This is a genomic window from Streptomyces sp. NPDC030222 (assembly GCF_055573115.1).
Map to the genome: position 1 here is coordinate 31,170 of NZ_JBVICA010000006.1, position 56,498 is coordinate 87,667.

Here is a 56,498-nt window from a genome sequence, read left to right on the forward strand (position 1 = left end):
ACAAAGTTGCGACAGTCCACACCCCACACACGCACCGGAGGAAGCTGTGGGGTTGGTTTTTTTTTTTTGTGATGTTGTGGTTTCTTTTCCTTTCCCCCCCCCCCCCCCCCCCCCCCCCCCCGGGGCTGTTCACATCCGGGGGAACGTCTGCTCTCAGTGCGCTCCGGCTCCGGTGAGGGACTTGACCTCGAGTTCGGCGAACTTGCCGCGGTCGGGTTCCTCCTTGGAGAAGAGGGAGCCGAGCCAGCCGAGCAGGAAGCCGAGCGGGATCGAGACCAGGCCGGGGTTCTCCAGCGGGAACCAATCGAAGTCGGCACTGGGGAACATCGACGTGGGCTTGCCGGACACGACGGGCGAGAAGAGGACGAGGACGACCGACGAGATCAGGCCTCCGTAGATGGACCACAGGGCTCCCTGGGTGGTGAACCGCTTCCAGAAGAGGCTGTAGAGGATGGTGGGGAGGTTCGCGGAGGCGGCGACCGCGAAGGCCAGGGCGACCAGGCCGGCCACGTTGAGGTCACGGGCGAAGGCGCCGAGGACGATGGCGACGGCCCCGATGAAGACGGTCGCCCAGCGGGCGGCCCGGACCTCTTCCTGTTCGGTGGCCTGCCCCCTGCGGATCACGTTGACGTACAGGTCGTGCGCGAAGGAGGAGGACGAGGCGAGGGTGAGGCCGGCGACCACGGCCAGGATGGTCGCGAAGGCGACGGCCGAGATCACCGCGAGCAGGACCGCGCCGCCCGGTGAGTCGGGGCCTCCGCCGACCGCCTGGGCGAGCAGGGGTGCCGCGGTGTTGCCGGCCTTGTTGGAGGCGATGATGTCGTCTCGGTCCAGCAGGGCGGCGGCGCCGAAGCCGAGGGCGATGGTCATCAGGTAGAAGGCGCCGATGATGCCGATGGCCCAGTTGACGGACTTCCGGGCGGCCTTGGCCGTCGGCACGGTGTAGAAGCGGATGAGGATGTGCGGCAGCCCGGCCGTGCCGAGGACCAGGGCGATGCCGAGGGAGACGAAGTCCAGCTTGGACGTGCCGGTGGCGCCGTACTTGAGTCCCGGTTCCAGGAAGGCCGCGCCCTTGCCGCTGTTCTCGGCGGCCTTGCCGAGCAGCTCGGAGACGTTGAAGCCGAATTCGAGCAGCACCAGGAAGGTGATGAGGAGGGTGCCGGCGATGAGCAGCACCGCCTTCACCATCTGGACCCAGGTGGTGCCCTTCATACCGCCGATGGAGACGTAGACGATCATCAGGACGCCGACGAGGGCCACGATGCCGATCTTGCCCGCGTCACTGGTGATGCCCAGGAGCAGCGAGACGAGGACGCCGGCACCGGCCATCTGGGCGAGCAGGTAGAAGATCGACACGACGATGGTGGAGGTGCCGGCGGCCGTACGGACGGGACGCTGCCGCATGCGGTAGGCGAGGACGTCGCCCATGGTGTACCGGCCGGAGTTGCGCAGCGGTTCCGCCACCAGCAGGAGGGCGACCAGCCAGGCGACGAGGAAGCCGATGGAGTAGAGGAAGCCGTCGTAGCCGAAGAGGGCGATGGCACCGGCGATGCCGAGGAAGGACGCCGCGGACATGTAGTCGCCGGAGATGGCGAGACCGTTCTGGAAGCCGGTGAACTGGCGGCCTCCCGCGTAGAAGTCGGCGGCGCTGCGGGTCTGACGGCCCGCCCAGACGGTGATGCCGAGGGTGGCGACGACGAACAGCGCGAAGAGCGTGATGATCAGCGGGCGGTGCCCGCCCGTGCCGGACGCGGCGAGCTGGACCGTGGTGTGGGCGTGCTGTGCGGTGGTCATGCGTCGCCCTCCATACGGGACTTGATGGCCTCGGCGCGCGGGTCGAGCTTCTCTGCGGCGTGGCGCGAGTAGAACCAGGCGATCAGGAACGTGGTGGCGAACTGGCCGACACCGAGGACCAGGGCCACGTTGATGTTGCCGAAGAGTTTGGTGCCCATGAAGCCGCCGGCATAGTTCGACAGCAGGACGTACAGCAGGTACCAGGCGATGAAGGCGACGGTCAGCGGGAACGCGAAGGACCGGTAGGCGCGGCGCAGTTCGCCGAACTCCGTGCTGTCCTGCATCTCGGTGAACGCCTCGGTGCTGGGCCGGGCGGGGCGCGTGCCCGTCCCGTCCGGGGGCGGCGGCGCTTCGGTGGCCACGGATTCTCCTTGCGTCGCGGAAGCGGTGGGAATGGACAGGAGGACCTCGCCGACCGGGACCGACGGACGTCGGGCCCCCCTGGGACAACGGCACGGACCGCGGCCGGAATCGGTTCACGGCAGGGTTTTCTCCGCGAGGTCATTGATCGCCGCGACCCCGGCCCGATAGCTTCACTGGTCATGTCCCCGTCCAGTCCGCGTTCCGCGGGCCGGGCGGTTTCTCACGGATGATGTGGAGAACCCATGGCTCATCTGGGATCCGCGCGGCGGCGCGCACTCGCGCTGCCCGCAGGTCTGGCCCTCACGGCTTCGCTCGCGTGTCTCCCGGCGGGAGCGGCCCAGGCCGCTCCGTCGGCGGACGCCTCCCCCGCCGCGACCGCGGCCGAGGGGCCGCAGCTGTCGTACGTGGTCAACACCAAGAGCACGTTCGGTTCCACGGCGGTGAAGCGGGTGATCGCGAAGGCCGGTGGCACGATCGTCACCTCGTACGACCGCATAGGCGTGATCGTGGTGCACTCCTCGAACCCGGACTTCGCCAAGACGGTGCGCACGTCGCCGTTCGTCGAGTCCGCCGGCGCCACCCGCACCGCTCCGCTGCCCGCACAGTCGGTCCTCGGCGCCTCGGGCACCAAGGAGGCCAAGGACATCGACAAGCCGGCCGCCGCCGACGCCGCGTCGCTGAAGGCGGCGCGGGTCACGGCCGCGGCCACCGGTCAGGACCCGCTGGAGCCGCTGCAGTGGGACCTGCCCGCCATCAAGGCGGACAAGGCCCACGAGCGGACCCTCGGCAGCCGGAACGTGACGGTCGCCGTCATCGACACCGGTGTCGACGACACACACCCCGACCTGGCGCCGAACTTCGACCGCGCTGCGTCGGTCAACTGTGTGAGCGGCAAGCCGGACACGACGGACGGCGCCTGGCGTCCCGGGCCGAACGAGTCCGACCACGGCACGCACGTGGCGGGCACGATCGCCGCCGCGAAGAACGGCGTCGGCATCACGGGCGTGGCACCGGGTGTGAAGGTCTCCGGTATCAAGGTGTCCACCGTGGACGGCTTCTTCTACACCGAGGCCGTGGTCTGCGGCTTCATGTGGGCGGCGGAGCACGGCGTCGACGTGACGAACAACAGCTATTACACCGACCCGTGGATGTTCAACTGCAAGAACGACCCCGACCAGGCCGCCCTGGTCGAGGCCGTCAGCCGGGCGTCCCGCTACGCGGAGCGCCGCGGCGCGGTCAACGTGGCCGCGGCCGGCAACTCCCGCCACGACCTGGCGGCGGACGAGATCGTGGACACCACCAGCCCGAACGACACCACGCCGGGCAGCCGCACGATCGACCCGAGCCAGTGCCTGGACATCCCGACGCAGATCCCGGGCGTCGTGACGGTCTCGGCAACGGGTGCGAAGGGCCTGAAGTCCTCGTACTCCAACTACGGTCAGGGCGTCATCGACGTCTCCGCCCCGGGCGGCGACCGCACCCAGTACCAGGCTCCGTCCGCGCCCGCCGTGGACGGCAGGATCTACTCGACCCTGCCAAGCGGCGGCTACGGCTACAAGGCCGGTACCTCCATGGCCTCCCCCCATGTGGCGGGCGTGGCCGCGCTGCTGAAGTCCACTCACCCGTACGCGCCGGCCTGGAGGATCAAGGCGCTGCTGGCGTCCCAGGCGGACGACACCGCGTGCACCGACCCGTACGACATCGACGCGGACGGCAAGGTCGACGCGGTCTGCGAGGGTGACGCGGACCGGAACGGCTTCTACGGCGAAGGTGTCGTCGACGCGCTGGACGCGGTGACGAAGAGGCACTGACGCCTGATGAGGGAGGGGCACGGGCGGACGGCCCGTGCCCCTTCCGTCCGCCCGCGTCCGCCCCGTGTCAGGGCTTGACGAGGACCTTCAGCGCGGTGCGCCCGTCCATCGCGCGATAGCCGTCCGGGACCCCTTCCAGGCCGACGGTGAGGTCGAAGACCGGTGAAGGGTCGATCGTGCCGTCGAGGATGTCGGGCAACAGCTCGGGGATGTACCCGCGGACGGGGGCGACACCGCCGCGCAGCGCGATGTTGCGGTTGAACATCTCGCCCAGGTCCAGGCCGCTGCCGCTGCCGTGCGGCACGCCCACGTAGCCGATGCCGCCGCCGTCGCGGGCGACGCCGACCGCGGTCCGCATCGACTGCTCGGTGCCCACCGCCTCGATGACGGCGTGCGCGCCTTGGCCGCCGGTGAGTTCACGGACGGCCGCGACAGCGTCCTCACCGCGTTCGACGACCACGTCGGTGGCGCCGAAGCTCCTGGCGATGTCGGTACGGGCCCGGTGCCGGCCCAGGGCGATGATGCGTTCGGCGCCCAGCCGCCGCGCGGCGAGGACACCGCACAGGCCGACGGCCCCGTCACCGACGACCGCGACGGTCGCGCCGGGGCGCACCCCCGCCCCGACTGCCGCGTGGTGCCCGGTCCCCATGACGTCGGAGAGGGTGAGCAGAGCGGTCAGCAGCCGGTCGTCGGAGACGGCCGCGGCGGGCAGCTTGACCAGGGTGCCGTCGGCGAACGGAACGCGGACCGCCTCGCCCTGGCCGCCGTCGGAGCCCACCTGGCCCCAGAATCCGCCGTTGGGGCAGGAGGTGTGGACGCCTTCGGCGCAGTACTCGCAGGTGCCGTCGGACCACACGAACGGGGCGACGACGAGGTCTCCCGGCTCGAAGCCGGTCACCTCGCTGCCGGCCTCCTCGATCACGCCCAGGAACTCGTGGCCGATGCGCTGCCCCGGCTCCCGCGCGGCCTGGCCGCGGTACGCCCACAGGTCGCTGCCGCAGATGCAGGCCCGCAGCACCCGCACCACTGCGTCGGTGGGCCGCTGGACGACGGGGTACGGCACCTCCTCGACCCGGATGTCCTGGGGGGCGCGGATGACGGCGGCGCGCATGGTGGGGTTCCTTGCTGATCGGTCGTTCAGTCGGGCGTACGTCTCACACGGTACGCCCGCGGTCCGGGGCGGTGCGCAGGGGGCGGCGAGTATCTGCCCGGATGTGCCACGTGCCACGAGTACGTGAGACGGCCCCCTAGACGCCCGCCGCCCCCAGCAGGGACCCCGCCCCGTACGTCACGGCCATCGCCAGCGCGCCCCCTGCCACGTTCCGCACGACGGCCGGAGCGGCCGGGGCCGCGCCCAGGCGCGCACTGGACCAGCCGGTGAGGGTGAGCGCGGCCAGGACGGACACCACGGTGACCGGCACGCGCAGCCCGATGGGCGGCAGGACGATCGCCAGCAGCGGAAGCAGCGCGCCCACGGTGAACGAGAGGAAGCTGGCCCAGGCAGCGTGCCAGGGGTTGGCGAGCTCGTCGGGGTTGATGCCGAGCTCGACCCGGGCGTGGGCGCGCAGCGCATCGCGTTCGGTGAGCTGTTCGGCAGCCTCCCGGGCGACGTCCGCGCTGAGTCCGCGTTCCTCCAGCAGCGTGGCCAGCTCGTCGAGTTCGGCCTCCGGCTGCTCACGCAGTTCGCGTTTCTCCTGCGCGATGGCCGCCCTCTCCGAGTCCCGCTGGGTGGAGACCGAGACGTACTCCCCCGCCGCCATCGACATCGATCCGGCCAGGAGTCCGGCGAGGCCCGCGGTGAGGAGCGCACCGCGCTCCGCGGTGGCACCCGCGACTCCCACGACCAGGCCCGCGGTGGACACGACTCCGTCGTTGGCGCCGAGGACTGCGGCCCGCAGCCAGTTCAGCCGCGTACCGAGGGATCCGCCGTGCTCCTCGTCGTGAGTGGCTTCGGTCACTCGCGCAGGGTCTCATCATCCCCGGCCGACGGGGCGCCAACCCCCGGAACCGGGCAAATCGTTCGCCCTGGTGCCGTCCGCCGACCGGGTATGTCGCCTGCGTCGTCGGCGTGTTGCCGTACCCCGATCGCGGACCGGGACATGACTGTCGGTCGCGGCCCGTATTCTCTGTGACCATGCTCGACGACCGCACGACCGCAGCACCATGGCCGGCCGCGTACCCACAGGGGTACGCGGTCGTCGACGTGGAGACCACCGGGCTGTCCAGGGACGACCGGATAGTGTCGGCTGCCGTCTACCGGCTCGACGCGCGCGGCGAGGTGGAGGACCACTGGTACACGCTCGTCAATCCCGAGCGCGACCCCGGGCCGGTGTGGATCCACGGGCTGACGAGCGATGCCCTCGAAGGCGCACCCCTGTTCGCCGACATCGCGTACGAGTTCTCGGAGCGGCTCGCCGACCGCGTGCTGGTCGCGCACAACGCCATCTTCGACTGGCAGATGATCGCCCGGGAGTACGCACGGGCGGAGCGCACCGCGCCGGTGCGTCAGCGGCTGTGCACCATCGCCCTCTCCAAGGAGCTGGCGCTGCCGCTCCCCAACCACAAGCTGTCGTCGCTCGCGGCGCACTTCGGTGTGGTACAGCAACGGGCGCACGACGCCCTCGACGACGCGCGCGTCCTGGCCGAGGCGTTCCGGCCGAGCCTGCACGCGGCGGCGGAGCGCGGGGTGCGGCTGCCCCTGCTGGAGTGCCGCCCGCTGACCGAGTGGGTCGACGGCAGCCGGTCGGCGGCGCCCCGGATCGGCCGTCAGTCCTCGTACGGGGCACGCGCCACCTGGCGGGCGTCCCGCAAGCTGCCGCCGTGCCCGTATCCCAACCCGGGACGGTACGAGCCGGGCGGGACGCTGATGCAGGGCATGCGGGTGGCGTTCTCCGGAGACACCTCCGTGGACCGGGAGCTGCTGGAGGACCGTGCCGTGGAGGCCGGTCTGCACGTGGCGACGAGCGTGTCCCGGCTGACGAGTCTGCTGGTCACCAACGACCCCGATGCGGCGACGTCCAAGACCGCCCGCGCCGCGTCGTTCGGGACTCCCGTCGTCGACGAGGCCGCGTTCACCCAGCTGCTGCGGGACGTGGCACCGTCCTCGGCAGACGGGTGATTGGCGCGCGACTCGCCCGCCGGCCGCTCGCCCGTCGCGGCCGGGCGCCGCACCCTGTGGCGCATGGCACGTTGTGAGGTCTGCGGAAACGACTACGGCATGTCCTTCGAGGTGCACGCGCAGGGCGCGGTGCACGTCTTCGACTGCTTCTCCTGCGCCATCCACCGCATGGCGCCCATCTGCGAGCACTGCCGGGTCCCGATCATCGGCCAGGGCGTCGAGGCCGAGGGGCACTGGTACTGCGGCGGCCACTGCGCCCGCGCCGAGGGGAAGGTGGGCATCGTCGACAAGGTGTGACCCCGGCCTCCCACCCCGCTCCCGACACCCCGCGACCCCGGAGGTACGGTCGTGGGGTGTACCGCTTCCTGTTGTCCCGCCAGTGGGTGATCGCCACCCTGGTGACCCTCGTGCTCATCCCCGTGATGGTCCAGCTGGGATTCTGGCAGCTGCACCGTCATCAGCACCGGGTGGCGCAGAACACCCTCATCTCGGACAACCTCGCGGCGAAGCCGGTCCCGGTGACCGAGCTGACCTCCCCCGGACACGTCGTCCCGCGCTCCGACTACTGGCGTCGGGTGACGGCGACGGGCACGTACGACACCGAGCACGAGGTCGTCGTCCGCCGCCGGACGAACGCCGACGAGAAGGTCGGCGTTCACGTCCTCACCCCGCTGGTCATGCGGGACGGGCGCGTCCTCCTGGTCAACCGCGGGTGGATCCCCTTCGGGGCGGACCAGCGTGCCCTCCCCGACATTCCGTCCGCACCCCGCGGCGAGGTGACCGTCACCGGCCGCCTCAAGGCCGACGAGACGACCGCGGCCAGCGGCATCAAGGACGTCAGTGATCTTCCGCCCCGACAGATCATGCTGATCGACAGCGCGCGGCAGGCGAAGGCCGTCGGCCGCGAGGTCCTCGGCGGCTACGTCGAGCTGATCGGCCCCGAATCCGGCCAGGACGTCCCCGAAACGGTCCCGGCCCCCGACGACAGCTCCATCGGGGCACACATGGCGTACGCCGTCCAGTGGTGGCTGTTCGCGGCCGGCGTGCCCGTCGGCTGGCTCATCCTGGTCCGCCGGGAGAAGCGCGACCGCGCCGCGGCCGCCGCGGCGACGGGCGCCGGGACCGAGGCGCCGGCGACCGCGGTCGCCTGACGGAAACGGTCGGGCCGCGAAACGGCCCGTCCGGCCGGCGGAACGGCCGCCGGCAACACACGCGCGACGCACGCCGGACGCCGCCCCCTCCTTCCGCCCGCGAGAGCGGGCGCCCTCGGCCGAGGAGGCGCTCCCGGCGATGAAGGCGGACCTGTCCAGGCGTCCCCCGGCCGCGGCGATTCCGCCGGTGGCCGGCCCTTGGCCGGAGCAGGCCGACGGGCCCCTCCGTCGGCCGTTCGGGCCCGGCCCTCTGCCACGAGCACCGGCCGGCTCGGCAGCTGTCGCGCCGCCGCCCGCGGACAGGCGCGACGGCCGCGGCAGCCCCTCGGCTGTCGGCCCTCGTCCCGTGCCTCGCCGCCGAGGCCGGGTACGCGGCAGGATAGGGGCCATGGATCTTGGACTGAAGGACCGTGTCTACATCGTCACGGGTGCCAGCCGGGGGCTCGGGTTCGCCTCCGCCCGCGAGCTGGCCGCGGACGGCGCGAAGGTCGTGATCAGCGGCCGAGACGAGAAGGGCGTCGCCGCGGCCGCCGAGGCACTCGGCCCGGACGCCGTCGGCGTCACCGCGGACAACGCGGCCCCGGACACCGCCGAACGCCTCGTCGCCACCGCACGGGAACGGTTCGGCCGCCTGGACGGTGTACTGATCAGCGTCGGCGGCCCCGCGCCCGGTTTCGTCGCGGACAACACCGACGCCCAGTGGCAGGACGCGTTCGCCTCGGTCTTCCTCGGCGCGGTACGGATGGCCCGCACCGCGGCCGCCACCCTCGACGAGGGCGGCGTCATCGGGTTCGTCCTCTCCAGTTCGGTCCATGAACCCGTCCCCGGGCTGACCATCTCCAACGGCCTGCGGCCGGGGCTGGCCGGATTCGCCAAGTCCCTCGCCGACGAAGTGGGTCCGCGCGGCATCCGCGTCGTCGGCCTGCTCCCCGCCCGCATCGACACGGACCGGGTCCGGGAACTGGACGCGCTGAGCGGCGACGCGGAGGCGGCACGGGCCGGCAACGAATCCCGCATCCCGCTGCGCCGCTACGGCGCGCCGGAGGAGTTCGGCCGCACGGCGGCGTTCCTGCTCTCCCCCGCCGCCTCGTACCTGACGGGCGTCATGCTGCCCGTCGACGGCGGCGCCCGGCACGGGTTCTAGGCATCGGCCGGGGTCCCCCGTACGGGACAGGACCCCGGATTCGGCCCCGACGCGGACCGGCCGCCTCGTGCCCCAGGCGGACCGGACACCTCGCACCCCGTCCCGGGGACGGTCCGCACATCCGGTCCGGCGCGTCAGTCGTCGAGGCCTGCCAGGTCGCGCAGCCGGCGCGCCTGGGCGGCGCGTTCCGTCGTGCGCTGCTCCTCGTACGTGCGGGCGGACGCACCGCGCAGCAGAGCCTTGGTCTCGATGACCGCGTCCCGCGGCGCCGCCAGCAGCGCGGCCGTCAGGTCGCGGACGGCGTCGTCGAGTTCGGCAGCGGGGACGGACAGGTTGGCGAGCCCGATGCGCTCGGCCTCGGCGGCCTGGACGAAGCGGCCCGTCGCGCAGATCTCCAGCGCACGGGCATAGCCCACCAGGGAGACCAGCGGGTGCGTGCCGGTGAGGTCGGGCACCAGTCCGAGGCTGGTCTCGCGCATGGCGAACTGCACGTCGTCGGCGACGACCCGCAGATCGCAGGCGAGGGCGAGCTGGAAGCCGGCGCCGATCGCATGGCCCTGAACCGCGGCGATCGTGATGACGTCGTTGCGGCGCCACCAGGTGAACGCCTCCTGGTACTCGGCGATGACCGCGTCGAGCTCCGCGTCGGAGCCCCGCGCCAGGTCGAGGAAGGACGGCTCGCCGTCGAAGCCCTCGGGGGTGAAGGCCTGACGGTCGAGCCCGGCGGAGAAGGACCTGCCCTCGCCGCGGAGCACGACGACACGGACGCTGCCGGGCAGCGCCCGCCCGGCCTCCGCCAGCGCACGCCACAGCGCGGGCGACTGGGCGTTGCGCTTGGCGGGATTGGTCAGGGTCACCGTGGCGACGGTGTCCTCGACGGTGAGCCGTACGCCGTCCTTGTCGAGCACTGTGTCGAGCGAAGTCATGGGGCGCCTCCGGTTCGGGTGCAGCAGCAGTCATCAATTAAGTGACTGCACAGTAACCACCCGGCCGACCACACGACCGACCGGGTGGCCACCGGCCACCGAAAAGAATCCGTCGGGCCCAGCAACCCCGCGGGAAACGCCGTGGTACGGACGTCAGGCCGTGGCGGCCTTTTTGCCTCGTGTCGCTCCGCCACGCCCCCGGAGTGTCACTCCGGACTCGCTGAGCATCCGGTGGACGAATCCGTAGGAGCGGCCGGTCTCCTCGGCCAACGCCCGGATGCTCGCACCGGAGTCGTACTTCTTCTTCAGGTCTGCCGCGAGCTTGTCGCGCGCGGCGCCGGTCACCCGGCTGCCCTTCTTCAGAGTCTCGGCCACCCGTGCCTCCTCATGGGAAGTGCGCTCTGGACTCTCATGATCACCCCTACCGAGCTTCCTGGCCACCCATTCGACAAGGTCGGTCGGACAACGTTTTGGCCAACGGAATGCCCGACACCGATCGGAACAAAGGATTCCGCAGGCCCGGGAAGGCGTCTGCAAGCCCGTCGCGAACGGAATCAGCAGGTCAGCGCGGTCGAGACGGTCCGGCACATGCCAAGGCCCGTCCACCGGAGGACGGGCCTTGCCGGGACGCTCAGCACACCGCGGTACGAGAAGGTCTCACTCAGATGAAGGATCACCGATGGGCCGAATGATCCATCAGGCGTGGATCAAGCCAGCGCGACAAGATCCGCGTAGTCGGCTCCCCACAGGTCCTCGACGCCGTCGGGCAGCAGGATGATGCGCTCGGGCTGCAGTGCGTCGACCGCGCCCTCGTCGTGGGTGACCAGCACGACCGCGCCCTGGTAGGTGCGCAGCGCCCCGAGGATCTCCTCACGGCTGGCCGGGTCGAGGTTGTTGGTGGGCTCGTCGAGGAGCAGCACGTTCGCCGAGGAGACGACCAGGGTGGCAAGTGCCAGCCGGGTCTTCTCACCGCCGGAGAGCACACCGGCCGGCTTGTCGACGTCGTCGCCGGAGAAGAGGAACGAGCCGAGCACCTTGCGGACCTCGACGAGGTCCATGTCGGGTGCGGCGGAGCGCATGTTCTCCAGGACCGTGCGGTCCGCGTCGAGGGTCTCGTGCTCCTGGGCGTAGTAGCCGAGCTTAAGGCCGTGGCCCGGCGAGACCTCGCCGGTGTCGGGCAGCTCCACCCCGGCGAGCAGCCGGAGCAGGGTGGTCTTGCCGGCGCCGTTGAGACCGAGGATGACGACCCGGGAGCCCTTGTCGATGGCCAGGTCGACGTCGGTGAAGATCTCCAGCGAGCCGTACGACTTGGACAGGCCGTCCGCGGTGAGCGGGGTCTTGCCGCACGGAGCCGGCTCAGGGAAGCGCAGCTTGGCGACCTTGTCCGACATCCGCACCTCGTCGAGGCCGGACAGCAGCCGCTCGGCACGGCGGGCCATGTTCTGCGCGGCGACCGTCTTGGTGGCCTTGGCGCGCATCTTGTCGGCCTGGGCGTTCAGCGCGGCGGCCTTCTTCTCGGCGTTGGCGCGCTCCCGCTTGCGGCGCTTCTCGTCGGCCTCGCGCTGCTGCTGGTAGAGCTTCCAGCCCATGTTGTAGACGTCGATGGTGGAGCGGTTGGCGTCCAGGTAGAAGACCTTGTTGACCACCGTCTCGACGAGGTCGACGTCGTGGGAGATGACGATGAAGCCGCCGCGGTACGTCTTGAGGTAGTCGCGCAGCCACACGATGGAGTCGGCGTCAAGGTGGTTGGTCGGCTCGTCGAGGAGCAGGGTGTCGGCGTCCGAGAAGAGGATGCGGGCCAGCTCGATCCGGCGGCGCTGACCGCCGGAGAGCGTGTGCAGGGGCTGGCCGAGCACCCGGTCGGGCAGGCCGAGCGCGGCCGCGATGGTGGAGGCCTCGGCCTCGGCGGCGTAACCGCCCTTGGTGAGGAACTCCGTCTCCTGCCGCTCGTACTGCCGGAGGGCCTTCTCACGGGTGGCGCCCTGGCCGCCTGCGATCCGCTCCTCGTTCTGGCGCATCTTGCGGATCAGGACGTCGAGGCCGCGGGCGGAGAGGATCCGGTCGCGGGCGAGGACGTCGAGGTCGCCGGTGCGCGGGTCCTGGGGCAGATAGCCAACCTCGCCGGAACGGGAGACGGTGCCCGCGGCCGGGATGCCCTCACCGGCGAGGCACTTGGTGAGGGTGGTCTTGCCTGCTCCGTTGCGGCCCACGAGGCCGATGCGGTCGCCCTTGGCCACACGGAAGGACGCGGATTCGATGAGGACGCGTGCGCCGGCGCGCAGCTCGATGCCGGAGGCGGTGATCACGGGGAAATACTCCAGAGCGGTATGGACGGCGGAAGGGACGGATGCGGCAGCTTCGACGCCGTCTAATGCGCAAGGAGATTAGCCATACGAAACAGTTTACCGGGCCCCCGCAACCCGTTTTCCCGGAGCGGTCCGCCGAGGGTCCGCCGCGCGGAGCAGGATGAACCGGCCGATACTCGGCGCAGGGCGGCGGCCGCCCGGCGACCGAACGGAGCAGGGCGGTCTGGTGGCGCACGCGGAGCTGACCTACGGCAACGGCATGATCATGCTGGGCAGCAGGAGCACCGGCGGCGGGTTCGACGAGCTGATGAAGGGCGCCGGGCCCACCGGGGTGTTCGTCCACGTCGACGATGTGGACGAACACCACCGGCGGGCCGTGGAGCACGGCGTGGAGATCCTGGTGCCACCGCGGGACCGGGACTACGGGGCGCGGGACTACATGGCCCGTGACCCCGAGGGCAACATCTGGAGCTTCGGGGCCTATTCGCCCGGTGCCCCCCGACCCTCCTCCGGTCTCACGACCCGCCCGTGTGCACCTGGAAGGCGGCCCTGCGGACCGCCTTCGCCAGAGCCGGGTCGGGATGGGCGGCGGCCAGGGCCACCAGCACCTGCACGGTGCGGGGGTGGCCGACGGCCCGGACCTCGTCGAGCAGCGCGGGGACCGTGCCCTGGACCGCCGAGTCGAGGTGCCTGACCAGCAGCTCGCTCTCCCCGTGGTCCGCGATCGCGGCCGCGGTGTCGACCCAGAGCCAGGTCGACTCCTCGCGGGTGAGGACGTCCGGGGCCTCCTCGGCGCCCGCCCCCTCGTACTCCGCCAGCCAGAGCAGGGCGTACGGGCGCAGCGACACCTCGCCGGCCGCTGCGCGCACCTCCGGCTCGGCGGGCGCGCCCACGACCCGCAGCGCCTCGAAGGCGAGCCCGCGGAGCAGGGCGTCCTGGCCGCGGGCCGCCTCCAGCAGCTCCATGACCGCGGTGCCCACCGGGCGGGCGGCCAGCCAGGCGCGGTACTCGGCGCGGGCCGGGCCCGGGGTGAGCCGGGCACAGCCGCGCAGCATGTCCTCGGCGGACTGCTCGATGTTGCCCGCCGGGCTCTGGGCGGCGACGCAGATCTGTTCGAGTTTGACCCATACGGCCCAGTTGCCGAGGGGGGACAGTGTCGCCCGACGGCCTGCCGGTCCGGTGCCCAGGGTCAGTGCCCCGACTGCGGCCAGACCGTCGAGTGCCCAGTCGAGCAGCAGCGCGAGCGGGGTGCCGGCCGCTTCCGGGCCGGCTGTCGCGGCCGGGGTGTCCTCCTCGGTCAGCGAGACCTTCCCGGGATGCCCGGCCCGCGGGACCTCCCGGGCCCGCGGAATCCCCCCGTTGTCCGGCATCTCCCCGGTCCCCTCCGCCGGAGCGGTCGTCACGGCCCGGGGGGCGGCAGGCGTCCCGTACGGGACCTCGCAGCGTTCCTCGCGCAGTTCGGCGACACGCTGCTCGAGCAGGTCGAGCAGAGCCGGTACGAGCACGGGCCCCGCCGACAGCTGGAGCAGGGAGAGCACCTGGGGGACGGCCTCGACGACCTCGGCGACGGCGGTGGGCGCGACGTCGTCCGGAGCATGGTGGAACAACGACCAGGCGTCGAAGAGCGCGACCCAGCAGCGCAGTACCGCGGCGTCGTCCCCGTCCCAGGCGCGCAGCCGCCAGCCGGTGCGGACGCAGTCGCCGTGGAGTTCGACGAGTCCGGCGAGGCGGGCGCGGTTCCAGGCGGAGGACACCTGTGCGCGGGTCAGGAGCAGTTCCGCGGCGGCGCGTTCGGTGGCGTCCTCGGGCAGGGCGCCCGCGGGGCCGGAACGGAGTGCCACGCCACGGCCGCTCTCGTCGTCCGCCCAGCGGGCGATCCGTACCGCGTCGACGAGCACGAGCCTGGCCTGGCGGGCCAGTTCTCTCGGCACCGGAGTGCCCTCGGGCGGGCGGGGAGCCGGCCTGGCGCGCCGGTCCGACACCGCCTTCCGGGCGGTGACGAGGGGTCGGGGGCGGACGAGTCTCAGCCTGGAGTCGCGCGGGGTACGGGACGTCACGGAGGCAGTCTTCCCGTAGACGCCCCGAAAGCCCAAACGGAGGGGGCTGTTCTCCAGAGCGCGGGGCACCCGCCGCGCGGGGGCGAGCGCCCTCCGCCAGGGGGTTGTCCCGGTGGATCAGGGGCGGGCGGCCCGGGTCTCCGGTGCCGTCGTCCGGTGCCCGGCGATTGCGAGGCGGAGGGCAAGGGTCCACCGCCGGAGGCCAGAAGTCCCGCCGGAGGCCAGGAGGCCAGGACTCCCGCCGGAGGCCAGGGAGAATCCGAGAGGGTCCATGCGGAGCGTCGGCGACCGGCGACAACGCCGTAAGCCGCCGTGTGCCGGGCGGGCCGGCCGCCGGGCCCGACCGCGATCCGCCGGAAACCCCCGCCTAAGGGGTGTCCGGCGAATCGGGGTCGGACAGCCCGGGTCGTCTGGTGCCGTGGATGGCAAGGCGGAGGAGGGGGGTCCCGCCGGAGGCAGGGGGAGAGAGGGAGGGTCCATGCGGAGCGTCGGCGACCGGCGAAAACTCCGGAAGCCGCGGTGCCAGGCGGCCGGGCCCGGCCGGGTCCGCCGGAAACCCCGTCTAGGCCAGTGGGACCAGGAAGCGGCGGAGGGCTTCCTCGTAGCGGGCGGGGTCGGCGTTCCACATGGCGGCGTGCGGGGCCTCGGTGAAGGTCTGGAGGGTCACCAGGTCGGGCCGCCGGGAGGCGAGTTCACGCGACCGCTCCCAGCGGGCCAGGACGTCGCCGGGGCCGTGGAAGAGGAGGGTGGGGACCCGCAGCGCTTCGGGGGCGGCCGCCGCGGCGAGCCGTTCACCGCGCATCCCGGTCCTGTCCTGCGCGGCCCGCACCGCGAGCGGCAGCAGGGCGGCGGGCGTGTGGTGGGCCGAGGCGAGCGCGCGCAGCGTCGCCTCCCAGTCCAGCACCGGCGAGTCGAGGACGAGACCGCCGATGCGGTCGCGGACGCCGGAGTCGGCGGCGGCGTGCAGGGCCATGGTGGCCCCCGTGGACCAGCCGTGCACCACGACCCGCTCGGCGCCGCGGCGTACGGCGTAGCGGACCGCCGCGTCGAGGTCGCGCCACTCGGAGCCGCCGAGGTGGCCGAGTCCGTCCGGGGAGTGCGGGGCGCCCGGGTCCCCCCGGTAGGCGAGCAGCAGCACCGGGAACCGTCTGCGGTGCAGGAACGGCAGGACGTTGAGGGCGTGCTCCCGGGTGGCGCCGAGGCCGTGGACGGCGACGACCCAGGTGGTGCGCGGCCCGTGGACGTACCAGGCGGGCAGGGCGCCCAGCTCCCCGGGGATCTCGACGTTCTCGTAGTCGATGCCCAGCGCGCTGCCGGGGGTCCCGTGGTGGACCTGCGGGGAGAGGCGCAGCCGGTCGCCGGAGCGGAGTGTGCCGCGGGTGACCCGGTCGAGTCGGCGGACGACCGTGTCGGCGGAGTGCTGCTCGTCCTCGATGACGTCGCCGACGACGGCGTGGGTATGCGGTCCGACCAGGCCGTAGGTGCCGGGGCGCAGCGAGGCGAGGCTGCGGGTGAGGATGATCCGGCCCGGGGCCGTGCCGTGCACGGTGAGCCGGGGCTCCCCGGGGAGTGCACGGCCGTCGGAGTGCTTCAGCGCGGCGTCGCTGGCGTACCGGCCGGCCACGATGACGGCCGCGCCGATGCCGAGCAGGGTGGTGACGGCCGCTGCCGTCGCTGTAGCCGGGCGCACCCCTTCAGTGTCGGTGCGCAGGGTGCCCCCTGCCAGTGGACGTCGCCCGGGCGGTGCCGGGATAGCGGGCGGGACGTCGTACCCGCGTCGGGCGTCGGCGGCGTGCGTCCGCTGCGGCGGGTTCCGGGGCACCGGAGACCTCCGATGCGGAACCGAGACCTCCGATGCGGCGTGACCTCCGTCACACCGTACCCCCGCCCGGGCCGCCCGACCGGAGCGCCGACCCCCGGTACGGGACCGCCTTCCGCCGCCGACGCGGCATGCCCGACCGCCCGGCCGCACCCCTCCGCCGGGGCGTCATTCGACGTCGTGGCAGCACAGAGCGGGTGGTAACCCTTCCGAGTGACAAAGGTCTCTTCGGGTGGGTCACTTGTTCGAGTGAAGACGTCGGGCAAAGCCGTGGAATCCGCTCCTCCGAGCCGATCCGGAGCGATACAGCCGCAATCCACCCCACGCACCGGCGACCTGCGACACCGCCGGGCCCGATCGCGTTCACCTTCCGTTCATCCAGGTTTCCTAGGTTCAACCAGCCACTGACACCAAACGATTGCCTGGGTAAATGGAACACATCACTTTGCTGCTCGCGATAGTGGTTGTGACAGCTCTAGTGTTCGATTTCACGAACGGTTTCCACGACACCGCCAACGCGATGGCGACCACCATCTCGACCGGTGCCCTCAAGCCCAAGACCGCGGTGGCCATGTCCGCCGTGCTCAACCTCATCGGCGCTTTCCTGTCCGTGGAGGTCGCCAAGACGATCTCCAGCGGACTGGTCAATGAGGAAGGCATACGCCCCGAGGTCATCTTCGCCGCCCTCGTCGGCGCGATCCTCTGGAACCTGCTGACCTGGCTGGTCGGACTGCCGTCCAGCTCCTCGCACGCCCTGATGGGCGGTCTGATCGGCGCAACCATCGCGTCCGTCGGCATCAGCGGTGTCAACGGCGGAGTCGTCGTGACCAAGGTGCTCATCCCGGCGATCGCCGCCCCCCTCGTCGCCGGCATCGGAGCGATGCTCGCGACCCGCATGACGTACATGATCGGCAAGAACGCCGACGAGAAGTCCACCGCGAAGGGCTACCGCACCGGCCAGATCGCCTCCGCCGGCCTGGTCTCGCTCGCCCACGGCACCAACGACGCCCAGAAGACGATGGGCATCATCACCCTCGCCCTGGTCACCGGCGGCGTCCTCGCCCCCGGCTCCAACCCCCCGATGTGGGTCATCGTCTCGGCCGGCACGGCCATCGCCCTCGGCACGTACCTCGGCGGCTGGCGCATCATCCGCACCATGGGCAAGGGCCTCACCGACCTCCAGCCGCAGCAGGGCTTCGCCGCCCAGAGCAGCGCCGCCAGCGTCATCCTGGCCTCCTCCAACCTCGGCTTCTCCCTGTCGACCACCCACTCGTGCTCCGGCGCGGTCATGGGTGCCGGCCTCGGCCGCAAGGGCGGTGTGGTCCGCTGGTCCACCGCGACCCGCATGTTCGTCGCCTGGGGTCTGACGCTCCCGGCCGCCGGACTGGTCGCCGCCGCGTCCGAGTTCGTGGCCCGGCAGGGCAGCTGGGGCGTCGGCACCGTCGTGGCCCTGCTCATCGGGTCCTGCGTGGCGATCTGGGTCGTTTCCCGCCGCCAGGTCGTCGACCACAGCAACGTCAACGAGGTCGACGAGACGGCCGAGCCCGCGGGCGTGGTGACCACCGCGATCGCGGCCGTCACCCCGCCTCCCGTCGGCGACCTCAAGGCCACCATCCCGGCCCCGGCCACGTCCGCCGCCCCCGAGCCCCCGCAGCCCGCAGCGGTGTAAGGAACGAGAAGCATGAAGATCGACTGGGCAGCTCTCGGCTCCGTCTTCGGAGTCAGCCTGATGGTCACCGTCGTCCTGGTGAGCCTGTTCACCCTGGGCATCGTCGGTATGTCGAAGCCCGCGGAGGGTTCCGGTTCCGGCTCCATGGCCCTGAAGCGGACCGGTGCGTACCTCTCGTTCGCGCTGTGCGCGGCGGCCGTGAGCTTCGGCATCTACCTGATCGTGTCGTAGGACACACAGGCTCTGTATCGCGCCCCGCGAGCGGCATTCCGCTCGTGGGGCGCTGCCGTGCCCGGCACTCCCCCGCAGGTCAAAGGGCAAGTTGACTGCTGTTCGCGGGGCGTGGTGGACTGCCCGGGCCATGTACGGCGGCAGAAGAGGAAGCCGGTGAGAATCCGGCGCGGTCCCGCCACTGTCACCGGGGAGCGCTCCCCCACACCGGACGTCACGGTTCGCGCACGCGGACTGGAAGGCCGGGGGAATCGCGGATCCGGGAGCCAGGAGACTCTCGCCGCCGGTCACGTCGATCCAGGGCGCGGACCCTGAGTGAGGACACACCGCCATGCGCGCCATGCCGCCGCCGAGCACCGCACCGCGACCGGGACCCCTCCGAGGTGTGTCGGCGGGCTGACCGAATGCATGCCGATCACCTCTTCGCATACGGCGCCGCCGCCGGAATGGCGGGAGACCTGCTGCTCGGTGACCCGCGCCGCGGACACCCCGTCGCCGGTTTCGGACGGGCCGCCGCGGCCGTCGAACGGGCCCTGTGGCGCGACCACCGCGGCTGGGGCGCCCTCCACGCCGTGGTGTGCGCCGGGGGCGCGGTGGGTGCCGCCGCACTGGCCGCACACGCCGTCCGCCGCCGTCCCCTCGCCCGCGTCGCGCTGACCGCGGCCGCCACCTGGTCCGTCGTCGGCGGCACCACGCTCGGCCGGGAGGCCCGCACGATCGCCGGAGCGCTCGCCGCCGGGGACACCGAGGCCGCCCGGGAACGCCTCCCCCATCTGTGCGGACGCGACCCGCACGCCCTCGACGCGCCGGGCATCGCCCGCGCGGTCGTCGAGTCCGTCGCCGAGAACACCTCGGACGCCGTGGTGGGCGCACTGGTCTGGGGCGCCCTCGGAGGGGTGCCGGGCCTCGTCGGATTCCGGGCCATCAACACCCTCGACGCCATGGTGGGCCACAAGTCGCCCCGCCACCGCAGGTTCGGGTGGGCCTCCGCCCGTCTCGACGACATGGCCGGATGGCCCGGCGCCCGGCTCACCGCGGCCCTCGCCACGGTCGCGGGGGGCAATCCGCGCGGAGCCCTGCGGGCATGGCGCGCGGACGCCGCACGGCACCCCAGCCCCAACGCCGGTCCAGTCGAGGCCGCCTTCGCCGGCGCCCTGGGCGTCCGCCTCGGCGGCACGCTCGCGTACGGCGGTCGCGTCGAGCACCGTCCGGTGCTCAACGCGACCGGCCGCCCGGTCGCACTCGCCGACATCGACCGCGCGGTCCGGCTCTCCCGCCGGGTGACGGCCCTCACCCTGGCCACCTGCGTCACCGCCCGGCTCGCAGCCGGTGCCCTGCGCACCCGCCGGGGGCGGCGATGACGGAGACACGGACGGCGGCGGACGGGCGACGGCCTGCGGCCCGAACGGCCACGAAGCCCCGGACGCCCACGAGGAAGCCCCGCACGGCCACGGAGAAACCCCGTACGCCTTCGGAGAAGCCCCGTACCACCACGGAAAGGGAAAGGGAGACCGCATGAGCGGCGGTGGAGGACTCCTGGTCGCCGGCACGACGTCGGACGCCGGGAAGAGCGTGGTGTCGGCCGGTATCTGCCGCTGGCTGGTCCGCCAGGGAGTGAACGTCGCTCCGTTCAAGGCGCAGAACATGTCGCTGAACTCCTTCGTCACACGGGAGGGCGCCGAGATCGGGCGGGCGCAGGCCATGCAGGCGCAGGCCGCCCGGGTCGAACCGAGCGCGCTGATGAACCCCGTGCTGCTCAAGCCCGGCGGCGACCGCAGCAGCCAGGTGGTGCTGATGGGCAAGCCGGTGGGCGAGATGAGCGCCCGTGGCTACCACGGGGGCCGTCAGCAGGCCCTCCTCGGCACGGTGCTGGACTGCCTGGCCGAGCTGCGGGGCACGTATGACGCCGTGATCTGCGAGGGCGCGGGCAGTCCCGCCGAGATCAATCTGCGGCGCACGGACATCGTCAACATGGGCATCGCACGGGCGGCACGGCTGCCCGTGATCGTGGTCGGCGACATCGACCGCGGCGGGGTCTTCGCCTCCTTCTTCGGCACGACCGCGCTGCTGAGCCCCGAGGACCAGGAACTGGTCGCCGGCTACCTCGTCAACAAGTTCCGCGGGGACGTGTCCCTGCTGGAGCCGGGCCTCGACATGCTCCACGGGCTGACCGGCCGACGCACCTACGGCGTGCTGCCGTACCGGCACGGGCTCGGCATCGACGAGGAGGACGGGCTGCGGGTCTCCCTGCGCGGCACGGTCCGCGAGTCGGCGGTCGCGCCCCCGCACGGCGAGGACGTCCTGCGGGTCGCCGTCTGTGCGGTCCCGCTGATGTCCAACTTCACGGACGTCGACGCGCTCGCCGCCGAACCGGGCGTCGTGGTGCGCTTCGTGGACCGCCCGGAGGAACTGGCCGATGCCGATCTGGCCGTCGTCCCCGGCACCCGCGGCACGGTCAAGGCGCTCGCCTGGCTGCGCGAGCGCGGCCTCGCGGACGCGCTGGCGAGGCGGGCCGCCGAGGGCCGCCCGGTGCTGGGCATCTGCGGCGGCTTCCAGTCGCTCGGCACGCACATCCACGACGACGTCGAGTCCCGGGCCGGCGAGGTCGAGGGGATCGGCCTGCTGCCCGTACGGGTCCGGTTCGCGGCGGAGAAGACGCTCGCCCGCCCGGCCGGCCGGGCGCTCGGCGAGTCCGTCGAGGGCTACGAGATCCACCACGGGGTCGCCGAGGTGCTGGGCGGCGAGCCGTTCCTGGACGGCTGCCGGGTCGGCTCGGTCTGGGGCACCCACTGGCACGGCTCGCTGGAGAGCGACGGCTTCCGGCGCGCGTTCCTGCGCGAGGTGGCGCGGGCGGCCGGCCGCCGCTTCGTGCCCGCACCGGACACGAGCTTCGGCGTACTCCGCGAGGAACAGCTCGACCGCCTAGGCGACCTGATCGAGGAACACGCGGACACGGACGGGCTGATGAAGCTCATCGAGTCGGGGCCGCCCTCGGGGCTGCCGTTCGTACCGCCGGGGGCGCCGTGAGCGGGGACCGGGCCGTCCCCGCACGGGCGGGGAGCAGAGCAGGAGCTCGATCGAATGCTCGTGAAGGAGCGAGCCGCCCCCGCCGGTGCGGGAAGCAGGACATCAGCACGCAGCACAGCCGACTCCACTCCTCCGAACCCGGATGGAAACCACTCGAAGGAGTGATCGCCGTATGAGCACCCGGTATCCCTTCTCCGCCGTCGTCGGCATGGACGACCTGCGGCTCGCCCTGCTCCTCAACGCCGTCAGTCCGGCGGTGGGAGGCGTCCTCGTCCGTGGTGAGAAAGGGACCGCGAAGAGCACGGCGGTCCGCGCGCTGGCCGACCTGCTGCCGGAGGTGGCGGTGATCGCGGACTGCCGGTTCAGCTGTGATCCTGCCGCGCCCGATCCGCAGTGTCCCGACGGGCCGCATCCGGACTCCGGCAGCGCCGAGCGCCCCGCACGCATGGTCGAACTGCCGGTGGGCGCCTCGGAGGACCGGCTCGTCGGCGCGCTGGACATCGAGCGGGCGCTCGCCGACGGCGTCAAGGCCTTCGAACCCGGGCTCCTGGCGGCCGCGCACCGGGGGATCCTCTACGTCGACGAGGTCAATCTCCTGAGCGACCACTTGGTGGACCATCTGCTCGACGCCGCGGCCATGGGCGCGAGTCACGTCGAGCGCGAAGGGGTCTCCGTGCGGCACGCAGCGCGGTTCCTGCTCGTCGGGACGATGAACCCCGAAGAGGGCGAGCTGCGGCCGCAGTTGCTGGACCGGTTCGGCCTCACGGTCGAGGTCGCGGCTTCGCGGGACCCGGAGCAGCGCGTGGAGGTCGTGCGGCGTCGGCTCGCGTTCGACGACGACCCGGCCGGGTTCGCGGCACGCTGGGCGGACGAGGAGACGGCGCTGCGCGACCGGATCGCCGCCGCGCGGGCGCTGCTGCCGTCCGTGGAGCTCGGCGACGACGCCCTGCGCCAGATCGCCGCGACCTGCGCCGCGTTCGAGGTCGACGGCATGCGCGCCGACATCGTGATGGCGCGCACGGCGACCGCCCTGGCCGCCTGGGCCGGGCGCACGGACGTGACCGTGGAGGACGTACGGCAGGCCGCGCTGCTGGCGCTGCCGCACCGGAGGCGGCGGTCGCCCTTCGACGCGCCGGGTCTCGACGAGGACAAGCTCGACGAGACGCTGGAGCAGTTCCGCGGCGACGGCCAGCCGGACACCGATCCGGACCCGGACGGTCCGGGCGGCGGGAACGATCCGGACGGGGACGGCCCGGACGGAGGCGGCCCGGACGACGGTGGTCCGGACGGCGGTCCGGGCGGGGGCATCCCGCCGCAGACACAGGCCCAGGACGGCCCGCCCGAGGCGGCTCCGGAGGCTCCCGGTGGGCGTCCCGAGGAGCAGCCCGCCGGGGCCGGGAGCGGTGCCCCCGCGGGCGACCAGGCAGCCGTCGGGGCCGCGGAACCGTTCCGTACGAAGGTGCTCAGCGTGCCGGGTCTCGGCGAGGGCGCGGCGGGACGCCGGTCCCGGGCCCGTACGGAGCACGGCAGGACGACCGGTGCGCGCCGCCCGCAGGGGGCGCTGACCAAGCTGCACCTGGCCGCTACCGTGCAGGCCGCGGCACCGCACCAGCGGGCGCGCGGCCGTTCCGGCCCGGGTCTGGTGGTGCGCCGCGACGATCTGCGGCAGGCGACCCGGGAGGGCCGCGAGGGCAATCTGGTGCTGTTCGTCGTCGACGCGTCCGGTTCGATGGCGGCCCGGAAGCGGATGGGCGCGGTCAAGGGCGCGGTGCTGTCGCTGCTGCTGGACGCGTACCAGCGGCGGGACAAGGTGGGCCTGGTCACCTTCCGCGGACGGGGCGCGGAGGTGGCCCTGCCGCCGACCTCGTCGGTCGACGCGGCGGCGGCCCGGCTGGAGTCGCTGCCGACCGGCGGCCGGACTCCGCTGGCGGCGGGACTGCTGAAGGCCCACGACGTGCTGCGGGTGGAGCGGATGCGTGACCCGTCCCGCCGCCCGCTGCTGGTCGTGGTCACCGACGGGCGGGCCACCGGCGGTCCCGACCCGCTGGCGCTGGCCGGGCGGGCCGCGGGCCTGCACGCCGCCGAGGGAACGGCGTCCGTGGTCGTGGACTGCGAGTCGGGCCCGGTCCGGCTGGGGCTCGCCGGGCGCCTGGCCGCCGGGCTGGGCGGCACGGCGGTGACGCTGGACGAGCTGCGCGCGGACAGCATCGCCGGGCTGGTGAAGGACGTTCAGGGAACCCGAACCCACAGGAGGGCCGCGTAATGCCGCAGGGACAGCCGACCGTCGTACCGGACGACGGACTCACCACTCGTCAGCGCCGCAACCGGCCGCTGGTGATGGTCCACACCGGGCCCGGCAAGGGGAAGTCGACGGCCGCGTTCGGGATGGCGCTGCGCGCCTGGAACCAGGGCTGGTCCGTCGGGGTGTTCCAGTTCGTCAAGTCGGCGAAGTGGAAGGTCGGCGAGGAGCGCGCGTTGACGGTCCTCGGCGGGAGCGGCGAGGGCGGCAGCGTCGTCTGGCACAAGATGGGCGAGGGCTGGTCGTGGATCCAGCGCGACGCCGAACTGAGCAACGAGGAGAAGGCGCGGGAGGGCTGGGAGCAGGTGAAGCGCGACCTGGCCGCCGAGACCCACCGGCTGTACGTGCTGGACGAGTTCGCGTACCCGCTGCACTGGGGCTGGATCGACACCGACGAGGTCGTCGAGGTGCTGCGGAACCGGCCGGGCAACCAGCACGTGGTGATCACGGGCCGCAACGCGCCGGAGAAGCTGGTGGACTTCGCCGATCTGGTCACCGAGATGACGAAGGTGAAGCACCCCATGGACACGGGCCAGAAGGGCCAGAAGGGCATCGAGTGGTAGCCCGGATCGTCGTCGCCGCCCCGTCGTCCGGCAGCGGCAAGACCACCGTCGCGACGGGCCTGATGGCGGCGTTCGCGGCGGCGGGCCTCGCCGTGTCGCCGCACAAGGTCGGTCCCGACTACATCGACCCGGGCTACCACGCGCTGGCGACCGGGCGTCCGGGCCGTAACCTCGACGCGTACATGTGCGGACCCGACCTGATCGCCCCGCTGTTCGCCCACGGGTCGCGCGGGTGCGATCTCGCGGTCGTCGAGGGCGTGATGGGCCTGTACGACGGTGCGGCGGGCCGGGGCGAGCTGGCGTCCACCGCGCAGGTGGCGAAACTGCTGCGGGCACCGGTGGTGCTGGTGGTGGACGGGTCGTCGCAGTCGCGTTCCGTCGCGGCACTGGTGCACGGCTTCGCGTCGTGGGACCCGGAGGTGCGGATCGGCGGGGTGATCCTGAACAAGGTCGCCTCGGACCGGCACGAGGAGCTGCTCCGGGACGCGCTCGCGGAGTCGGGCGTGCCCGTGCTGGGCGTGCTGCGCCGTGACGCGGTCGTCGGCACGCCGTCCCGGCACCTCGGTCTGGTGCCGGTCGCGGAACGGCACACGGAGGCGGTGGATTCCGTACGGGCGCTGGCCGAGCGGGTACGGGCGGGCTGCGACCTGGACGCGGTCCTGGCCCTGGCCCGCAGCGCGGCCCCGCTTCCCGGCGCGGCGTGGGACCCCGGCGTCGCCGTCCGCCCGGACGCGGACGGGCCCGCACTGCTCCGGAGTGCTTCCGGGGATTCCGGGGATGAGGCCGCCGCTCCCGCGTACGGAGGTCCGCGGCCGGTGGTCGCGGTGGCCGGCGGCGCCGCGTTCACCTTCTCGTACGCCGAGCACTCCGAACTGCTGCGCGCGGCCGGTGCGGACGTCGTGACGTTCGATCCGCTGCGGGACGAGAAGCTCCCGGACGGCACGGCCGGTCTGGTGATCGGGGGCGGGTTCCCCGAGGTGTACGGGCCGGAGCTGTCCGCGAACGAGTCCCTCCGCGGGGCCGTCGCGGCTCTCGCAGCCACGGGCGCGCCGATCGCCGCCGAGTGCGCGGGGCTGCTGTACCTCGCGCGTTCCCTGGACGGCAGGCCCATGTGCGGGGTGCTGGAGGCCGACGCGCGGATGTCCGAGCGGCTGACGCTCGGCTACCGGGAGGCGGTGGCGGTGTCGGACGGCGTGCTGGCCGCCGTCGGCACGCGGCTGCGCGGACACGAGTTCCACCGCACGGTGCTGGAGCCCGGGGCGGGCCCGGCGCCCGCGTGGGGCATGCACCAGCCCAAGCGCCGGGTCGAGGGTTTCGTCCAGCGCGGCGTCCACGCGAGCTATCTGCACACGCACTGGGCGTCGTCCCCGGGGATCGCGCGCCGGTTCGTCAAGCGCTGCGGACGATGAGGGGGCGTCCCGGACGGTGAGGAACCCACGGACGGCGACGGCGCGTTCAGTGCGCCAGGCCCACCACCAGCCACACGAAGCCCACACCCGCGACGGTCAGGAGCAGCGCCGACCGGGCGGGCCGCTCGTGGTGCGCCTCGGGCAGCACGTCCGCTGCCGCGAGGTGCAGCAGCACACCGCCGAAGAACCCGAGGTAGTAGCCGAGAAGTTCGCCCGGAATGGTGAACAGCACGGTGGACGCCGCGCCCACGACGGGGGCGACGGCGTCCGCGACGAGCATCACCACCGCCGTGCCGCGGGCGTTCCCGTACAGCCGCGTCAGGGTGTACGTGTTGAAGCCGTCCGCGAAGTCGTGGGCGACGACCGCGATCGCGACCGCGGTGCCCATTCCGGCGCCGACCTGGAACGCGGCCCCGATGGCGATGCCGTCCATCAGGCTGTGCCCGACCATTGCGGATGCCGCGACGAGCCCCACTCCGGGCGTACGGCGTGCCGGGGACAGCCGTCCGGCCAGGTGGGCCGCGAGGAACCCGCCCACGAAGAGCAGCAGGACGACGGGGACGCCCAGCAGGGTGGCGTGGGCCGCCTCCAGGGCCTCCGGCAGGATGTCGAACCCGACGACGCCGAGCATCAGCCCTCCCGCGAGGGCCAGGACGAGGTGGCGGTGGTGGGTGACGCGCTGCGCCGCCCAGCCGCCGGTCAGCGTCATCAGGAACGCGCCGAGCGCGACGAACACAGGCATGGGCCTTTGCTAGCACGCGGACGGGGGCGGGACGGACGGTGAACGGCCGGGTCGTGGTGGTCGGAGTGGGCGGCTGTCGCGGGGTGACCGCCGACGAGGTGCTGGGCCTGGTGGCGGAGTCGCTGCGGGCGGCAGGGCTGGCCCCGGAACACGTGACGGAACTGGCGACCGTGGATGTGAAGGCGGACGAACCGGGCATCGTCGCCGCGGCCGGGCGGCTCGGCGTGCCTCTGGTGGCCTACGATGCCGACCTGCTCGCCGCGGTCGTGGTGCCCACTCCTTCGGAGCGGGCCCGGTCGCTGGTCGGCACGCCCTCGGTCGCCGAGGCCGCCGCACTGGCCGAGGGCGGTGAACTTCTGGTACCCAAACGGAAGTCCGGCCCTCCCGGCCGGCCGGCCACGGTCACCTGTGCCGTGGCACGCCGCTAGGGGGTGTCCGGCGGATCAGGGCCGGACAAGCCGGGCCGTCCGGTGCCGTGGACGGGGCGCGCGTACGGGCCCGGTCCGCTGCGCGTCCCTCGTACCCCCCACCCGGTTCGGAAGGCAAGGTCAGCCATGCAGGCTCGGAGCGACAGCCATGACTTGCGTCATCACGGCGACGCGGAGGTCAGGGGCGCCGATGCGGCGCTGACCGACCTCGCGGTGAACGTCCGCGCGGACACGCCGCCCGCGTGGCTGCGGGAGCGGATCGCCGCGTCCCTGGGCGCGCTGGCCGCCTACCCGGACGGTGCCGCGGCACGCGCGGCCGTCGCGCGGCGGCACGGGCTCCCGGTGGAGCGGGTGCTGCTGACCGCGGGGGCGGCGGAGGCGTTCGTGCTGATCGCGCGCGGACTCCGGATGCGCCGGCCGGTGGTGGTGCATCCGCAGTTCACGGAACCGGAGGCCGCGCTGCGGGACGCCGGACACGAGGTGGGCCGGGTGCTGCTGCGCGAGGAGGACGGCTTCCGGCTGGACCCGGCGGCCGTGCCGGACGACGCCGACCTGGTCGTGGTCGGCAACCCCACCAACCCGACGTCCGTACTGCATCCTTCGGGCGTGCTGGAGAAGCTGGCCCGGCCCGGCCGGACGCTGGTGGTGGACGAGGCGTTCATGGACGCGGTGCCGGGCGAGTGCGAGGCCCTGGCGGGTCGCACGGACCTACCGGGTCTGGTGGTGCTGCGCAGCCTGACCAAGACCTGGGGGCTCGCCGGGCTGCGGATCGGCTATGTGCTGGCCGATCCGGGCACGATCGCCGCGCTGGAGCTGGCACAGCCGCTGTGGCCGGTGTCGACGCCCGCACTGGCCGCGGCGGAGGCGTGCATGTCCGGGGAGGCGCCGGCGGAGGCGGAGCGCGCGGCCCGGCAGATCGCCCGGGACCGGGAGCATCTGCTGGCGGGGCTGGCGGAGTTCGACGAGGTGCGGGCGGTGGCTGAGGCGCAGGGCCCGTTCGTGCTGGTGCGGACGGCCAGGGCCGCTGAGGTCCGGAAGCGGCTGCGGGCGCTGGGGTTCGCGGTGCGGCGGGGTGACACGTTCCCGGGGCTGGGTCCGCAGTGGCTGCGGATCGCCGTGCGGGACCGTGCGACGACGAATCGTTTCCTCCAGGCCCTGGACCAGGCGTTGTCCGCCGTCGGCGGCGAGTGACTCGTCCCCTCCTACGCGTCACCCGCCGCCTCCGGCGGTCCGGCGGCCGTCCCCGCCGGGGCCTCTGGCCGGCGCGGGGCCGCCGGGTTTCAGGAACGCGCGCGGCGTACGACGACGAGGGCGGTGGCGCCGCCCACGAGGAGGACGGCGGCGCCGCCCGCGAGGTAGGGGGTGGCGGAACCGCCGCCGGTCTCGGCGAGGTCGGCCTCCGTCGGTCCGGTGGCGGGGGCGGCCTTGACGGTGGTGGTGCCGGAGGCGGTCTTCGCCGGCGCGGGCGACGCGGACGGCACCGGCTGCCCGGCTGCGGGCTGCTCGGCCGCGGGCTGCTCGGTCCGGGCGGTGGGCGACTGGCAGGTGGCCTCGGCGAGGGTGATCGTGCCCTCGACCTCGGCGACGTTCAGCTTGAGGGGGTTGACGGACACCTTCAGGCGCAGCGCGGTGGCGGCGGCACTGCTGGTGGTGGTCTGCGTCGCGGACAGATCGAGGGTGACCTCGCCGACACCGGGGACCCGGACGTTCGTGGGACCGCCGCTCGACAGCGTGGTCTTCTTGCCGAGGACGGTGACCGCGCCCAGTACGTTGGCCTCGGCTCGCGGCGCCTCGCCCGCTTCGCAGACCGCCCGGGCGGTGACCTTCTCGGCCTCGATGAGGGAGAGCAGTGGCAGCCCGGGGACGTGGACCTTGGCGCGGACGAGGGTGACGCGACCCTCGGCGCGCCCCTCGGCGGCGGTGGCCGCCGCGGTGGCGACGTCCGCCTTCAGCACGCTCACCGGCTTTCCGCCCTCCGCCCCGTCGAGCGTGACCGTGAGGGCGGTCTTCTCCGCGCTCGCGGGAGCCTGTACCTCGTTGAGGGTGGCCGTGAGCGGCACATGGACGGTCTTGTCGAGCAGCGAGACGTCGATTCCGGTGCGCAGCACGGCCGCTCCCGCCTTGCCGTCGCCGGTGGTGGCGTGGGCAGGTGCGGCGGTGGCGAGCAGCGCCATGGGGCCGGCGGCGAGCACCGCGGCAGCCGCGACGGCGGCCGAACGGCGTGCGGGCATACGGAAGGTGTCGCTGTTCACGGTGGTGGACCCCCACGGAAGGTGCGAACCGCCGGCGAGTACGCGAGTGGCGGCTGAGACACCCGAATACTTACGCACCGAGAGTGAACGGTCAGCCACATGGCGTGCGTTCACCCCAAAGGGGGATTCCCGGGCCTGCATTCGAATATCCCGGTACGGGTGTTCCCGCGCGCGGCCCACGGTTCACCCTCACGGGGCGGGCCGGGGGCGGGCGCCGCGCGGACCGCCGTCGGGCGGGAACGGGCGCGAATTACGTCAACGAGTGGGGCGGCGTCGGCGTCACGGTTCGTCAACCGGGTGCGCGGGCGGCCGTACAGGCCCTTTCCCGGGCACGGTCACCGGCGGGCGCGGCCCGAAGAGCCGGTCCGGAGCCGAGCCGGAACCGAGCCGGAGCCGAGCCGGAGCCGACTCGACGGCGCGGACGGCCGCACCGGACTCCGCGCCGCAGCGGTGCGGCGGCCGGTCAGCGGGCCGGTTTTCCCGCACACCGGCTCCGGCCACCAACCGTCGGCCGGACACCGGGCGCGGGTCGGTCGCCGTGCTCCCGGGCGCGACCACGGCCGTCGCCGGGAGGCGGCCGAGCGACCACCGCCGGCCCGCGCGCAGGCCGGAGCGCACCCACCGGACGCGCCGACCCCGACCCCGGTCCCTCAGCCGTGCCGGCACTCCGCCAGTGCGGCCGCCATCGGGCCCGGCCCGGGACTGCCGGCCCAGGCCGACAGCACCGGACAGCAGCGCGACCGCCCCGGCCCGGCCGCCACGCGTCACCGCGAGCCGGACCATCCCGTCGGGCCGTGCCGGCACGGCCGGGGCCGGCACGGCCGGGGCCGGCACGGCCGGGGCCGGCACGGCCCTCAGCCGATCACCCGTCCGTTGAGGACGATGCGGCGCGGGGCCGCGAGGACGCGTACGTCGGCGCGCGGGTCGTCGTCGTAGACCACGAGGTCGGCCGGGGCGCCCTCCTCGAGTGCCGGGCGGCCGAGCCAGGCGCGGGCGGCCCAGGTCGTCGCGGAGAGCGCCTGGAGCGGCGGGATACCGGCGGTGACCAGTTCGGCGACCTCCGCGGCGACCAGGCCGTGGGCGAGGGAGCCGCCCGCGTCGGTGCCGACGAACACCGGGATGCCGGCGTCGTAGGCGGACCTCACCGTGTCGTAGCGGCGCTCGTGGAGCCGTCGCATGTGGGCCGACCAGATCGGGAACTTCGCCTCGCCGCCGTCCGCGAGCTGCGGGAACGTGGCGATGTTCACCAACGTCGGCACGATCGCGACGCCGCGCTCCGCGAACAGCGGGATCGTGTCGTCGGTGAGGCCGGTGGCGTGCTCGATGCAGTCGATGCCGGCCTCCACGAGATCCTGGAGGGACTCCTCGGCGAAGCAGTGCGCCGTGACCCGGGCACCGAGCCGGTGCGCCTCGGCGATGGCCGCCCCGACCTCGCCGCGCGGCCAGCAGGCGCCGAGGTCGCCGGTGTCCCGGTCGATCCAGTCGCCGACGAGCTTGACCCAGCCGTCGCCGCGCTTCGCCTCCTGGGCGACGTAGGCCACGAGGTCGCCCGGTTCGATCTCATGGGCGTAGTTGCGGATGTAGCGGCGGGTGCGGGCGATGTGCCGCCCCGCCCGGACGATCTTCGGGAGGTCGTCGCGGTCGTCGATCCAGCGGGTGTCGGACGGCGATCCGGCGTCCCGGATCAGCAGGGTGCCCGCCTCCCGGTCGGTGATCGCCTGTTTCTCCGCGGTCCCGGCGTCGACGGGGCCGTGCCGGTCGAGACCGACGTGACAGTGCGCGTCGACCAGTCCGGGCAGCGCCCAGCCGGTGACGGTGACCGCGTCGTCGGCGCCGGCGGGACGCTCGTAGGTGATCCGGCCGTCCACGGCCCACAGCTCGTCCCTGACCTCCTCGGGACCGACGAGCACCCGCCCCTTCACATGCAGCACCACGTGATCGCTCATGGGCAGCACTGTACGAGCCCTGCCGCCCGGTCCGGCAGGACGGGACCCGGACCGGACAGCGAGGGCCGCTCGGCAGGAGGCTGCACGGGACCCGGACCGACCGCAAGGACCGGACAGCAGGAGCCCGGACAGGACCCGGACCGGACCGCAAGGACCGGACAGCAGGAGCCCGGACGGGACCCGGACCGGACCGCAAGGGCGGGGCCGGACGTGGGCCGGGCCGGGCGAGCACGGGTGCTAACGGCGGACCATCCAGGTCTCGGAGGAGGTGAGACTCCGGGCGACGGCCGGGTCGCGGACGGCGCGGGTGCGGTCCGTGACGACGACGGTGAGCGAGTGGAGCCGGTTGTGCCGGGCGCCCAGGTGGAGGTCGGCGATGCGGACGGAGGTCCGGCCCGCGAGGGAGCGCAGGCGCTTGCCGTCGAGGTACCACTGGATGTCGAGTTGCGGAGCGCCGACGAGTCGGGGCACGGCGACCGTGGCGGCGTCCCACCTGCGCAGCACGCGGTCGGTGGGGGTGAGCGGGGTGGTGACGGACGCGTGCCGGTAGAAGCCCGCGATCATCGATTCGCGGCCGGGCAGGTTGAAGGGCTTGTCCAGGACCCGCATCAGCGAGGCGTCGGTGGGCCGGTTGAGTCCGGTGGCGAAGTAGCCGCCGCCCTCGTACGCGCCGACCGTGCCGCCGTCGGGCGAGGTCTCGCCGAGCCAGCGGTACCACTTGGCGCGCTGCTCGCGCAGGGCGTCGGTGCCGAGCGTGGAGACGTTGGAGTCCTCGGGTTCGGGACCCTCGTAGTGCTCGTAACCGGGGACTCCCGCGTAGAAGTACTCGTCGGCGAGCTTGCCGAGGGAGTGGCCGGTCTCGTGGATGGCGATCTGGCCGGACTTGGGGTGGCCCGAGGAGGCCGTGGAGATCCCTTCGTAGCCGAGCGTCTCGCTCGGGACGTTGTAGCCGGCGCCGCCGTACTTGGTGCTGTTCGCGAGGACGAGCACGAGGTCGGCCTCGGGCGCGAGCGCCACGTAGGAGTCGACCTCGTCCTCGTCCACGCAGAGCAGCCGCTCGATGTCCTCGCACCAGAAGTACGAGCCGAGCGCCGTGTCCTTGGCCGTGTCCCGGTCCGGATCGCCGGAGACCCCGGACTCGCGGGACACGGCGTCGACGGTCCAGACGTTGAAGAGGTTCCGGTAGGTGGTGTACGGCTCCACCGAGGTGATCTCGGCCCACTTCGCGCGGGCGTCGGCGTGGAACTTCTCCAGTTCCGCCGCGGTGTACCCGTCGCCCACCACGACGACGTCCAGACGGTCGGCCGAGGGCCCGTCGCCCGCAAGCCGGGCGACCGTGCCGTCGGCGGCCCGCTCGGCCGGGCTCGGCGGAGCCGTTATGCGGCCGGCCGGGCCGCCCGAGGAAGCCGGGACCCGGATGCGGCCCGACCCCGCCGGTGTGTGCCCGTGGCCGTCGGCGCCGGCGTGCTCCGGGCCGGGTATCTCGACCTCGACGCGCTCCGAGGACGCCCGCTGCGCCGGGGCGGGTTCGGCGGCGGCGGGCGGTCCGGCCGAGAGGGCGAGAACGGAGGCGATCACGGCGACGGCGGCCGCCGATCCGCGCAGGGAAGCGTGCAACGGGTCCTCCAGGAAAGGCGAGTTAAGCATCTGTATCAGCATGCTTAATCGAACACTTAACAACACGCTTAAACTAGAGGCCCGTTCGATGTCGCACAATGCCCGCGCGGCCACGCATCGGCGTCGCACTCCGCGAAGGAGGTCCGCACCATGGACGAACCATCCGTCATCGGACAACGCGTTCAACAGCTCCGCACCGCGAGGGGACTGACACAGCGTCGGCTCGCCGAGCCGTCCTACACCGCCGCCTATGTCTCCACCCTGGAGGCCGGCCGGGTCCGGCCCTCCGAGGCCGCCCTGCGATTCCTCGCCGAACGGCTCGGCACCACGTACGAGGAACTGGCCACCGGACGTCCCGCCCATCTCGCGACCTCGCTGCGCCTCGCGCTCACCGACGCCCGCCGGCTGCTCGCCACCGGCACCCCCGACGAGGCCGCCGCGAGCTACCGCGCCCTGCTCGACGAGGCCGGGCGGCTCGGGCTGGACGCCGAGCGGGCCGAGGCGCTGACCGGGCTCGGCGAATGCGCCCTGGAGAGCGGTGAACTCACCGAGGCCCGCGAGCACTTCGAGGCCGCCGAGCAGCTGCTCGGCGGCGAACCCCTGCCGCGACGGGTCCGCGCCCTGCGGGGCCGGGCCGTCTCCCACCTGCTCGCGGGCGAGCTGCGGTACGCCTGCTACCTCCTGGAGACGGCGCTCGACGAGCTGGCCGCGCGCGGACTGCACGACCCGGACGCCCTTGTCCTGCTCTACGCCGCGGTGATCGCGCCCTACATGGACATGGGCGCCCAGGCCCGCGCCGCGCACGCCGCCGAACTGGCCCTGGCACTGGCCCCGCAGGTCTCCGACCCGGCCCTGGTGGCGGGAATGCACCGGAGCGTCGCCAGGACCCTCCTCGCCGAGGGCCGGATCGCCGAGGCCGACGCCTCGCTCGCCAAGGCACAGGATCTGTACCAGCAGTTGCAGACCCGTACCGAGCTCGCCCACTGCCACTGGATGCGCGGCTATGTGCACGCCCAGGACGGCGACCTGGAGGCCGCCGAGCAGGAGCTGCGCACGGCGCGGAACATCCTCGCCGCGCGGCGGGCGACTCTCTACACGGCCCAGGTCGAGGTCGAGCTGGCCGATGTGCTGCGCCGCCGCGGACGCCCGGGCGAGGCCGCCGAACTGCTCTCCCGCCTCCTCGAACTCGGCGACGGGCGCGGGGCGGTGCACGCCGCCGGGGCGCACCGGCTGCTCGGCCTCATCGCCGAGGACGAGGGCGCAGACGAGCGCGCCGAGGAGCACTACGTGACCGCCCTCGCCCTGTTGGAGCCCAGCGGTGCCGCCGGCGACCTCGCGGACCTGTGCCGACAGCTCGGCGACCTGCTGCGCCGCACGGGCCGCATCGAGGCGGCGCTCGACGCGTACCGCACGGGCCTCGGCCACCGCGCGACCCCGGGCACGACCACGCTCGGCCCGGCGCCGACCGCGCCCCCGTTCCGGCGCCCGGCCTGACAGCGGCCGATCCGACAGTCAGGCCGGCCGACGGCGCCGGGAGCCAGCGACGCGGCGATCAGCGAGACCTGGGCGGCCACCGCGCTGCCGACCGCGACCCGTTCGACGGGTACGCCCGTCAGGCGGGCGTAGGCCGCACGTGCGGCGCTCACGGACTCCATGCTGCCCGCACCGGCCGGGCTGCCTGCGGCGTTCTCGTCGATCAGCGCCTTGATCGCCTCGCCCGCGCGCCGGGGCAAGATCAGGGACGGGCGGCATGCGGCGAGAATCGGACATTGCGCGGCGAGAACCAAGCGACGGGCGGTGAGAACCGAACCAAGCACGGCGAGAATCGAACGATGAGAATCGAACTCCGCCCGGTCCAGCCGTCCGACCTGCCCGTCTTCTTCTCCCTGATGCAGGACGCCGAATCGGCCCGGATGGCCGCGTTCACCCCCGAGGACCCCTCCGACCGGGCCCGGTTCGACGCCCACTGGGCGCGCATCCTCGCTTCCTCCGACGTCAACCGCACGGTGCTCCTGGACGGCTCGGTCGTCGGCCATGCCGCGGTGTACGGGCCGCCGGGCGAGCGGGAGGTCACCTATTGGATCGACCGGGCGTACTGGGGGCGCGGCGTGGCAACCGCCGCGCTGCGCGAACTGCTCGCCCTGGTGCCCGAACGTCCGCTGTACGCCGGGGCCGCGGCCGACAACACCGGGTCCCTGCGCGTGCTGGAGAAGTGCGGCTTCGTCGTGACCGGGCACGACCGTGGCTTCGCCCATGCGCGCGGGGAGAACATCGACGAGGTGGTCCTCGCCCTCCGCGGCTGAGGACAAGGGGGACGGGGTCCGGCGACGGCCTCGGCCGGGGGCCCGGACGGGCAGCTCCCCGGACCGGCCGCCGGGCCGTACACGGGTCCGGCGACAACGGCCGCCGCCGACAACGCCGTTGACGACACCCTTGACAGTCCGTCTCCGCCGTCCGGCGGAGACGGATCATCACCACGCACGACGTGGGCACCACCACCGGCCGGAATGCTGGTCGACATGACCCGGACATCCCTCGCCACCGTCGGCACGCCGACCGCCCGGCGCGCCGGCCGCCTGCCGGCCCTGCTGCGGCTCGTCACCGTCCTCTCCTGCGTCCCCTACCTCTCCCTCAAGTTCGCCTGGATCGCCGGGAGCCACCTCGGCATCCCCGAGGGCAGCGTGCTCCTGGAGGACCCGGGCACGATGATCGTCGCGAACGGACTCACCGTGCTCATGGACGGCGCGGTGGTCGTCCTGGCCCTGCTGCTCACTCAGGACTGGGGCCGGCGGGTGCCCGCCTGGCTGCTGGTCCTGCCGATGTGGGCCGCCACCGGCCTGCTCGTTCCGATCATGTTGGGCTTCCCCGCGCAGGTGCTGCTGCGCCTCGCAGGTGCACAGGTCGCCACCGCGAGCGGTCCGGGCCGCGAGCCGTTCCTGGAGGAGTGGGTGTTCTCCGTCGTCTACAGCGGCTTCATACTCCAGGGTCTGGCCCTCGGAACCCTCTTCGTGCTCTACGCGCGCGACCGCTGGGGTCACCTGTGGCGGGGAACCGCCGACGAGCTGCCCGACGAGCCGCCGGCGCCGGCCCTGCGTATCGCGGCGGTCGCCGTCGCGCTGCTCTCCCTGGTACCGGTGACGTTCCACCTGATCTGGGCGTCCGGTGGCGACGCGGGGCTCGCCGGGGCCCTGGCGGATGGGCGGACCGCCGACGCCCGGGTCCTCGACGGATTCCACGCCCTGTACGCGCTGTGCGCCGCGGCCGGCGTGCTGATGCTCGCCTTCCGCAGGGGCGCCGGCCGGCCGGTGCGGGTGCCGCTCGCGCTGGCGTGGGTGGGATCCGGCACCGTGGGCGCCTGGGGTGGCTGGATGATGCTGTCCTTCGTGCTGGAACCGGGCGATGCGCAGCAGGGCCCCACGGCGCTGATGGTGCTGGTCTACGCTGTCCGGATGATCATCGGCATGCTGGTCGTCGCCATGGGCGCCCGTTTCCTCGCCGAACGCGGCTCGGCGGCGCGGCACGCCCGGTGACCCTGCTGTTCGATGCCCGGGCGCGGCTGCGCTGGGTCCATCTGATCCTCGGCGGCGCCCTCCTGATGCCGTACTGGCTGGCCGGGTCCGTGATCGTCGTGATGTTCGCGGGCGCGGAAGCCGGCTGGCTGTTCGGTGCCTCGACGGCCATGCAGTTCGGGGCGTACGCGGTGGCCCTGCCGATCGCCGCCCTCACGGCGTCGGTCTTCCCGCTGACCCGCCCGATGTCGGTGGCCGCCGCCCGTGCCATGTGCGGGCTGCCGGCCACCGCGTTCGCCGACGGGCCCGCCCGGTCCCCTCAGGCGAGGGCGCGTACGGCCGGCTGGTTCACGCTGCACGTGGGACTCGGCGGGCTGGTCAGCGGGATGTCCCTGGCCGTGCCGCCGTTCGCGGTGGCACTGCTCGTCCTGCCGTTCTCGGCCGCGCTCCGCGACTCCTTCCTCGCCGAGTACTGGGCGATGGACGCACCATGGGCCCGGCTCGCCGCGGTGCCCGCGGGGCTGTTGATGCTGCTGGGGCTGGCGGGCTGCGCCGCGGCGGCCGGCCGGCTGCTCGCCCGGCTCGCGCCGGTGCTGCTCGGGCCGACGCCCGCGGACCGGCTGGCCGCCGTCGAACGGCGGGCCGCGGAGCTCGCGGTGCGGAACCGGCTGGCCCGTGAACTCCACGACTCGGTGGGACACGCCCTCAGCGCGGTCACGCTGCAGGCGGGTGCGGCCCGGCGCGTCCTGGACACCGACCCCGGCTTCGTACGCGAGGCGCTCGTCGCCATCGAGGAGACCACCCGCCGCACCGTCGGCGAACTGGACGCCGTCCTCGGCCTGTTGCGGCAGGGCGACGACGGGCACGAACCGACCGGCCCCACGCTCGACGCCCTGGACACCCTGCTGACCGCGGGCGGAGTGGAGGTCGGTCTGACCACGCGCGGAAGCCTCGCGGAGGTTCCGGAACCGCTGTCCCGCGAGGCGTACCGCATCGTCCAGGAAGGGCTCGGCAACGCCCTGCGGCACGGCGGTGGTGCCGCGCCCGTCACCCTGCGGATCACGGTCGGCAACGAGGAACTGGAGATCGTCATGGAGAATCCGCTGCCGGCCCGCCCGCCGGTGGTCCGGCCGGGAGGGCGCCGCGGGCTGCGCGGAATGGCCGAACGGGCCGAGCTGCTGGGCGGCACGGCCGTGGCCGGGGAGCACTCCGGGGTGTGGCGGCTGACCGCACGCCTGCCGCTGGGAGGGGCACGATGAGCGGGATCCGGGTCGTCCTCGCCGACGACGAGCGGATGGTCCGTACGGCGCTGCGGGTCATCCTGGACGCCGAGGACGACATGGAGGTCGTCGGCGAGGCCGCGACCGGCGCGGCGGCGGTGGCCGTGACCCGCGAACTGCGCCCCGACATCGTGCTGATGGACGTACGGATGCCGGAGATCGACGGGATCCGAGCCACCGAGCGCATCCTCGGCACCCCGCCCGAGGACGGCGCGGCCCTCCCGCGGATCGTCGTCGTGACCACATTCGAGAACGACGCGTACGTCTACGACGCGCTGCGCGCCGGCGCCTCCGGCTTCCTGCTGAAGCGGGCGGCCGCCGACGAACTGGTCCAGGCGGTGCGGCTGGTGGCGCGGTGCGACACGCTGCTCTTCCCCGCGGCGGTACGGGCCCTCGCCGGGGCCCATGCCCCGCGAAGGCCGGCTCCGCCGCCGTGGGCGGCCCGGCTGACCGACAGGGAGGCGGACGTCCTCCGCCTGATGGCGACCGGGCTCTCCAACGCGGAGATCGCCGGCCGCATGGGGGTCGGCCCCGCGACGGCGAAGACGCACGTGGCCGCGGTCCTCGCGAAGACCGGGACCCGGGACCGCACCCAGGCGGTGATCGCCGCGTACGAGTCGGGCTTCATCACCCCGCGCTGACCGTCACGGCGTCACGGCGTCACAGGCCGAGCAGCGCCCGCAGCTGCCCCTTCGCCGGAGCGCCTCCCGCACCGGGGGACGCCTCGGCCTCCTCCTGCGTGTGCACGAGCTCGGCGAGCGAGATCCTGACGTGGCAGAGATTGTGCCCCTCGGAGAGCTTGACCAGCCACCCGCCGTCCCCGACGCGGAAGACGCTGCGGCCCGGCGTCCTGCCCCGACGCCCCATGTCGTACGGGACGTACGTGCGCGCGATGTCCTCCGCGTCCGCGACCGCCTGCGCCCGGTCGCCGTCGACCGGGCGGGTCTCCACCGGCCACCACTGGTGGGTCGCACCGACCGTGCGGGGGCCGGTCCAGGTATGGAAGGTGTCGCTCACTTCGACGAGCACGTGCCATGCGGGGTCATTGATCACAAGGGGCCATCTTAGGACGTCGCATTCCGGCCCGGCAGGCCAACCCGAGAATCGGGTGGATAAGTGGATAACCGGACGGACCGGGAATCCCGGCCGCGGTCAGTCGATGCCGAGCAGTTCCCGGAGGGGCACGATGGCGAAGTAGACGGTGAAGAGGGCGGCCGCGCCCCACAGCAGCCAGTGCACGTCACGGGGGCGGCCGAGCACCGTCTTGATGACGACGTAGGCGATGAAGCCGGCGCCGATGCCGTTGGTGATCGAGTAGCTGAACGGCATCACGGCGATCGTGAGGAACGCCGGGATGGCGACGTCCCAGCGTTCCCAGTCGATGAACCGCACCTGGGCCATCAGCAGGAAGCCGACGGCGATCAGGGCGGGCGCGGCAGCCTGGGCGGGGACCACCGTGGCGATCGGGGCGAGGAACATGGCGGCGGCGAACAGCGCCCCGGTGACCAGGGACGCGAAGCCGGTGCGGGCGCCCTCTCCGACACCGGCCGCGGACTCGATGTACGAGGTGGCCGAGGAGGAGGACGCGGCCCCGCCCGCGACGGCGGCGGCACCGTCGATGAACAGGACCCGGCCCAGGTTCGGGACCCTGCCCTTCTCGTCCAGGAGTCCGGCTTCGTTGGAGACGCCGACGACGGTTCCCATGGTGTCGAAGAAGTCGCTGAGGAGCAGGGTGAAGACCAGCAGGACGAGGGTGATGGCCCCCACCTGCTCCCATGCGCCGAACAGGCTGAACTGGCCGACGAGCCCGAAGTCGGGTGCCGCGACCACCTGGCTGGGCACGGCCGGGATGGTCAGGCCCCACGCCGCCGGGGGGATGGTGGCCAGTTCGTTGACGACGATCGCGACGACGCTGGTGACGACGATCGAGATGAGGATGGCGCCCCGCGTCCTGCGCACCATCAGGGAGATCGTGAGCAGCACGCCGAAGCAGAACACCAGGACGGGCCAGCCGGACAGCTGACCGTTCGCGCCCAGCTGCACCGGCACGGTCCCCTGCTCCCCGGGGATGCGGGTGACGAACCCGGCGTCGATGAAGCCGATGAAGGCGATGAAAAGACCGATACCGACGCTGATGGCCTGTTTGAGGGCCTGCGGGATGGCGTGCATGACCGCCTCCCGCAGACCGGTGACGACGAGCAGGCAGATCACCAGGCCTTCGAGGACGACCACGCCCATCGCGTCGGGCCAGCTCATCAGAGGGGCGAGCTGGAAGGCGACCACGGCGTTCAGCCCCAGTCCGGCGGCGAGCGCGAGCGGGAGGTTGCCGCCGAGGCCCATGATCGCCGTCATCACGGCGGCCACCAGCGCGGTCGAGGTGACCAGCTCGGGTCCGGAGAGCTCGTCGCCGAACTTGTCCCGGGTGCTGCCCAGGATGATCGGGTTGAGCACCAGGATGTAGGCCATGGTGAAGAACGTGGCGAAGCCGCCCCGGACCTCCCTGGTGACGGTCGAGCCGCGTTCACTGATCCGGAAGTGGCGGTCGACGGCGTTGAGGTGCGCGGGCCGGTCGGTGACCTGCTCTGACCCTGGCATGTGTCTCCTCGGTGTACGGGGATCGTCTGGCGGGGCGTGCTGGATTGTTCCCCGCCCGGGGCCCGTTCGGGTTCCGACGCGTGGCAGCCGCGGCCGGTGTCCTCCGTGTGGCCATCCCCGTATGGCCGTCGTGCGGGCGGCTCGGCGTTCCCGGCGCGGGGACCGGTACCCGGCTGCCGCCGGGTGCGTCTCGGGCGGCTCAGCGCGCGGGCCGCCAGGAGGGCTCCCGGCCGCTGAGCCCGATCACCCGGTCCAGCAGGGGCGCGTCGGCGGGTACGGGCACGACCGGGCCGAACATGCCGGACCTGTCGGGGCTTTCGGCAAGGGGCTCCAGGAACGCGAGAACGGTCCGGAGGCTCGCGTCGTCCCCGTCGTACTCCTGACCGGTGGCGCGCGCAAGGTCCCAGCCGTGGACGACGAGTTCGTCGAGGGCGACCCGTCCGGCGATCTCACCCGGGAGGGGGACGCCCCCGGCCCGGGTCTGCCCTTCCCAGGCGTCCGGGTGGCTCCATGCCTCGGCCAGTTCCTCGAACAGCCGCGGGAGCCGGGTGCGCCAGTCGCCGGGCGGCTCCGGCAGTGCCCCGACGCCCGGCGGGGTGTCCGTGGTGGGCCCCAGGTCCTTCCGGGCCGCGTCCCGGAAGGCGAGGGCGAGTCCGGTGAAGTGCCCGAGCAGATGCCGCACGGCGTAGCCGGGGCAGGGAGTGGGACCGTCCAGTTGGCCGTCATCGATGTGCTCCAGCAGCCGGGTGACCCGGTGGGTGGCCGGCCGGAGGTCGATCGCGGTGGTCATGAGTGTCGTCCTCTCGTGTGTTCGGAGTGGTGGCGGGGCTCGTGTGTCGGGCTCGTGTCGGTCCTGCGTGTCGGGCTTCCCGTGTCGGGTTCTCGTGCCGGTTCGCGTGCCGGAGGCGCCGTCGCGGCGGCCCTCGAAGGGTGGACCCCCGCCGCACAGGGAACTCATCGGCGGCCACCGCCCTTCACCCGGTCGCTCCGTGCGTAAATTCCGTTGCCGTGCGGTACCGCCGACGACAGATTGGGAGTCATGCCGAGACCCTCAGGATTCACCTATGACCAGCGCCCGGACGGAACGGTCGTCATCACCCACGGCGGCCGCTCCGCCGGAACCCTCCGCGGCAGCCGGGCCGAGCGGTTCCTCGCGGAATGCGAGGCGGGTGACCCCCAGTTGGTGATGGCCCGCTGGACGGGGAACTACAAACGGGGCAACGAACGCACCGCCCGGAACCACCCGCGCAACGCCCCGGCCGCAGGTGGCAACGCCTCCGGCCGCAGGTAAGGGAACGGTAAAGCGGCCTCGCTCGTTACGAGGGGCATGACCGCTATGACCCCTGGCTCGAACATCCCGCTCCCCACCGCCCGTGTGGTGGTGGACGTCACCGCACCGGTGCGGCTCGACGTGTCGGGTCTGCTGCTCACCGCCGACGGCAAGGTGCGTTCCGACGACGATTTCATCTTCTACAACCAGCCCACCGGCCCGGGCGTCACCCACCGGTCCGGCGCGGGCGCCGCTCCCGACGCCATCGTGGTGGACACCACGGCCGTCCCGGCGGGCATCGAGAAGATTGTCGTCACCGCGAGCCCGGACGCGGCCGGCCAGACCTTCCAGGGCATCGAGCCGACCGCCACGGTCCGCGACGCCGACGGCGGCGCCGTGATCGCCACGTTCACCCCGCCGCAGCTCGGCGCCGAGACGGCACTCGTGGTCATGGAGGTCTACCTGCGCAACGGAGCCTGGAAGGTCAGGGCCGTCGGACAGGGCTATGCGAACGGCCTGGCGGGCATCGCCACCGACTTCGGCGTCACGGTCGACGAGCAGCCCGCCGCCGCACCGGCCCCGGCGGCCCCCGCCCCCGTGGACCCGCGGACCGCCGCCGCGCCACCTGCCCCCGCCGCGCCCCCGGCCGCCGCACCGGCCGGCGGCAAGATCAACCTCGACAAGGGCAGGGTCAGCCTCCAGAAGAACCAGACCGTCTCGCTGGTCAAGGGCGGCCGCCCGCTGCTGAGCCAGGTCAAGATGGGCCTGGGCTGGGAGCCCGCGTACCGCGGGAAGGACATCGACCTCGACGCCTCCGTCATCGCCTACGGTCCGCGGCGCAACCACCTCGACAGCTGCTACTTCGGCAAACTGTCCATCCTGGGCGGCGCCGTCAAGCACTCCGGCGACAACCTCACCGGCGAGGGCAGCGGGGACGACGAGGTCATCGTCGTCGACCTGGGCCGCCTCCCCGCCGAGGCGACCGGCCTCGTCTTCACGGTCAACTCCTTCTCCGGCCAGAAGTTCACCGAGGTGGCCAAGGCGTACTGCCGTCTGATCGACGCCACGAGCGGCGAGGAGCTCGTCCGCTTCGACCTGACGAGCGCCGAGCCGCAGACGGGCGTGATGATGGCCAAACTCATCCGCCAGTTCAGCGGCGAATGGGAGATGACGGCCATGGGCAGTTTCGTGAAGGCCCGCACGGTGCGCGGGATGGTGAAGCCGGCAGCCGAGGCTCTGTAGGAAATCGCAGGTCAGGGGGCCATCAGCGTCACGTGAGGCACCGCTTCCAACCGTCCGGGCGGCCTGGGGAGCCGCGCGGCGGGCGCGGTACCCGAAGGCTGGAGGGCCACTTCCGAATCTTGTTCGGTGGGCCGCCAAGTGCAAGGCTGTTCCCGTAGGAGTCCCTTTTCACGGCAGCTGGTGGTTCCAAGCAGCGGCTCAGCGGTGTGCGACGAGGCGTTGCAGGCTGTGGCCGGCCATAGATGCCGCGTTCCATATCGGCCTGGCGCACCGCCCCTCCGACGGACGTATGTCCGTGGGAAGGAGATTGCTGTGCGCAACAAACGACCACTGATATTGCTTGCTCCCGGCCTTGTCGCCTCCCTCGTGCTGTCGCCGGTCGTCACCACACAGGCCGCCGCCGCCCCTGCGCCCGCGCACGTCATGACGGCAGCCCCGAACGTCGACCCTGAGCCGAAGCCGGACGTCACCACCGTCCCCGAGTACAGTCAGGCCCGCACGAAGGGCTGGGTGCAGGGTGAAAAGGACGCCCGTGCCGACTTCAGCAAAAACGTGAAGCGGGCCATGCCGCCTGTGCCGAAGGGCTACAACCCCGCCGCGTATGGGCTGCGCGAGGGCTATCGCCAGGGATACATCGTCACCTATGCCCTCCTCGAACATGAGGAGATAAAGGAGCCCGTCGACATTCTGAAGAAGATCACCCCAGAGGTGTTCGGAGAAGACGACGATTCGGGCAGCAAGGTGGACAAGCCTGAGAACACTGGCACCAACAAGCAGGACCCGGGCACCACACAACACCAACCGGACACCGCCCCGAAGCAGGACCCGGGCACCACACAACACGACCCGGGGACCGCCCCGAAGCAGGACCCGGGCACCACTGACACCGCTCCGCAGGACGAGTCGGGCACCACCCAGCACGAGCCGCAGAACACCGACAACCAGCAGGATTCCGGCGGGAACTAGGGCCGCCATTCGGCGAGGCCCGGATGACAGTGACCGGCAGGGCGTCGAGATGCTCGTCGGTCAGCCGGCGCCGAGCCCCTCACGGATTCGCCGCGCGATAGTGGGCGTTTCGCGTACGGGGCATGGTCAAATCCGCCGCCGAGGCGCTGCAGGGCGCGTCCGCACCATGGCCGAAAGGGCGCGGACCCCGAGTTGACCAAGATCCACTGTGCAGGGTGGGATAGCGGGCATGACGTCACCGACCCTGTACCTGTTCAGCAGCGCCGCACCTCCCGTCTTCGACATCGCCCGAGTCGTCGAGGAGGCGCAGAGCGACGGCTGGGACGTCTGCCTGGGGCTGACCCCCACCGCTGCGCGCTGGCTGGAGGTGAGTCTGGACGGGCTGGCAGCACTCACCGGCCACCCGGTCAGGACCGCGTACCGGATGCCCGGCGAGCCGGACGTGTGGCCGGAGCCTACCGCGGTCCTCCTCGCGCCGGCCACGTTCCACAGCCTCAACGCCTGGGCGCTGGGGCTCACCGGATCGCTGGTGGTCGGCATAGCCGCGGAGGCCATGGGCAGCGGCGTCCCCACGATCACCGTTCCGTGCACCAATACCGCCCAGACCCGGCACCCGCAGTACGTCCAGTCCCTGACGACACTGCGGGGCGCGGGCGTCTCGGTCCTCGACGGCGACGGCCGGTTCCCCGTACCGCTGGGTGACCTCGGCCCCGAGCACTTCCCCTGGCGCCTCGCCCTGGACGGGGCACGCGCGGCGCTCCGTCCGTCCGTCTGACCTTCCGCCCGCGTAGGCTGCCGACAGGAAAATCGGCACAGAAGGAGCAGATCGTGTCATCTCGCCTCAACCCGTACATCAGCTTCCCCGGCACCGCGCAGCAGGCCATGGACTTCTACCAGAGCGTCTTCGGCGGCAATCTGACGCTGAACACCTACGGGGAGTCCGGGGGCGGCACCGGGCAGGACGACAAGATCATGCACAGCCTGCTGGAGACCGACCGCGGATTCACGCTGATGGGCGCCGACTCCCCGCCCGGGATGGAGCACCGGCCGGGGAACGACATCGCGGTGAGCCTGAGCGGCGACGATTCGGACGACCTGCGCGGCTACTGGGACAAGCTGTCCGACGGCGGCACCGTGACGGTTCCGCTGGAAAGGCAGATGTGGGGCGATGTGTTCGGCATGTGCACGGACAAGTTCGGCATCACGTGGATGGTCAACATCAGCGAACCGCAGGCCTGATCCGGCCAACGGCCCCGCCGGCTCCCGACGACCGCACGCGTACGTGCCGTGCGGCGGCCGCCGGAGATGCGAGGCGGCCGCCGCGGACACCGGTCTCAGTACCAGAGCTGGTTCTCGGTGTTGTTGAACTGCCACACCTGCGTGTAGCTCCCGTTCGCCGTCAGGTGGTTGTTCACGTCAAGGGCGCCGCCGTTGAACCGGTTCTGCCACTCGTAGACGGTCTTGTAGCCGCCTTCGATCCACTTGGTTCCGTGGGCGATCAGAATCCACTGCTGACTGGACCGGTAGACGTAGCCACTGCAGTTCCACTGGTGCACACGAACGCCGTTGCCGGTCCACGGCCCCTGGATGTCCATGCATTTCCCGGTGTAGAGGTTCCTGATCCGGTAGTAGGAGTAGGAACCGACCGAGCCTTCCTTGCTGAAACACCAGAGCTGCGGCGTCTCATTGCGGTTCTCCCAGATGACGACCCGTGCCCCGTCCGAGGTGCTCGGGCCCGCCACCTCCGCGACGGTCCTGACGCCCCTGGCCTTGGTCGCCTGGACCGCTCCCAGCCATTGCGGCCTTCCTCCCGCGTTCCAGGAGCTGCCGTACTTGTCGAGACAGCGATTGTCGGCGGCACTTGCCGAAGAAGCTGACACCAGAACCAAGGCGCTGCTGAGGGTCATCAGCGTCGCCATGCTCAGGAGCATGGACCCGATGCGTCTCAAGGCGTGTTCCATCGAACCTCCCTTTCCCGTGCACCGATCCGGAACCACTTCTCCATCCCCGCGGCCGGACTTTTTCAATCCATGCACGCGATCGTCCATCCACGGACTCGGGGAGGTCCGCGCAGGGGGCGTCGACGGGATCGATCGTGTCCGGAGGCGGAGTACGAGAAGGGGCGCCTCCGGGCAGCGGAAGGCCCCGCCCCCTGCATCACGGGGACGGGGCCGGGTCCGAGGAGCGCCAGCAGCTCGGATGGATGAGCTTCCACCGTAGCGGCGGGCACCGACATCGGACGGGGACTCCGGCCGAGAGGTGCCCGCTTCCGGTGGGACCGGGAAGACCCCTAGTCCTCCCAGGGCCAGCGGGCCGACCGGCCCGCCTCGAGCAGCGGGACGATACGGAACGCTGCGTCCGACAGGCCTCCGAAGGTGTGCCGGGCGGCCGTGCCGGAGGGGCCGTGGCCCGTGCGGTGGCCCGCGAGGTTGCAGGTGTAGACCGGGACGTCCGCCGGGACCAGCGAGGTGGGGTCGCCGAGGCGGTGGTACGCCGCCTGCTCGTCGGTGACGATCAGCACCCGGTCGTGCTTCCGGTAATGCCGGCGCACCGCCTCCGCGGTGTTCGTGCCGCCCAGGTTGTCGAAGCGGCCCAGCACCTTGAGGACGGACTCCCCCTTCCGGAACCGCACCTGGGCGCTGCTCGTACCGAACTCCACGAGGTCCGCGTCGGCCGCGCGCATCGCCACGGCCGTACCGAAGACCGCCGCTGCGTCCGCACGGGTGAGCTCGGAGCGGTCGGAGAGCCGCGAGTAGAACATGGAGCCCGAACGGTCGACGAGGACCAGCGTCCGGCCGGGCAGCTCCGGCACGTTCGCCAGCGAGTGGCCGAGCGCCTTCTCCAGCGGGTACGACCAGCGCAGCGACGGCGCGTGCTGGTACGCGGCGAGGTAGCGGAACGGGAACTGACGCGACCTCGCGACCGCGTCCGGGTCGGAGATCCGCGCCGCCACCAGCGCCGCGACCTCGTCCGAGACGCGCGCCTCGTCGAAGTTCCGCAGATTGCGCACCAGGGCCATCGGCCCCATCGACGGGATCACGGCCTCCCACGCGGCGGCGTCCATCGGCCCCTGGAGCCAGCCCGCGAGAGCCTCCCAGGTCATACCGGCCTCGCTCAGCCGCTCGGCGGCGTCCGGGGCGGTGACCACGGCCCGGCGCTCCGCCACCGGCACGGCCATCAGCGCCCGGTGGGCCGTCAGGGTGCGGTCCGAGACGGGCGGTTCCGCGGTGTCGGGGTTGTGCCGGCGGTCCAGGGCGTACCGGAACAGCTCGCCCTGCCAGGGCTTGGCCGGGTCGGGGGCGGCGTGCACCAGGTTGAGGACGTCGCCGAAGCGGTAGCCCTTGGACGCGGTGTCGTACTTGAGCAGGGACGCACCGGAGTAGAGGCGGCGCACCGCGTCCGCGATCCCGCGCTTCACGGGCTTGGGCACATTGCGGCCGTACGTCGCGGTCCAGTAGGCGAGCAGCTCGCCGGGCTCGTCGGGGCGGCGCAGCACGGAGGCGACGACCTGACGGTTCGAAGGGCCGTCCTCGGCTCCGGCCTCGAGACGTGCCTTCACGTACTCGGCGGCGCCGACGACCGACGCGGTCCGCATGTTTCCCTCGCCGCGCAGCCAGCCGAGCAGTCCCGCGGTCCACGCGGGATCCTCGACGGCGAGCCGGCGTACGAGTGCCGCATAGCGGTCGTCGCGCTGCTCACCGCTCTCGTAGAAGGTCTGCTGGGACACGAAGTTGGCGACCGCGAGCAGGAAGAGCTCGGAGCAGGCGTCCCTGAGGTGTCCACGGCCGCCGTTGTGGTTGACCGTGGTCCGCCCGGTCGTCGTCACGGGCGAGGTGACCTGTGCGCGCCTGGGCGCGCGGATGTTGAAACGTGCCATGGTGGTTCCCCCGTACTCACACGTACGGGAGGCACGGCAGAGCGGCGTGCCCGAGATCGGAAGTCGGCGACGGGCTACGAATACAGCTGCTCTACTCGCTGAGCTACGCCGGCCGTCGGCCGGCGGCGGGACTCGAACCCGCGACCCGCTGTCCGGAAGAAGTATCCGTCACCTGCGCACCGGGCACACCGGTGCCTGAGCCTCCCGAGATCAGGATGGTCACGGCGTGGGATTCGATGGAAACGAAGTAGCCGTGGCCGGCGCACCGGGAGGTGCATGAAGTTGTGGTGTCCAGAGATCGGGATCGGCGGAACCGACAAGGTGCTCTACCGACTGAGCTACACCGGCCCGAAGCCGGTGACGGGACTCGAACCCGCGGCCGCCCCATTATGAGTGGAAGTAGGTCCTGCCTGCGCACCTGGACGTGGACGACTCTAGGCGGTGGGCCGTCCTGCCCGCCAAGGAATTTTCAGCGGCAGGGCTGACGGCGCCAGGGGCCGGTGATCGCGACCATGATGCCGGGGGTCTGGATGCTGGCGAACAGGGTCCGTCCGTCGGCGGAGAACGTCACACCGGCGAACTCGCTGTACTCCGGCTCCTCCGCTGTGCCGATGTTCAGGTCGTTGCGCGCCACGGGGTAGGTGCGGCCGTCGTCCGTGGCACCGAACAGGTGCTGGATGCCCTCACCGTCCTCGGCGATGATCAGGCCGCCGTACGGGGACACGGTGATGTTGTCCGGGCCGTCGAGCGCACCGTCCTCGCCGGGCGCCGCGTTGACCCCCAGCAGCACCTTCAGCCTCAGGGTGCGGCGCTTGGGATCGTAGAACCAGACCTGGCCGTCGTGCGGCGTGCCCGGGCTCTCGGCGCGGGCGTAGGACGACACGATGTACGCGCCGCCGTCCGCCCACCACATGCCCTCCAGCTTGCGGGCCCGGGTGACCTCGCCGGGACCGAACTGCTTGCGCACGTCGACCGTCCGGGCGTCCCGGTCGGGCACGTCGACCCAGTCGACGCCGTAGACCGTGCCGATGGCCGTGGCGCGGGAGAGATCGTCGACGAACCGTCCGCTCCGGTCGTAGCAGCGGGGCGCCTGGAGGACACCGGCGTCGTCGGCGAGCCGGCGGAACTGGCCGCGGCCGTGCCGGAAGCCGTGCGGCGGGACCCAGCGGTAGAGGAGGCCGTTGGGGCCGGCGGCGTCCTCGGTCAGATAGGCGTGGCCGCGCCGGGGGTCGATGACCACGGCCTCGTGGTCGTAGCGGCCGAGGGCCTTGATGGGCTTCGGGTCGCGGTTGGCGCGGCGGTCGTAGGGGTCGACCTCGAAGACGTAGCCGTGGTCCTTGGTCATGTCCTTCTCGCCGGCCCGGTCGGAGTTCTCCTCGCAGGTGAGCCAGGTGCCCCAGGAGGTGCGTCCGCCGGCGCAGTTGGTGGAGGTGCCGGCGATGCCGACCCACTCGGCGACGCGCCCGTCGGGACGGACCTCCACGACGGTGCAGCCGCCGGCGGCGGCCGGGTCGTACACCAGGCCCTCGGTGAGCGGCACGGGGTACGTCCACTTGGAGCGCTTGCCCTTGAGCTCGTGGTTGTTCACCAGCAGGGTCCCGCCGCGCGGCCCTTCGAAGGCTGCGGTTCCGTCGTGGTTGGACGGGGTCCACTCGCCGGAGTCGAGCTTGGTGACCCCGCTGTGGGTGATGACGCGGTACGTGAATCCGGCCGGCAGGGCGAGCATGCCCTTCGGGTCGGGCAGCAGGGGGCCGTAGCCCGGCTCGGGCCGGTGCCGGCGCGCCCCGGCGTCCTCGTGCCCCGCCGGGTCCGCGGGGGCCTCCACGGCGAGCGCTCCGGGAGCGGTGGCCAGTGCGCCGACGGTGCCGGTGAGGGCGATCCCGGCGCCGGTGAGTGCGGATCGTGCGGCGAAGTCCCTGCGGCTGAGCGGCATCGGTCCTCCTGAGGGCCGTTGACATTGTCATGCGGTGCGGCGACACGCTCCCGCCCACGCATGAACGCGAGTTGAACGTGCGCGGACGAGGATCGGTCGTCCGTCACCATGCCCCGGGGAGGGGCCGGTGGACCACCACGCGTGCCGGACGGACGGGTCGGGACCAGCGTCCCAGCAGGGTGAGCGAACCCGACGAACCGCCACGCGTCGTCCGGGCAGGGCCGGCAGGCCGGAACCGCTCCTTCGCGGAAGGGTGCGGGGTGAGGCGTCCGCGAGCACGGCCGACGGCGACGGGCAGGGAGCAGCACCGGAGGAGCGGCGCGGTGCACGGAAGGGGCGGGAGCCTGCCCGGCGCCCCGACGGGCCTGGGCGGGTCGGCGTTCCACGGGTCGGCGCCCCGATCGGCGTTCCGCGGGCCGGCGCCCCGATCGGCGTTCCGCGGGCCGGCGCCCCGACGGCCCTGGTCGGGCCGCCGGAACGGACGCGGGGCCGCACGCGACTCGCGCGGGATCCTGTGCGTGGGCTCACGCGGGCTCGGCGCCGGGACGGGCCACGGACGCTGCGGCGCACGGGCTCGTGCGCAAGCTCCGGTCCGCGGGGCTTCACCCCCGCCCGCGGGACCTCGCCCGGTACGCCGCCCTGCGGGCCTGCTTCGCCGTGGCGCGGTCCGGGTGGAGCCGTCCGATCGCCTCCAGGACGTCCGCCGTGGCGGGGTGGTCGGTGCGCCACGCGGTGTCGAGGAATCCGCCGTGGCCGCCGACGAGGCCCTCCACCAGGTCCTGGAGGCCCGCCAGTTGTCCCTCGGGCACCGAGCCTGACCCCGATGCCGCCAGCTGTGCCGCGATGGTGTCCACGGCCAGCCAGTAGACCATCGCCTCCGGCGGTGGCGGGACGTCCGCGGCGCCGTGCTCGGCGAGCCACACACGGGCGAGTCCGCCCAGTTCGGAGTCGTCGAGGACCTCGCGGACCGCGGGTTCCGCCGCCGGGCCGGTGAGCGGGAGGACCTGCTGGCAGTGCAGCCGCCGCAGTGGTGCGGCGGGGTCGGCTCCCCGCGCCGCGTCGAGCAGTTCCCGCGCTGCGGCGAGGGGCTCGCGCCGGGCGACCCACTGCTCGGCCTCGGCCCGTCCCGCGCCCTCGGAGTACCGGGCGAGCCCGTCGAGGAAGGCTGCCGCGTCCTGCGTGGCGAGTCGGCCGACGACGGGCGCGTCGACGCCGTCCGCGAGCAGCCGGGAGCGCACGCCGTAGCGGCCGAGCGGGGTGAGCCGGACCATGCCGTACCGGGCCACGTCGTCCTCGTCCACGGGCGGCACGGCTTCGTCGGCCGTCTCGTCCTCCTCGGTCATCAGGGCTTCGTCGACCGGGCTGTACTCGACGAGACCGATGGCGTCCAGCAGCCGGAACTGGCGGTCGAGCCGCATCATCGCGTCCGAGACCTGTTCCAGGGCGTCGTCGGTGGGTTCGCCGGTCCCGGCGGGGACGATCACCGACGCGGCGAGTGCCGGGAGCGGCACCGGACCGGCACCGGTCCGGTTCTCGCCGGCCGTGAGCAGGTAGAGATTGCCGAGCACCCCGTCGAGGAACGCACTCTCCGCCTTGGGATCCCAGGTGAGCCGGCCGAGGTCGATCCGGCCGTCCTCCCCGACGAGGTCCGCGACGTCGTCGAACACCGGGGCGGTGGCGTCGGCGAGCACTGCCTCCAGGGCGTCCAGCCAGATCGCGAGGACGTCGCGCGGTGAACCCCCGGTGAGCAGCCGGAGATTATCACCGGCGCAGACGGTTCCATGACCGTGCCCCTCGCGTCCGGCTCCGTTCCCGCGCCCGGCCCGGAGTCCGGCCTCGTCCGCGACGACGGCACCGGCACCGGCACCGGCACCGGCACCGGGGCCGGGGCCGGGGCCGGGGCCGGGGCCGACGTCGACGAGCCCGGTGTCGACCGCGACCCGCCATGCCTCGCTCGCCAGGGCCGCGCCCTCCTCGTCGGACTCCAGACCCAACGCTTCCGCGGCTTCGGCCAGTTGGTCGTCGGCCAGCTCGCCGCCCACACCGGTGCGGGTGCCGGGACCGGCCCAGCGAGCGAGCCGTGCCGCCCGCGAGAGGAGCGGCGTGCCCAGTGCGTCCCGCGCGAGTTCGGCGTCGGAGTGCAGCCGCACCGGCGGCAGGCTGGGACGGTCTCCGGGCATCTGGCGGCTCTCCTCCGGGACGTGATGGGCGATGTAGCTCAGCGTAGACGCATTCGCCCGATGACGACCGGTTCATCTACCTGTCAGTAACCGTGCATCCTGCGGCCCTTGACAAGTCGCTCACGCGTGTCAGTAATTGACGCGCGGCGTGTCCGTCGTTGACGCGCGTAGAAATCTTTCACTCCGTCCCTCACTGACCAAGATCCGGAGTCTTCCTTCATGCCAGCCGTCTCTTCGTCCTCCCTGCCCAGACACTCCGCGGTCGCCGCGGTGGTGGCCACCGCACTGGCCGCCGGGCTGCTCGCCGGTGCGTCCACCGCGTCCGCCGCCGAGGTCCGGATCCACGACATCCAGGGCACCACCCGCACGTCCCCGCTGGCCGGGCAGGCGGTGACGGACGTGACCGGTATCGTCACGGGCGTCCGCACCTACGGCTCCAAGGGCTTCTGGATCCAGGCCGCCGACAGCGAGGCCGACGCCGACCCGGCCACCAGCGAGGGCCTGTTCGTCTTCACGAGCTCCGCACCGACCGTCGCCGTGGGCGACGCGGTCAAGGTCTCCGGCACCGTCACCGAGTACGTGCCCGGCGGCCTCAAATCCGGCAACCAGTCGATCACCCAGATAACCAAGCCCACGGTCACCGTGGTCTCCTCCGGCAACGCGCTGCCCACGCCGTTCACCCTCTCCGCGAGGACCGTCCCCTCCGCGTACGCCCCCGAGGGCGACCCCGCGGCCGGCGGTTCCGTCAACTCCCTGCCGCTGCAGCCCTCGCGGTACGCCCTGGACCGCTACGAGTCGCTGGAGGGCATGAACGTCCGTATCGGCAGCTCGCGCGTGGTCGGCGCCACCGACCCGTACCACGAGCTGTGGGTCACCGTGAAGCCGCGGGAGAACGCCAACCGCCGCGGCGGCACGGTCTACGGCTCGTACGAGGACCAGAACACCGGCCGTCTGCAGATCCAGCAGCTCGCCCCCATCGCCGAGAAGCCCTTCCCGAAGGCGAACGTGGGTGACGTGCTGTCCGGCACCACGGAAGGCCCGCTGGACTTCAACCAGTTCGGCGGCTACACCCTCACCGCCCGCACCCTCGGCACCGTGACCGACAACGGCCTGCAGCGGGAGGTCACCCGCAAGCAGCGCCGTGACGAGCTGGCGGTCGCCACGTACAACGTGGAGAACCTGGACCCGAGCGACCCGCAGTCCAAGTTCGACGCGCTGGCCGCTGCCGCGGTGAAGAACCTCTCCTCGCCGGACATCCTCGCCCTGGAGGAGATCCAGGACAACACGGGCGCGAAGAACGACGGTACGGTCGCCGCCGATGTGACGCTGAAGAAGTTCACGGACGCGATCGTCGCCGCCGGCGGCCCGGCCTACCAGTGGCGGTCCGTCGACCCGCAGAACAACAAGGACGGCGGCGAGCCCGGCGGCAACATCCGCCAGGTGTTCCTCTTCAACCCCGAGCGGGTCTCCTTCACGGACCGTTCCGCGGGTGACGCCACGGCCGCGACCGAGGTGACCAAGGGCGAGCGCGGCCAGGCCGCCCTCACCCACTCCCCCGGCCGGATCGACCCTGCGAACGCCGCCTGGGAGAACAGCCGCAAGCCGCTGGCCGGGGAGTTCACCTTCCGCGGCCGCACGGTCTTCGTGATCGCCAACCACTTCGGCTCGAAGGGCGGCGACGAGGGCCTCGCGTCCCACCACCAGCCGCCGGCCCGCCCGTCGGAGGCGAAGCGGCTCCAGCAGGCGCAGGCGGTCAACACCTTCGTCAAGGACATCCTCGCGGTGCAGCGCCGCGCCGACGTCGTCGTCCTGGGCGACATCAACGACTTCGAGTTCTCGGAGACCACGAAGGCGCTGACGGACGGTGGTGCGCTGCGCGCCGCGATCAAGTCGCTGCCTCGCAGCGAGCGTTACTCGTACGTCTACCAGGGCAACAGCCAGGTGCTGGACCAGATCCTGACCAGCCCGTCGATCTGCGACTTCAGCTACGACAGCGTCCACATCAACGCGGAGTTCGCGGAGCAGAACAGCGACCACGACCCGCAGGTGCTGCGCTTCCGTCCGTAGTCCCGTCGGCGCTCACGCCCCGGGGCGGCAAAGGGTGTTCGCCACCCTCCCCGCCCTGGGGCGTGCGTCATTTTTGTTGAGCAATGCTTACCCTTCCCCTCAAGAAGATCTAAGTAGACCTTCACGATCCTGTGTGCAGAGACTGGATCATGGAGACCACGAGCACACCCCGCCCCTTCGGCCGCGCGCTCTGCGCGATGATCACCCCGTTCGCCGCGGACGGTGAACTCGACCTGGACACCGCGCAGAAGCTGGCCGCACACCTGGTCGACGAGGGCGGCTGCGACGGTCTGGTGGTCAACGGCACCACGGGCGAGTCCCCGACCACGTCGGACGCCGAGAAGACCGCGCTGGTGCGGGCCGTGGTGGAGGCGGTCGGCGACCGGGCGGCCGTCGTCGCGGGCGTGGGCAGCGCGAGCACCCGGCACACCGTGGACCTGGCGCGCTCCGCGGAGTCGGCGGGCGCGGACGGACTCCTCGTGGTCACCCCGTACTACAGCCGCCCGCCGCAGGACGCCGTCGCGGCGCACTTCACGACTGTCGCGGACGGCGTGGGCGTGCCCCTGATGCTGTACGACATCCCCGGCCGCACCGGCACCCGCATCGAACCGGAGACCATGCTGCGGCTCGCGGGACACGAGCGGATCGTGGCGGTGAAGGACTGCTCGTACGACCTGCTGAACAGCACGAAGGGCATCGCGCGCACCGGTCTGGCGTACTACTCGGGCAGCGAGGAGCTGAACCTCCCGCTGTACGCGGTGGGCGGCGCGGGCTTCGTCAGCACGGTCGCGAACGTCGCCCCGCGGCAGATGCGGGCGGTGCTCGACGCCTACGACGCGGGCGACACCGCGGGCGCCGCGCTGCTGTGCCGGCGGGTGCTGCCGCTCGTCGAGCTGATGATGGCGTCGGGCCTGCCCGGCACGGTGACGGTCAAGGCCCTGCTCGGCGGCACGGTCCGGGAACCGCTGCAGCCCGCCGGCCGTGAGGTGGCCGACGGGCTGCGGGCGGAGTACGAACGGCTCGTAGGGGCTTAGCCCCTCGCGTCCGGTGTCCGGTCCGTCCGTGCGTCAGTTGTGGCTGTGCAGGATGTCGTTGAGGCCGCCCCACACCGCGTTGTTCGGGCGGGCCTCGACGGTGCCGGTCACCGAGTTGCGGCGGAAGAGGATGTTGGAGGCGCCGGACAGCTCACGGGCCTTCACGACCTGGCCGTCGGGCATGGTGATCCGGGTGCCGGCCGTGACGTACAGACCGGCCTCGACGACGCACTCGTCGCCGAGCGCGATGCCGACGCCCGCCTCGGCGCCGATCAGACAGCGCTCGCCGACGGTGATGATCTCCTTGCCGCCGCCGGAGAGGGTGCCCATGGTGGAGGCGCCGCCACCGATGTCGGACCCGTCGCCGATGACGACACCGGCGGAGATCCGGCCCTCGACCATGGAGGTGCCGAGGGTGCCGGCGTTGAAGTTGACGAAGCCCTCGTGCATGACCGTGGTGCCCTCTGCCAGGTGGGCGCCGAGCCGGACGCGGTCGGCGTCGGCGATGCGCACGCCCTTGGGGGCCACGTAGTCCGTCATCCGCGGGAACTTGTCGATCGAGGTGACCTGGAGGTGCAGGCCCTCGGCACGGGCGTTCAGCCGCACCGTCTCGACCTGGTCGACGGCGACCGGGCCGAGCGAGGTCCAGGCGACGTTGGCGAGCAGACCGAAGACGCCGTCGAGGTTCTGGCCGTGCGGCTTCACCAGACGGTGGGAGAGCAGGTGCAGACGCAGGTAGGCGTCGTGCGCGTCCAGCGGCTTGTCGTCGAGCGAGGCGATGACCGTACGGACGGCGACCACCTCGACGCCCCGGCGTGCGTCCGGCCCGATCGCCTTGGCGGCACCCTCGCCGAGCAGCTCGACGGCGCGCTCGGCGGAGAGGCGCTCGGTGCCGGCCGGGCCGGGCTCGGCGGACAGTTCGGGGGCGGGGAACCAGGTGTCGAGGACCGTGCCGTCGGCGGTGAGCGTGGCGAGTCCGGCGGCGACGGCGCCGGTGGTGCGAGAAGCAGTCGTGTCGGTCATGGCACGAACCTAACCGGCCACCGGCCGCTCGGGCGAACCGGTCTCATGGAACGGGCCCGCGGCCGCCGTCACGGTGCGCGCCGCCCTCACCGTCCGAGACCGGCCGGCCGGCAAGCACCGCGGTGCCCGCGGCCGCGCCCAGCACGGCGCACAACGGCCGGAGAAGGCCGGGCGCGGTGGCGTCGAGCGCGCCGCCGAGCGGGGCGGCGCGGATCGTGCCGGTGACGGAGACCCCCGCGTACAGGCTCCGGAAGCGCCCCATCGCGCGGTCGGGGGCTTCGAGGGGCGGGGCAGCGGTGAAGGGCGACAGCGGCGGGGCGGTTCCACGCCGGACCCGTGAGTTCCTTTTGGGAACTCACTATGCCAACATGGCAGCCTCGGGTCAACGCCAGGGGAAGGACAGGGGTATGGCCCGCAGGACGAGCCTCGGCGACGCCGACTGCGCCATCGCGCAGGCCCTCGACGTCGTCGGCGACTGGTGGACCCTGCTGATCGTGCGCGACACCGCACGCGGGGTGCACCGCTTCGACGCGCTCCAAGAGGAACTGGGCATGTCCCGCAAGGTGCTCACCGAACGGCTCCGGCTGCTGGTGGACGCCGGGGTGCTGTCGCGCGAGCCGTACCAGGACCGTCCGGTCCGCCACGAGTACCGGCTCACCCCGCGCGGCAGGGCCCTGCTGCCCGTACTGATCGCACTCCAGGACTGGGGGGACACCTGGGTGCTGGGGGAAGGGGAGACCATGGCGACCACGGACGAGGCGTCCCACGAGGCCGCGAGGGTGCACGCACTGAAGGGGGCACGGCTGCCGGAGCTGACGCTCAGCGACTACGACGGCGAACCGCGCGATCC

Annotated in this window: 49 protein-coding genes, 1 tRNA gene, 1 pseudogene and 1 riboswitch (1 of these 52 only partly in view); of the genes and pseudogenes, 28 read left to right on the top strand and 23 right to left on the bottom strand. The window is 72.6% G+C overall.

Annotated features, from left to right (window positions below):
* Positions 1-153 precede the first annotated feature (153 nt).
* Positions 154-1,794: a solute symporter family protein gene (locus ACZ4Z5_RS10765; protein WP_468259729.1), complete on the bottom strand. Its 1,641-nt coding sequence runs from the start codon at positions 1,792-1,794 to the stop codon at positions 154-156.
* Positions 1,791-2,156, bottom strand: coding sequence for a DUF485 domain-containing protein (locus tag ACZ4Z5_RS10770; RefSeq protein WP_468259731.1), 366 nt, complete (start codon positions 2,154-2,156; stop codon positions 1,791-1,793). Before ACZ4Z5_RS10770 ends, ACZ4Z5_RS10765 begins: the two co-directional genes overlap by 4 nt.
* Before the next feature lie 243 nt (positions 2,157-2,399).
* On the opposite strand from ACZ4Z5_RS10770, the gene ACZ4Z5_RS10775 reads away from it, so the two are divergent.
* On the top strand, positions 2,400-3,968 hold the full coding sequence (locus ACZ4Z5_RS10775; protein ID WP_468259734.1) for a S8 family peptidase: 1,569 nt from the start codon (positions 2,400-2,402) through the stop codon (positions 3,966-3,968).
* Between the two features lie 67 nt (positions 3,969-4,035).
* Here ACZ4Z5_RS10775 and ACZ4Z5_RS10780 read toward each other — a convergent pair whose 3' ends face one another.
* Both ACZ4Z5_RS10780 and ACZ4Z5_RS10785 read right to left on the bottom strand, forming a co-directional pair.
* Positions 4,036-5,079: a zinc-dependent alcohol dehydrogenase family protein gene (locus tag ACZ4Z5_RS10780; RefSeq protein WP_468259737.1), complete on the bottom strand. Its 1,044-nt coding sequence runs from the start codon at positions 5,077-5,079 to the stop codon at positions 4,036-4,038.
* Between the two features lie 136 nt (positions 5,080-5,215).
* On the bottom strand, positions 5,216-5,926 hold the full coding sequence (locus tag ACZ4Z5_RS10785; protein WP_468259740.1) for a VIT1/CCC1 transporter family protein: 711 nt from the start codon (positions 5,924-5,926) through the stop codon (positions 5,216-5,218).
* Between the two features lie 170 nt (positions 5,927-6,096).
* Here ACZ4Z5_RS10785 and ACZ4Z5_RS10790 point away from each other — a divergent pair, with 170 nt between their 5' ends.
* From ACZ4Z5_RS10790 to ACZ4Z5_RS10805, 4 genes are all read left to right on the top strand, one after another.
* A complete protein-coding gene (locus tag ACZ4Z5_RS10790) occupies positions 6,097-7,086 on the top strand; it encodes a DEDDh family exonuclease (RefSeq protein WP_468259743.1) in 990 nt (329 codons plus the stop codon).
* Positions 7,087-7,149: 63 nt separating this feature from the next.
* The gene (locus tag ACZ4Z5_RS10795) at positions 7,150-7,383 is read left to right on the top strand and encodes a hypothetical protein (protein WP_468259746.1); all 234 of its coding nucleotides are present in this window, start codon (positions 7,150-7,152) and stop codon (positions 7,381-7,383) included.
* Positions 7,384-7,439: 56 nt separating this feature from the next.
* A complete protein-coding gene (locus tag ACZ4Z5_RS10800; RefSeq protein ID WP_468259749.1) occupies positions 7,440-8,237 on the top strand; it encodes an SURF1 family cytochrome oxidase biogenesis protein in 798 nt (265 codons plus the stop codon).
* A gap of 388 nt (positions 8,238-8,625) precedes the next feature.
* The gene (locus ACZ4Z5_RS10805) at positions 8,626-9,381 is read left to right on the top strand and encodes an SDR family oxidoreductase (protein ID WP_468259752.1); all 756 of its coding nucleotides are present in this window, start codon (positions 8,626-8,628) and stop codon (positions 9,379-9,381) included.
* A 134-nt stretch (positions 9,382-9,515) separates the two neighbouring features.
* On the opposite strand, the gene ACZ4Z5_RS10810 is transcribed toward ACZ4Z5_RS10805, so the two are convergent.
* The 3 genes from ACZ4Z5_RS10810 to ACZ4Z5_RS10820 form a co-directional block, all read right to left on the bottom strand.
* Entirely contained in the window at positions 9,516-10,307 is a 792-nt protein-coding gene (locus ACZ4Z5_RS10810; RefSeq protein WP_468259755.1) for an enoyl-CoA hydratase/isomerase family protein, read from the bottom strand.
* Positions 10,308-10,460: 153 nt separating this feature from the next.
* Positions 10,461-10,682, bottom strand: coding sequence for a helix-turn-helix domain-containing protein (locus tag ACZ4Z5_RS10815; protein ID WP_018518904.1), 222 nt, complete (start codon positions 10,680-10,682; stop codon positions 10,461-10,463).
* Between the two features lie 332 nt (positions 10,683-11,014).
* The gene (locus tag ACZ4Z5_RS10820; RefSeq protein WP_468259758.1) at positions 11,015-12,613 is read right to left on the bottom strand and encodes an ABC-F family ATP-binding cassette domain-containing protein; all 1,599 of its coding nucleotides are present in this window, start codon (positions 12,611-12,613) and stop codon (positions 11,015-11,017) included.
* Positions 12,614-12,773: 160 nt separating this feature from the next.
* Here ACZ4Z5_RS10820 and ACZ4Z5_RS10825 point away from each other — a divergent pair.
* Positions 12,774-13,109: pseudogene (locus ACZ4Z5_RS10825) on the top strand (VOC family protein); the annotation flags it as partial.
* 19 nt (positions 13,110-13,128) lie between these two features.
* Here the strand turns inward: ACZ4Z5_RS10825 and ACZ4Z5_RS10830 are convergent.
* Both ACZ4Z5_RS10830 and ACZ4Z5_RS10835 read right to left on the bottom strand, forming a co-directional pair.
* On the bottom strand, positions 13,129-14,670 hold the full coding sequence (locus tag ACZ4Z5_RS10830) for a hypothetical protein (protein ID WP_468259761.1): 1,542 nt from the start codon (positions 14,668-14,670) through the stop codon (positions 13,129-13,131).
* A gap of 562 nt (positions 14,671-15,232) precedes the next feature.
* Positions 15,233-16,360 (bottom strand): alpha/beta hydrolase, encoded by a 1,128-nt coding sequence (locus ACZ4Z5_RS10835; protein WP_468259765.1) that lies wholly within the window; start codon positions 16,358-16,360, stop codon positions 15,233-15,235.
* Positions 16,361-16,919: 559 nt separating this feature from the next.
* Here ACZ4Z5_RS10835 and ACZ4Z5_RS10840 point away from each other — a divergent pair.
* From ACZ4Z5_RS10840 to ACZ4Z5_RS10870, 7 genes are all read left to right on the top strand, one after another.
* Positions 16,920-18,158 (top strand): inorganic phosphate transporter, encoded by a 1,239-nt coding sequence (locus ACZ4Z5_RS10840; RefSeq protein ID WP_468259768.1) that lies wholly within the window; start codon positions 16,920-16,922, stop codon positions 18,156-18,158.
* 12 nt (positions 18,159-18,170) lie between these two features.
* On the top strand, positions 18,171-18,389 hold the full coding sequence (locus ACZ4Z5_RS10845) for a hypothetical protein (RefSeq protein ID WP_468259770.1): 219 nt from the start codon (positions 18,171-18,173) through the stop codon (positions 18,387-18,389).
* A gap of 146 nt (positions 18,390-18,535) precedes the next feature.
* Positions 18,536-18,666, top strand: a riboswitch (cobalamin riboswitch).
* Positions 18,667-18,793: 127 nt separating this feature from the next.
* Entirely contained in the window at positions 18,794-19,750 is a 957-nt protein-coding gene (locus ACZ4Z5_RS10850) for a cobalamin biosynthesis protein (protein WP_468259772.1), read from the top strand.
* A gap of 154 nt (positions 19,751-19,904) precedes the next feature.
* Positions 19,905-21,416 (top strand): cobyric acid synthase, encoded by a 1,512-nt coding sequence (locus ACZ4Z5_RS10855; protein ID WP_468259775.1) that lies wholly within the window; start codon positions 19,905-19,907, stop codon positions 21,414-21,416.
* 172 nt (positions 21,417-21,588) lie between these two features.
* Entirely contained in the window at positions 21,589-23,679 is a 2,091-nt protein-coding gene (locus ACZ4Z5_RS10860) for a putative cobaltochelatase (protein WP_468259778.1), read from the top strand.
* On the top strand, positions 23,679-24,278 hold the full coding sequence (cobO, locus tag ACZ4Z5_RS10865; protein ID WP_468259780.1) for a cob(I)yrinic acid a,c-diamide adenosyltransferase: 600 nt from the start codon (positions 23,679-23,681) through the stop codon (positions 24,276-24,278). Before ACZ4Z5_RS10860 ends, cobO begins: the two co-directional genes overlap by 1 nt.
* Positions 24,272-25,687 (top strand): cobyrinate a,c-diamide synthase, encoded by a 1,416-nt coding sequence (locus ACZ4Z5_RS10870; protein ID WP_468259782.1) that lies wholly within the window; start codon positions 24,272-24,274, stop codon positions 25,685-25,687. The genes cobO and ACZ4Z5_RS10870 overlap by 7 nt, the downstream gene beginning before the upstream one ends.
* Positions 25,688-25,733: 46 nt before the next feature.
* Here the strand turns inward: ACZ4Z5_RS10870 and ACZ4Z5_RS10875 are convergent, their stop codons facing one another.
* Complete coding sequence (locus ACZ4Z5_RS10875) at positions 25,734-26,429, bottom strand: ZIP family metal transporter (RefSeq protein ID WP_468259784.1); 696 nt, start codon at positions 26,427-26,429, stop codon at positions 25,734-25,736.
* A 38-nt stretch (positions 26,430-26,467) separates the two neighbouring features.
* Between ACZ4Z5_RS10875 and ACZ4Z5_RS10880 the strand changes: the two genes are divergently transcribed.
* The gene (locus ACZ4Z5_RS10880; protein ID WP_468259787.1) at positions 26,468-26,857 is read left to right on the top strand and encodes a cobalamin biosynthesis protein; all 390 of its coding nucleotides are present in this window, start codon (positions 26,468-26,470) and stop codon (positions 26,855-26,857) included.
* Positions 26,858-26,935: 78 nt separating this feature from the next.
* A complete protein-coding gene (gene cobC, locus ACZ4Z5_RS10885) occupies positions 26,936-28,048 on the top strand; it encodes an Rv2231c family pyridoxal phosphate-dependent protein CobC (protein WP_468260487.1) in 1,113 nt (370 codons plus the stop codon).
* Positions 28,049-28,137: 89 nt separating this feature from the next.
* Here cobC and ACZ4Z5_RS10890 read toward each other — a convergent pair whose 3' ends face one another.
* The 3 genes from ACZ4Z5_RS10890 to ACZ4Z5_RS10900 form a co-directional block, all read right to left on the bottom strand.
* On the bottom strand, positions 28,138-29,109 hold the full coding sequence (locus tag ACZ4Z5_RS10890; RefSeq protein ID WP_468259790.1) for an SCO1860 family LAETG-anchored protein: 972 nt from the start codon (positions 29,107-29,109) through the stop codon (positions 28,138-28,140).
* An 854-nt stretch (positions 29,110-29,963) separates the two neighbouring features.
* Positions 29,964-31,055 carry an amidohydrolase family protein gene (locus ACZ4Z5_RS10895; protein WP_468259792.1) on the bottom strand — a complete coding sequence of 364 codons (1,092 nt, stop codon included), beginning with the start codon at positions 31,053-31,055 and terminating at the stop codon, positions 29,964-29,966.
* A gap of 237 nt (positions 31,056-31,292) precedes the next feature.
* Positions 31,293-32,702, bottom strand: a complete 1,410-nt coding sequence (locus ACZ4Z5_RS10900; protein WP_468259795.1) for a M64 family metallopeptidase — start codon at positions 32,700-32,702, stop codon at positions 31,293-31,295.
* Positions 32,703-32,822: 120 nt separating this feature from the next.
* Here ACZ4Z5_RS10900 and ACZ4Z5_RS10905 point away from each other — a divergent pair, with 120 nt between their 5' ends.
* From ACZ4Z5_RS10905 to ACZ4Z5_RS10925, 5 genes are all read left to right on the top strand, one after another.
* Positions 32,823-34,166 (top strand): helix-turn-helix domain-containing protein, encoded by a 1,344-nt coding sequence (locus ACZ4Z5_RS10905; protein WP_468259798.1) that lies wholly within the window; start codon positions 32,823-32,825, stop codon positions 34,164-34,166.
* Between the two features lie 338 nt (positions 34,167-34,504).
* Positions 34,505-34,975 (top strand): GNAT family N-acetyltransferase, encoded by a 471-nt coding sequence (locus ACZ4Z5_RS10910; RefSeq protein ID WP_468259800.1) that lies wholly within the window; start codon positions 34,505-34,507, stop codon positions 34,973-34,975.
* Between the two features lie 216 nt (positions 34,976-35,191).
* A complete protein-coding gene (locus ACZ4Z5_RS10915; RefSeq protein WP_468259803.1) occupies positions 35,192-36,202 on the top strand; it encodes a hypothetical protein in 1,011 nt (336 codons plus the stop codon).
* Positions 36,199-37,440 (top strand): sensor histidine kinase, encoded by a 1,242-nt coding sequence (locus ACZ4Z5_RS10920; protein WP_468259806.1) that lies wholly within the window; start codon positions 36,199-36,201, stop codon positions 37,438-37,440. Before ACZ4Z5_RS10915 ends, ACZ4Z5_RS10920 begins: the two co-directional genes overlap by 4 nt.
* Positions 37,437-38,102: a response regulator transcription factor gene (locus ACZ4Z5_RS10925; protein ID WP_468259809.1), complete on the top strand. Its 666-nt coding sequence runs from the start codon at positions 37,437-37,439 to the stop codon at positions 38,100-38,102. The genes ACZ4Z5_RS10920 and ACZ4Z5_RS10925 overlap by 4 nt, the downstream gene beginning before the upstream one ends.
* A 19-nt stretch (positions 38,103-38,121) precedes the next feature.
* Here ACZ4Z5_RS10925 and ACZ4Z5_RS10930 read toward each other — a convergent pair whose 3' ends face one another.
* The 3 genes from ACZ4Z5_RS10930 to ACZ4Z5_RS10940 all read right to left on the bottom strand — a co-directional run bounded on the left by ACZ4Z5_RS10930 (position 38,122) and on the right by ACZ4Z5_RS10940 (position 40,846).
* A complete protein-coding gene (locus ACZ4Z5_RS10930; RefSeq protein ID WP_468259813.1) occupies positions 38,122-38,514 on the bottom strand; it encodes a hypothetical protein in 393 nt (130 codons plus the stop codon).
* 99 nt (positions 38,515-38,613) lie between these two features.
* Entirely contained in the window at positions 38,614-40,056 is a 1,443-nt protein-coding gene (locus ACZ4Z5_RS10935; protein ID WP_468259816.1) for an NCS2 family permease, read from the bottom strand.
* A gap of 199 nt (positions 40,057-40,255) precedes the next feature.
* Entirely contained in the window at positions 40,256-40,846 is a 591-nt protein-coding gene (locus ACZ4Z5_RS10940; RefSeq protein ID WP_468259818.1) for a TIGR03086 family metal-binding protein, read from the bottom strand.
* Positions 40,847-41,095: 249 nt separating this feature from the next.
* Here ACZ4Z5_RS10940 and ACZ4Z5_RS10945 point away from each other — a divergent pair, with 249 nt between their 5' ends.
* The 5 genes from ACZ4Z5_RS10945 (at position 41,096) to ACZ4Z5_RS10965 (ending at position 44,773) form a co-directional block, all read left to right on the top strand.
* Positions 41,096-41,347, top strand: a complete 252-nt coding sequence (locus ACZ4Z5_RS10945; protein ID WP_468259821.1) for a hypothetical protein — start codon at positions 41,096-41,098, stop codon at positions 41,345-41,347.
* A gap of 36 nt (positions 41,348-41,383) precedes the next feature.
* Positions 41,384-42,568 carry a TerD family protein gene (locus tag ACZ4Z5_RS10950; protein ID WP_468259824.1) on the top strand — a complete coding sequence of 395 codons (1,185 nt, stop codon included), beginning with the start codon at positions 41,384-41,386 and terminating at the stop codon, positions 42,566-42,568.
* A 312-nt stretch (positions 42,569-42,880) separates the two neighbouring features.
* The gene (locus ACZ4Z5_RS10955) at positions 42,881-43,534 is read left to right on the top strand and encodes a hypothetical protein (protein ID WP_468259827.1); all 654 of its coding nucleotides are present in this window, start codon (positions 42,881-42,883) and stop codon (positions 43,532-43,534) included.
* A gap of 229 nt (positions 43,535-43,763) precedes the next feature.
* On the top strand, positions 43,764-44,309 hold the full coding sequence (locus ACZ4Z5_RS10960; RefSeq protein ID WP_468259829.1) for a flavoprotein: 546 nt from the start codon (positions 43,764-43,766) through the stop codon (positions 44,307-44,309).
* A gap of 53 nt (positions 44,310-44,362) precedes the next feature.
* Positions 44,363-44,773 carry a VOC family protein gene (locus ACZ4Z5_RS10965; protein ID WP_468259832.1) on the top strand — a complete coding sequence of 137 codons (411 nt, stop codon included), beginning with the start codon at positions 44,363-44,365 and terminating at the stop codon, positions 44,771-44,773.
* 95 nt (positions 44,774-44,868) lie between these two features.
* Here the strand turns inward: ACZ4Z5_RS10965 and ACZ4Z5_RS10970 are convergent, their stop codons facing one another.
* The 5 genes from ACZ4Z5_RS10970 to ACZ4Z5_RS10990 form a co-directional block, all read right to left on the bottom strand.
* Complete coding sequence (locus ACZ4Z5_RS10970) at positions 44,869-45,453, bottom strand: RICIN domain-containing protein (RefSeq protein ID WP_468259835.1); 585 nt, start codon at positions 45,451-45,453, stop codon at positions 44,869-44,871.
* A gap of 371 nt (positions 45,454-45,824) precedes the next feature.
* Positions 45,825-47,411: a TROVE domain-containing protein gene (locus ACZ4Z5_RS10975; protein WP_468259838.1), complete on the bottom strand. Its 1,587-nt coding sequence runs from the start codon at positions 47,409-47,411 to the stop codon at positions 45,825-45,827.
* Positions 47,412-47,766: 355 nt separating this feature from the next.
* Positions 47,767-47,836 (bottom strand) — tRNA-Met (locus ACZ4Z5_RS10980).
* A 44-nt stretch (positions 47,837-47,880) separates the two neighbouring features.
* A complete protein-coding gene (locus ACZ4Z5_RS10985; protein ID WP_468259841.1) occupies positions 47,881-49,344 on the bottom strand; it encodes an alkaline phosphatase PhoX in 1,464 nt (487 codons plus the stop codon).
* Between the two features lie 602 nt (positions 49,345-49,946).
* The gene (locus ACZ4Z5_RS10990) at positions 49,947-51,524 is read right to left on the bottom strand and encodes a hypothetical protein (protein WP_468259844.1); all 1,578 of its coding nucleotides are present in this window, start codon (positions 51,522-51,524) and stop codon (positions 49,947-49,949) included.
* A 219-nt stretch (positions 51,525-51,743) separates the two neighbouring features.
* Between ACZ4Z5_RS10990 and ACZ4Z5_RS10995 the strand changes: the two genes are divergently transcribed.
* Complete coding sequence (locus tag ACZ4Z5_RS10995) at positions 51,744-53,591, top strand: endonuclease/exonuclease/phosphatase family protein (protein ID WP_468259847.1); 1,848 nt, start codon at positions 51,744-51,746, stop codon at positions 53,589-53,591.
* Between the two features lie 149 nt (positions 53,592-53,740).
* Positions 53,741-54,625 carry a 4-hydroxy-tetrahydrodipicolinate synthase gene (dapA, locus tag ACZ4Z5_RS11000; RefSeq protein WP_468259850.1) on the top strand — a complete coding sequence of 295 codons (885 nt, stop codon included), beginning with the start codon at positions 53,741-53,743 and terminating at the stop codon, positions 54,623-54,625.
* A 33-nt stretch (positions 54,626-54,658) separates the two neighbouring features.
* Here dapA and dapD read toward each other — a convergent pair whose 3' ends face one another.
* Positions 54,659-55,648, bottom strand: coding sequence for a 2,3,4,5-tetrahydropyridine-2,6-dicarboxylate N-succinyltransferase (gene dapD, locus ACZ4Z5_RS11005; RefSeq protein WP_468259853.1), 990 nt, complete (start codon positions 55,646-55,648; stop codon positions 54,659-54,661).
* Positions 55,649-55,691: 43 nt separating this feature from the next.
* Entirely contained in the window at positions 55,692-55,910 is a 219-nt protein-coding gene (locus ACZ4Z5_RS11010; protein WP_468259856.1) for a hypothetical protein, read from the bottom strand.
* 145 nt (positions 55,911-56,055) lie between these two features.
* Between ACZ4Z5_RS11010 and ACZ4Z5_RS11015 the strand changes: the two genes are divergently transcribed.
* Positions 56,056-56,498, top strand: partial view of a winged helix-turn-helix transcriptional regulator gene (locus ACZ4Z5_RS11015; protein ID WP_468259859.1) — the 5' portion only. 442 nt of this gene lie beyond the right edge of the window; only the first 443 of its 885 coding nucleotides appear in the window; it begins with the start codon at positions 56,056-56,058; its stop codon lies beyond the right edge, outside the window.

Bases quoted from the DNA above. Each gene is read 5' to 3' on its own strand.
- ACZ4Z5_RS10765 (WP_468259729.1), bottom strand. From the start codon at position 1,794: ATGACCACCGCACAGCACGCCCACACCACGGTCCAGCTCGCCGCGTCC.
- ACZ4Z5_RS10775 (WP_468259734.1), top strand. From the start codon at position 2,400: ATGGCTCATCTGGGATCCGCGCGGCGGCGCGCACTCGCGCTGCCCGCA.
- ACZ4Z5_RS10780 (WP_468259737.1), bottom strand. From the start codon at position 5,079: ATGCGCGCCGCCGTCATCCGCGCCCCCCAGGACATCCGGGTCGAGGAG.
- ACZ4Z5_RS10795 (WP_468259746.1), top strand. From the start codon at position 7,150: ATGGCACGTTGTGAGGTCTGCGGAAACGACTACGGCATGTCCTTCGAG.
- ACZ4Z5_RS10805 (WP_468259752.1), top strand. From the start codon at position 8,626: ATGGATCTTGGACTGAAGGACCGTGTCTACATCGTCACGGGTGCCAGC.
- ACZ4Z5_RS10810 (WP_468259755.1), bottom strand. From the start codon at position 10,307: ATGACTTCGCTCGACACAGTGCTCGACAAGGACGGCGTACGGCTCACC.
- ACZ4Z5_RS10840 (WP_468259768.1), top strand. From the start codon at position 16,920: ATGGAACACATCACTTTGCTGCTCGCGATAGTGGTTGTGACAGCTCTA.
- ACZ4Z5_RS10845 (WP_468259770.1), top strand. From the start codon at position 18,171: ATGAAGATCGACTGGGCAGCTCTCGGCTCCGTCTTCGGAGTCAGCCTG.
- ACZ4Z5_RS10850 (WP_468259772.1), top strand. From the start codon at position 18,794: ATGCATGCCGATCACCTCTTCGCATACGGCGCCGCCGCCGGAATGGCG.
- ACZ4Z5_RS10855 (WP_468259775.1), top strand. From the start codon at position 19,905: ATGAGCGGCGGTGGAGGACTCCTGGTCGCCGGCACGACGTCGGACGCC.
- ACZ4Z5_RS10860 (WP_468259778.1), top strand. From the start codon at position 21,589: ATGAGCACCCGGTATCCCTTCTCCGCCGTCGTCGGCATGGACGACCTG.
- cobO (WP_468259780.1), top strand. From the start codon at position 23,679: ATGCCGCAGGGACAGCCGACCGTCGTACCGGACGACGGACTCACCACT.
- ACZ4Z5_RS10875 (WP_468259784.1), bottom strand. From the start codon at position 26,429: ATGCCTGTGTTCGTCGCGCTCGGCGCGTTCCTGATGACGCTGACCGGC.
- ACZ4Z5_RS10895 (WP_468259792.1), bottom strand. From the start codon at position 31,055: ATGAGCGATCACGTGGTGCTGCATGTGAAGGGGCGGGTGCTCGTCGGT.
- ACZ4Z5_RS10900 (WP_468259795.1), bottom strand. From the start codon at position 32,702: ATGCTTAACTCGCCTTTCCTGGAGGACCCGTTGCACGCTTCCCTGCGC.
- ACZ4Z5_RS10905 (WP_468259798.1), top strand. From the start codon at position 32,823: ATGGACGAACCATCCGTCATCGGACAACGCGTTCAACAGCTCCGCACC.
- ACZ4Z5_RS10910 (WP_468259800.1), top strand. From the start codon at position 34,505: ATGAGAATCGAACTCCGCCCGGTCCAGCCGTCCGACCTGCCCGTCTTC.
- ACZ4Z5_RS10915 (WP_468259803.1), top strand. From the start codon at position 35,192: ATGACCCGGACATCCCTCGCCACCGTCGGCACGCCGACCGCCCGGCGC.
- ACZ4Z5_RS10925 (WP_468259809.1), top strand. From the start codon at position 37,437: ATGAGCGGGATCCGGGTCGTCCTCGCCGACGACGAGCGGATGGTCCGT.
- ACZ4Z5_RS10935 (WP_468259816.1), bottom strand. From the start codon at position 40,056: ATGCCAGGGTCAGAGCAGGTCACCGACCGGCCCGCGCACCTCAACGCC.
- ACZ4Z5_RS10940 (WP_468259818.1), bottom strand. From the start codon at position 40,846: ATGACCACCGCGATCGACCTCCGGCCGGCCACCCACCGGGTCACCCGG.
- ACZ4Z5_RS10945 (WP_468259821.1), top strand. From the start codon at position 41,096: ATGCCGAGACCCTCAGGATTCACCTATGACCAGCGCCCGGACGGAACG.
- ACZ4Z5_RS10950 (WP_468259824.1), top strand. From the start codon at position 41,384: ATGACCGCTATGACCCCTGGCTCGAACATCCCGCTCCCCACCGCCCGT.
- ACZ4Z5_RS10960 (WP_468259829.1), top strand. From the start codon at position 43,764: ATGACGTCACCGACCCTGTACCTGTTCAGCAGCGCCGCACCTCCCGTC.
- ACZ4Z5_RS10970 (WP_468259835.1), bottom strand. From the start codon at position 45,453: ATGGCGACGCTGATGACCCTCAGCAGCGCCTTGGTTCTGGTGTCAGCT.
- ACZ4Z5_RS10975 (WP_468259838.1), bottom strand. From the start codon at position 47,411: ATGGCACGTTTCAACATCCGCGCGCCCAGGCGCGCACAGGTCACCTCG.
- ACZ4Z5_RS10985 (WP_468259841.1), bottom strand. From the start codon at position 49,344: ATGCCGCTCAGCCGCAGGGACTTCGCCGCACGATCCGCACTCACCGGC.
- ACZ4Z5_RS10990 (WP_468259844.1), bottom strand. From the start codon at position 51,524: ATGCCCGGAGACCGTCCCAGCCTGCCGCCGGTGCGGCTGCACTCCGAC.
- ACZ4Z5_RS10995 (WP_468259847.1), top strand. From the start codon at position 51,744: ATGCCAGCCGTCTCTTCGTCCTCCCTGCCCAGACACTCCGCGGTCGCC.
- dapA (WP_468259850.1), top strand. From the start codon at position 53,741: ATGGAGACCACGAGCACACCCCGCCCCTTCGGCCGCGCGCTCTGCGCG.
- dapD (WP_468259853.1), bottom strand. From the start codon at position 55,648: ATGACCGACACGACTGCTTCTCGCACCACCGGCGCCGTCGCCGCCGGA.
- ACZ4Z5_RS11010 (WP_468259856.1), bottom strand. From the start codon at position 55,910: ATGGGGCGCTTCCGGAGCCTGTACGCGGGGGTCTCCGTCACCGGCACG.